Origin of the sequence: Mesorhizobium sp. M0074, from assembly GCF_040322975.1 — a bacterium.
Taxonomy (GTDB): domain Bacteria; phylum Pseudomonadota; class Alphaproteobacteria; order Rhizobiales; family Rhizobiaceae; genus Mesorhizobium.
The window spans coordinates 1-55,773 of sequence record NZ_JAMYUM010000011.1 but is presented as its reverse complement, the minus strand read 5'-3'; the positions used below and the strand labels follow the sequence as shown (position 1 = coordinate 55,773).

The 55,773-nt window shown below is 64.1% G+C and carries 53 protein-coding genes (1 of these 53 only partly in view); 30 read left to right on the top strand and 23 right to left on the bottom strand.

What is annotated here, in order from left to right:
• On the top strand, positions 1 to 1,400 hold the 3' portion of the coding sequence (locus NKJ73_RS16570; RefSeq protein ID WP_023676814.1) for a trimethylamine methyltransferase family protein. 190 nt of this gene lie to the left of the window's left edge; 1,400 of the gene's 1,590 nt are visible here — the last part of the coding sequence; its start codon lies off the left edge, out of view; the stop codon is at positions 1,398 to 1,400.
• Between the two features lie 4 nt (positions 1,401 to 1,404).
• Here NKJ73_RS16570 and chrA read toward each other — a convergent pair whose 3' ends face one another.
• The 4 genes from chrA to NKJ73_RS16550 all read right to left on the bottom strand — a co-directional run bounded on the left by chrA (position 1,405) and on the right by NKJ73_RS16550 (position 7,177).
• A complete protein-coding gene (gene chrA, locus NKJ73_RS16565) occupies positions 1,405 to 2,793 on the bottom strand; it encodes a chromate efflux transporter (RefSeq protein WP_023676813.1) in 1,389 nt (462 codons plus the stop codon).
• Positions 2,790 to 3,629 (bottom strand): chromate resistance protein ChrB domain-containing protein, encoded by an 840-nt coding sequence (locus NKJ73_RS16560; protein WP_352570244.1) that lies wholly within the window; start codon positions 3,627 to 3,629, stop codon positions 2,790 to 2,792. The genes chrA and NKJ73_RS16560 overlap by 4 nt, the downstream gene beginning before the upstream one ends.
• 321 nt (positions 3,630 to 3,950) lie before the next feature.
• Entirely contained in the window at positions 3,951 to 5,756 is a 1,806-nt protein-coding gene (locus tag NKJ73_RS16555; protein WP_023676811.1) for an IlvD/Edd family dehydratase, read from the bottom strand.
• 236 nt (positions 5,757 to 5,992) lie between these two features.
• Entirely contained in the window at positions 5,993 to 7,177 is a 1,185-nt protein-coding gene (locus tag NKJ73_RS16550) for an Mrp/NBP35 family ATP-binding protein (RefSeq protein ID WP_023676810.1), read from the bottom strand.
• A gap of 194 nt (positions 7,178 to 7,371) precedes the next feature.
• Between NKJ73_RS16550 and NKJ73_RS16545 the strand changes: the two genes are divergently transcribed.
• A complete protein-coding gene (locus tag NKJ73_RS16545) occupies positions 7,372 to 7,749 on the top strand; it encodes a VOC family protein (protein ID WP_023676809.1) in 378 nt (125 codons plus the stop codon).
• 38 nt (positions 7,750 to 7,787) lie between these two features.
• Here the strand turns inward: NKJ73_RS16545 and NKJ73_RS16540 are convergent, their stop codons facing one another.
• A complete protein-coding gene (locus NKJ73_RS16540) occupies positions 7,788 to 8,792 on the bottom strand; it encodes an inorganic phosphate transporter (RefSeq protein ID WP_023676808.1) in 1,005 nt (334 codons plus the stop codon).
• Positions 8,792 to 9,433 carry a DUF47 domain-containing protein gene (locus NKJ73_RS16535; protein ID WP_023676807.1) on the bottom strand — a complete coding sequence of 214 codons (642 nt, stop codon included), beginning with the start codon at positions 9,431 to 9,433 and terminating at the stop codon, positions 8,792 to 8,794. Before NKJ73_RS16535 ends, NKJ73_RS16540 begins: the two co-directional genes overlap by 1 nt.
• Before the next feature lie 193 nt (positions 9,434 to 9,626).
• Here NKJ73_RS16535 and NKJ73_RS16530 point away from each other — a divergent pair, with 193 nt between their 5' ends.
• The 10 genes from NKJ73_RS16530 to NKJ73_RS16485 all read left to right on the top strand — a co-directional run bounded on the left by NKJ73_RS16530 (position 9,627) and on the right by NKJ73_RS16485 (position 19,962).
• A complete protein-coding gene (locus NKJ73_RS16530; RefSeq protein ID WP_023676806.1) occupies positions 9,627 to 10,526 on the top strand; it encodes a LysR family transcriptional regulator in 900 nt (299 codons plus the stop codon).
• A gap of 133 nt (positions 10,527 to 10,659) precedes the next feature.
• Entirely contained in the window at positions 10,660 to 11,139 is a 480-nt protein-coding gene (locus tag NKJ73_RS16525; RefSeq protein WP_023676805.1) for a formate dehydrogenase subunit gamma, read from the top strand.
• Entirely contained in the window at positions 11,136 to 12,692 is a 1,557-nt protein-coding gene (locus NKJ73_RS16520; protein WP_023676804.1) for a formate dehydrogenase beta subunit, read from the top strand. Before NKJ73_RS16525 ends, NKJ73_RS16520 begins: the two co-directional genes overlap by 4 nt.
• A 12-nt stretch (positions 12,693 to 12,704) precedes the next feature.
• Positions 12,705 to 15,617, top strand: a complete 2,913-nt coding sequence (gene fdhF / locus NKJ73_RS16515) for a formate dehydrogenase subunit alpha (protein WP_352570240.1) — start codon at positions 12,705 to 12,707, stop codon at positions 15,615 to 15,617.
• A 202-nt stretch (positions 15,618 to 15,819) separates the two neighbouring features.
• Positions 15,820 to 16,647 (top strand): formate dehydrogenase accessory sulfurtransferase FdhD, encoded by an 828-nt coding sequence (gene fdhD / locus NKJ73_RS16510; protein WP_502897325.1) that lies wholly within the window; start codon positions 15,820 to 15,822, stop codon positions 16,645 to 16,647.
• Complete coding sequence (locus NKJ73_RS16505) at positions 16,637 to 16,945, top strand: formate dehydrogenase subunit delta (RefSeq protein WP_352570237.1); 309 nt, start codon at positions 16,637 to 16,639, stop codon at positions 16,943 to 16,945. Before fdhD ends, NKJ73_RS16505 begins: the two co-directional genes overlap by 11 nt.
• A gap of 106 nt (positions 16,946 to 17,051) precedes the next feature.
• Entirely contained in the window at positions 17,052 to 18,605 is a 1,554-nt protein-coding gene (locus NKJ73_RS16500) for an alpha/beta fold hydrolase (protein ID WP_352570236.1), read from the top strand.
• 111 nt (positions 18,606 to 18,716) lie between these two features.
• Positions 18,717 to 19,190, top strand: a complete 474-nt coding sequence (locus tag NKJ73_RS16495) for a carboxymuconolactone decarboxylase family protein (protein WP_352448517.1) — start codon at positions 18,717 to 18,719, stop codon at positions 19,188 to 19,190.
• Positions 19,191 to 19,275: 85 nt separating this feature from the next.
• Positions 19,276 to 19,638 carry a nuclear transport factor 2 family protein gene (locus NKJ73_RS16490; protein WP_023676394.1) on the top strand — a complete coding sequence of 121 codons (363 nt, stop codon included), beginning with the start codon at positions 19,276 to 19,278 and terminating at the stop codon, positions 19,636 to 19,638.
• Positions 19,639 to 19,773: 135 nt separating this feature from the next.
• Positions 19,774 to 19,962 (top strand): hypothetical protein, encoded by a 189-nt coding sequence (locus NKJ73_RS16485; RefSeq protein ID WP_352570235.1) that lies wholly within the window; start codon positions 19,774 to 19,776, stop codon positions 19,960 to 19,962.
• Positions 19,963 to 20,063: 101 nt separating this feature from the next.
• Here the strand turns inward: NKJ73_RS16485 and NKJ73_RS16480 are convergent, their stop codons facing one another.
• Both NKJ73_RS16480 and NKJ73_RS16475 read right to left on the bottom strand, forming a co-directional pair.
• Positions 20,064 to 20,564 (bottom strand): MmcB family DNA repair protein, encoded by a 501-nt coding sequence (locus tag NKJ73_RS16480; protein WP_023676393.1) that lies wholly within the window; start codon positions 20,562 to 20,564, stop codon positions 20,064 to 20,066.
• Between the two features lie 740 nt (positions 20,565 to 21,304).
• Positions 21,305 to 21,604, bottom strand: coding sequence for a DUF1330 domain-containing protein (locus NKJ73_RS16475; protein WP_352570234.1), 300 nt, complete (start codon positions 21,602 to 21,604; stop codon positions 21,305 to 21,307).
• A gap of 150 nt (positions 21,605 to 21,754) precedes the next feature.
• Here NKJ73_RS16475 and NKJ73_RS16470 point away from each other — a divergent pair, with 150 nt between their 5' ends.
• The 4 genes from NKJ73_RS16470 to NKJ73_RS16455 all read left to right on the top strand — a co-directional run bounded on the left by NKJ73_RS16470 (position 21,755) and on the right by NKJ73_RS16455 (position 23,450).
• Positions 21,755 to 22,081, top strand: coding sequence for a GYD domain-containing protein (locus tag NKJ73_RS16470; protein ID WP_352476054.1), 327 nt, complete (start codon positions 21,755 to 21,757; stop codon positions 22,079 to 22,081).
• 159 nt (positions 22,082 to 22,240) lie between these two features.
• A complete protein-coding gene (locus tag NKJ73_RS16465; RefSeq protein WP_352570233.1) occupies positions 22,241 to 22,369 on the top strand; it encodes a hypothetical protein in 129 nt (42 codons plus the stop codon).
• Entirely contained in the window at positions 22,370 to 22,495 is a 126-nt protein-coding gene (locus tag NKJ73_RS16460) for a hypothetical protein (RefSeq protein WP_352570232.1), read from the top strand.
• 337 nt (positions 22,496 to 22,832) lie between these two features.
• Entirely contained in the window at positions 22,833 to 23,450 is a 618-nt protein-coding gene (locus tag NKJ73_RS16455) for a L,D-transpeptidase (RefSeq protein ID WP_352448678.1), read from the top strand.
• 110 nt (positions 23,451 to 23,560) lie between these two features.
• On the opposite strand, the gene NKJ73_RS16450 is transcribed toward NKJ73_RS16455, so the two are convergent.
• The 3 genes from NKJ73_RS16450 to trpS form a co-directional block, all read right to left on the bottom strand.
• Positions 23,561 to 24,130: a NifU family protein gene (locus tag NKJ73_RS16450; protein WP_023676386.1), complete on the bottom strand. Its 570-nt coding sequence runs from the start codon at positions 24,128 to 24,130 to the stop codon at positions 23,561 to 23,563.
• A gap of 278 nt (positions 24,131 to 24,408) precedes the next feature.
• Entirely contained in the window at positions 24,409 to 24,900 is a 492-nt protein-coding gene (locus tag NKJ73_RS16445) for a universal stress protein (RefSeq protein ID WP_023676385.1), read from the bottom strand.
• Positions 24,901 to 25,085: 185 nt separating this feature from the next.
• Positions 25,086 to 26,168, bottom strand: coding sequence for a tryptophan--tRNA ligase (trpS, locus tag NKJ73_RS16440; protein ID WP_352570231.1), 1,083 nt, complete (start codon positions 26,166 to 26,168; stop codon positions 25,086 to 25,088).
• 366 nt (positions 26,169 to 26,534) lie between these two features.
• Here trpS and NKJ73_RS16435 point away from each other — a divergent pair, with 366 nt between their 5' ends.
• The gene (locus NKJ73_RS16435) at positions 26,535 to 26,780 is read left to right on the top strand and encodes a type II toxin-antitoxin system VapB family antitoxin (protein ID WP_023676383.1); all 246 of its coding nucleotides are present in this window, start codon (positions 26,535 to 26,537) and stop codon (positions 26,778 to 26,780) included.
• Positions 26,780 to 27,184: a type II toxin-antitoxin system VapC family toxin gene (locus NKJ73_RS16430; RefSeq protein WP_352570230.1), complete on the top strand. Its 405-nt coding sequence runs from the start codon at positions 26,780 to 26,782 to the stop codon at positions 27,182 to 27,184. Before NKJ73_RS16435 ends, NKJ73_RS16430 begins: the two co-directional genes overlap by 1 nt.
• Here NKJ73_RS16430 and murJ read toward each other — a convergent pair.
• Positions 27,159 to 28,757, bottom strand: a complete 1,599-nt coding sequence (gene murJ, locus NKJ73_RS16425) for a murein biosynthesis integral membrane protein MurJ (RefSeq protein ID WP_352570229.1) — start codon at positions 28,755 to 28,757, stop codon at positions 27,159 to 27,161. The two genes, NKJ73_RS16430 and murJ, sit on opposite strands and share 26 nt — an antisense overlap.
• A gap of 46 nt (positions 28,758 to 28,803) precedes the next feature.
• Complete coding sequence (locus NKJ73_RS16420; RefSeq protein WP_352570228.1) at positions 28,804 to 31,602, bottom strand: [protein-PII] uridylyltransferase; 2,799 nt, start codon at positions 31,600 to 31,602, stop codon at positions 28,804 to 28,806.
• Positions 31,603 to 31,829: 227 nt separating this feature from the next.
• On the opposite strand from NKJ73_RS16420, the gene NKJ73_RS16415 reads away from it, so the two are divergent.
• The 3 genes from NKJ73_RS16415 to NKJ73_RS16405 all read left to right on the top strand — a co-directional run bounded on the left by NKJ73_RS16415 (position 31,830) and on the right by NKJ73_RS16405 (position 35,719).
• The gene (locus NKJ73_RS16415; protein WP_352570227.1) at positions 31,830 to 34,334 is read left to right on the top strand and encodes a heavy metal translocating P-type ATPase; all 2,505 of its coding nucleotides are present in this window, start codon (positions 31,830 to 31,832) and stop codon (positions 34,332 to 34,334) included.
• 43 nt (positions 34,335 to 34,377) lie between these two features.
• Entirely contained in the window at positions 34,378 to 34,764 is a 387-nt protein-coding gene (copM, locus tag NKJ73_RS16410) for a CopM family metallochaperone (protein WP_352570225.1), read from the top strand.
• 109 nt (positions 34,765 to 34,873) lie between these two features.
• Entirely contained in the window at positions 34,874 to 35,719 is an 846-nt protein-coding gene (locus tag NKJ73_RS16405; protein ID WP_352570224.1) for an aldo/keto reductase, read from the top strand.
• A gap of 212 nt (positions 35,720 to 35,931) precedes the next feature.
• Here the strand turns inward: NKJ73_RS16405 and mutS are convergent, their stop codons facing one another.
• Positions 35,932 to 38,580: a DNA mismatch repair protein MutS gene (gene mutS, locus NKJ73_RS16400; protein ID WP_352570371.1), complete on the bottom strand. Its 2,649-nt coding sequence runs from the start codon at positions 38,578 to 38,580 to the stop codon at positions 35,932 to 35,934.
• A gap of 203 nt (positions 38,581 to 38,783) precedes the next feature.
• Between mutS and NKJ73_RS16395 the strand changes: the two genes are divergently transcribed.
• Positions 38,784 to 41,063 (top strand): NADP-dependent malic enzyme, encoded by a 2,280-nt coding sequence (locus NKJ73_RS16395; RefSeq protein WP_352570223.1) that lies wholly within the window; start codon positions 38,784 to 38,786, stop codon positions 41,061 to 41,063.
• Positions 41,064 to 41,246: 183 nt separating this feature from the next.
• Here the strand turns inward: NKJ73_RS16395 and NKJ73_RS16390 are convergent, their stop codons facing one another.
• The gene (locus NKJ73_RS16390; RefSeq protein ID WP_352570222.1) at positions 41,247 to 42,239 is read right to left on the bottom strand and encodes an adenosine kinase; all 993 of its coding nucleotides are present in this window, start codon (positions 42,237 to 42,239) and stop codon (positions 41,247 to 41,249) included.
• Between the two features lie 213 nt (positions 42,240 to 42,452).
• On the opposite strand from NKJ73_RS16390, the gene NKJ73_RS16385 reads away from it, so the two are divergent.
• Positions 42,453 to 43,214 (top strand): sulfate transporter family protein, encoded by a 762-nt coding sequence (locus tag NKJ73_RS16385; protein ID WP_352570221.1) that lies wholly within the window; start codon positions 42,453 to 42,455, stop codon positions 43,212 to 43,214.
• On the opposite strand, the gene NKJ73_RS16380 is transcribed toward NKJ73_RS16385, so the two are convergent.
• The 4 genes from NKJ73_RS16380 to NKJ73_RS16365 all read right to left on the bottom strand — a co-directional run bounded on the left by NKJ73_RS16380 (position 43,145) and on the right by NKJ73_RS16365 (position 46,384).
• Positions 43,145 to 44,143, bottom strand: a complete 999-nt coding sequence (locus NKJ73_RS16380; protein ID WP_352570220.1) for a proline racemase family protein — start codon at positions 44,141 to 44,143, stop codon at positions 43,145 to 43,147. The genes NKJ73_RS16385 and NKJ73_RS16380 overlap by 70 nt on opposite strands.
• Before the next feature lie 14 nt (positions 44,144 to 44,157).
• The gene (locus tag NKJ73_RS16375) at positions 44,158 to 44,961 is read right to left on the bottom strand and encodes an isocitrate lyase/PEP mutase family protein (RefSeq protein WP_023676373.1); all 804 of its coding nucleotides are present in this window, start codon (positions 44,959 to 44,961) and stop codon (positions 44,158 to 44,160) included.
• Positions 44,962 to 45,038: 77 nt separating this feature from the next.
• Positions 45,039 to 45,896, bottom strand: a complete 858-nt coding sequence (locus NKJ73_RS16370; protein WP_352570219.1) for a hypothetical protein — start codon at positions 45,894 to 45,896, stop codon at positions 45,039 to 45,041.
• 77 nt (positions 45,897 to 45,973) lie between these two features.
• Entirely contained in the window at positions 45,974 to 46,384 is a 411-nt protein-coding gene (locus NKJ73_RS16365; RefSeq protein WP_352570218.1) for an SRPBCC family protein, read from the bottom strand.
• 82 nt (positions 46,385 to 46,466) lie between these two features.
• Between NKJ73_RS16365 and NKJ73_RS16360 the strand changes: the two genes are divergently transcribed.
• Positions 46,467 to 47,051, top strand: a complete 585-nt coding sequence (locus tag NKJ73_RS16360) for a TetR/AcrR family transcriptional regulator (protein ID WP_352570217.1) — start codon at positions 46,467 to 46,469, stop codon at positions 47,049 to 47,051.
• A gap of 33 nt (positions 47,052 to 47,084) precedes the next feature.
• Here NKJ73_RS16360 and NKJ73_RS16355 read toward each other — a convergent pair whose 3' ends face one another.
• The 3 genes from NKJ73_RS16355 to NKJ73_RS16345 all read right to left on the bottom strand — a co-directional run bounded on the left by NKJ73_RS16355 (position 47,085) and on the right by NKJ73_RS16345 (position 48,781).
• Entirely contained in the window at positions 47,085 to 47,741 is a 657-nt protein-coding gene (locus NKJ73_RS16355; protein ID WP_352570216.1) for an HAD family hydrolase, read from the bottom strand.
• The gene (dut, locus tag NKJ73_RS16350) at positions 47,741 to 48,226 is read right to left on the bottom strand and encodes a dUTP diphosphatase (RefSeq protein WP_023717930.1); all 486 of its coding nucleotides are present in this window, start codon (positions 48,224 to 48,226) and stop codon (positions 47,741 to 47,743) included. The genes NKJ73_RS16355 and dut overlap by 1 nt, the downstream gene beginning before the upstream one ends.
• An 84-nt stretch (positions 48,227 to 48,310) precedes the next feature.
• A complete protein-coding gene (locus NKJ73_RS16345; RefSeq protein ID WP_023676368.1) occupies positions 48,311 to 48,781 on the bottom strand; it encodes an Lrp/AsnC family transcriptional regulator in 471 nt (156 codons plus the stop codon).
• 115 nt (positions 48,782 to 48,896) lie between these two features.
• On the opposite strand from NKJ73_RS16345, the gene NKJ73_RS16340 reads away from it, so the two are divergent.
• Both NKJ73_RS16340 and NKJ73_RS16335 read left to right on the top strand, forming a co-directional pair.
• Positions 48,897 to 49,112: a DUF6356 family protein gene (locus NKJ73_RS16340; protein ID WP_352469961.1), complete on the top strand. Its 216-nt coding sequence runs from the start codon at positions 48,897 to 48,899 to the stop codon at positions 49,110 to 49,112.
• 171 nt (positions 49,113 to 49,283) lie between these two features.
• Positions 49,284 to 50,657, top strand: a complete 1,374-nt coding sequence (locus NKJ73_RS16335) for an amidase (protein ID WP_352570215.1) — start codon at positions 49,284 to 49,286, stop codon at positions 50,655 to 50,657.
• Here NKJ73_RS16335 and NKJ73_RS16330 read toward each other — a convergent pair.
• On the bottom strand, positions 50,651 to 51,727 hold the full coding sequence (locus NKJ73_RS16330; protein WP_352570214.1) for an NAD(P)/FAD-dependent oxidoreductase: 1,077 nt from the start codon (positions 51,725 to 51,727) through the stop codon (positions 50,651 to 50,653). The two genes, NKJ73_RS16335 and NKJ73_RS16330, sit on opposite strands and share 7 nt — an antisense overlap.
• A gap of 117 nt (positions 51,728 to 51,844) precedes the next feature.
• On the opposite strand from NKJ73_RS16330, the gene NKJ73_RS16325 reads away from it, so the two are divergent.
• The 4 genes from NKJ73_RS16325 to NKJ73_RS16310 all read left to right on the top strand — a co-directional run bounded on the left by NKJ73_RS16325 (position 51,845) and on the right by NKJ73_RS16310 (position 55,667).
• Positions 51,845 to 52,435, top strand: coding sequence for a TetR family transcriptional regulator C-terminal domain-containing protein (locus NKJ73_RS16325; RefSeq protein ID WP_352570213.1), 591 nt, complete (start codon positions 51,845 to 51,847; stop codon positions 52,433 to 52,435).
• Positions 52,436 to 52,439: 4 nt separating this feature from the next.
• A complete protein-coding gene (locus tag NKJ73_RS16320; RefSeq protein WP_352570212.1) occupies positions 52,440 to 53,357 on the top strand; it encodes a haloalkane dehalogenase in 918 nt (305 codons plus the stop codon).
• Positions 53,358 to 53,622: 265 nt separating this feature from the next.
• Positions 53,623 to 53,985: a hypothetical protein gene (locus NKJ73_RS16315; RefSeq protein ID WP_352458662.1), complete on the top strand. Its 363-nt coding sequence runs from the start codon at positions 53,623 to 53,625 to the stop codon at positions 53,983 to 53,985.
• Between the two features lie 83 nt (positions 53,986 to 54,068).
• Entirely contained in the window at positions 54,069 to 55,667 is a 1,599-nt protein-coding gene (locus NKJ73_RS16310) for a peptide chain release factor 3 (protein ID WP_502893745.1), read from the top strand.
• The last annotated feature ends 106 nt before the right edge of the window (positions 55,668 to 55,773 follow it).

Sequence of the window (55,773 nt, the reverse complement as noted above, 5' to 3'; positions counted from 1 at the left end):
TGCTTACCCTTCTGGAGACGGTCGGCTTCGCCAACGCCATCCCCTCCTGCATCGAGGCGCTGACCAAAGCCGGCGCGACCTTCAGTGAGGACGGCCGCCTGCGCTTTCCTCGCGGCCTTGTGCTCGACACCATCAAGAACGCGGCGCGGCATTTCACCCTCCACGGCCAGGATCCGAAGCACGACATGGTGATCCAGGGCAAGCGTGTGCACTACGGCACGGCCGGTGCTGCGGTGCATCTTGTCGATGTCGAAAAGCGTGAGTATCGCGAGTCGCTGCTGCAGGACATTTACGATGCCGCGCGCCTGGTCGAAGGGCTCGACAACATCCATTTCTTCCAGCGGCCGATGGTGCCGCGCGACATTCCCGACCCGCTCGATATGGATTTCAACACGCTCTACGCCTGCGTCATGGGCACGTCGAAGCATGTCGGCACCTCGTTTACCGTGCGTGAGAACGTCAAGCCGGCGCTCGACATGCTCTATGCGATCGCGGGCGGCGAAGAGAATTTTCGCGCGCGGCCTTTCGTCTCCAATTCGAACTGCTTCGTCGTGCCGCCGATGAAGTTTGCCGAGGACGCCTGTGGCGTTCTCGAAGCCTGCGTCGAGGGCGGCATTCCGATCCTGCTGCTGTCGGCAGGACAGGCGGGTGCGACGGCACCGGCGGCGATTGCCGGCGCCGTGGTGCAGGCGGTCGCCGAAGTCCTCGTCGGCCTCATCTACGTCAACGCCATCAAGCCAGGCCATCCGGCGATTTTCGGTACCTGGCCGTTTGTCTCGGATCTCCGGACCGGCGCCATGTCGGGCGGTTCGGCCGAGCAGGCGGTGCTGACCGCGGCCTGCGCGCAGATGGCGCAATTTTACGACCTGCCGGGCGGTTCGGCCGCCGGCATGACAGATTCGAAACTGCCTGATATTCAGTCCGGCTACGAAAAGGGCATAACCGACGTGATGGCCGGTCTTGCCGGCCTCAACCTGGTTTACGAATCGGCCGGCATGCACGCCTCGCTGCTCGGCTTTTGCCTTGAGAGCCTGATCATCGACAACGACATGCTCGGCCACTGCCTGCGCTGCGTGCGCGGCATCGAAGTGACGGACGAGTCGCTGTCGATCGACACGATTGCCGATGTCTGCCTGAAGGGCCCGGGCCATTATCTCGGCAACGAGCAGACGCTGCGGCTGATGCAGACCGAATATTTCTATCCGGCCGTCGGCGACCGCTTTTCGCCGAAGGAATGGAATGAGAAAGGCAGGCCCGATATCCTGCAGCGGGCGATCATCGAGAAGAAACGCGTGCTTGCCGAACGCTTCCCGCGCCATGTGCCAAAGCCGGTCGACGACAAATTGCGCGCCCGCTTCGGCGATATGATCAAGCTGCCGCGCAGCGGCATGGGCGGTTGAGGCTCTACCCGCTCACCGCCAGCAACAACACACCGGCCAGCGCCGATCCGGCAAGCGTCGGCAGCATGCCGATTTTCAGCTTCAGAATGGCGATCATGGCGGCACAGGAAAGCAGCGCCGCGCGCCAGTCTATCGATGAAAGCACCGGCACGTCCATTCCAAGCCCGACATTGCGCACTTCGCCGAAGATGACGTGTAAGCCGAACCAAAGCGCGAGGTTCATGATGACGCCGACGACCGCAGCGGTGATCGCGCCGAGCGCCGCCGACAGCGCCCTGTTGCCGCGCAGCGCTTCGATGTAGGGCGCGCCGAGGAATATCCACAAGAAGCACGGCGTAAACGTCACCCACAGTGTGAGCAGTGCCCCAAGCGCGCCGGCAAGCAGCGGGGCGAGCGCGCCGGAGTGGCGGAAGGCGGCAATGTAACCGACGAACTGCAAGACCAGGATCAGCGGGCCCGGCGTGGTTTCGGCCAGCCCAAGGCCGTCGACCATTTCACCGGGTGCGAGCCAGCCGAAGGACTCGACCGCTGCCTGCGCGACATAGGCAAGCACGGCATAGGCGCCACCAAAGGTGACGACCGCCATGAGACTGAAGAACCCACCGATTTGTGTCCACACGCTGGCCGAGCCGGTGAAAGCCCAGATCAGCAGAACAGGCCCGAGCCAGATCGGCAGCCAGATCGCCAAAATGCGCGGCGCATGCCATCGCGTCGGCTTGACGTGGGTCAGTTCGCCGCGCTCGAACATCAGATCGACCGCGCCCTTAATGTCGGGAACATCGCCTTTGCCCTGCGATGTGCCGGAAAAAAATGCCGGTGCAATGCGGTTGCCGATCCAGCCTGTCAGGCCGGCAAGCAGGACGATCAGCGGGAACGGCACGTTTAGCGCGTAGATGGCGATGAAGGCGGCGAGTGCGATCGACACCATGATCCGGTTCTTCAGCGCACGTCGCCCGATCCGGATCACCGCCTCGATGACAATGGCGAGCACCGTCGCTTTGACCCCGAAAAACAGCGCCTCGACGAAGGGTATGTCGCCGTAGAGCGCATAGAGGCTGCTCAAGACGAGCATAACAAGCGCGCCCGGCACAACGAAGAGAATGCCGGCAACAAGGCCGCCGACTGTTTTGTGCAGCAGCCAGCCGATATAGATGGCAAGCTGCTGAGCCTCGGGGCCGGGCAGCAGCATGCAGTAGTTCAACGCATGCAGAAAGCGCTGTTCCCCGATCCAGCGCCGTTCCTCGACCAGTTCCTTGTGCATGAGCGCGATCTGCCCGGCCGGGCCGCCAAAGCTGAGCACGCCGATTTTCGCCCAGACCTTCACGGCCTGCCGGAAGCTCGGCACAGCGGGCTCCTGGATCTCCGCCGGCTTTTTCGAAAAGACGGCGCTCACGATGGTTTGCCTGCGCCGAGACTGACTGCGCCGGCGACCGGCCAGTTATGCGTCTCCTCGGTGGCATCGCGGCACCAGCGGAAGAACGCATCGTAAAGCAGCATGCCGGCCTCGAGCTGCTCTAGATCGTCGCGAAACATCCGTGACAGGCCAAGCGAGGCGGCCAGGAACCCGGCCGCCTGTGGAACAAGATCGAGGCTCGCAGTATCGGCAGCGCGTATGATCGTGGCCAGGCGATCGAGCGCTTCGGATTTGAGCCCGAACTCCTCGATCATGGTGTCGAAGGTGCAGCGTTCGCCGCGGTGGCTCCAGAACACGTTCTCGATGTCGAAAGGGATGGCCTGAAAGCGATCGGCGACGGCCGCCACTTCGGCCGGCTCGACGAAGAGAAAGACCGCGTGAGGATCGATGAAGCGCCGGATCAGCCAGGGGCAGGCGATGCGATCGACCTTCGGGCGCGTACGCGTTACCCAAACGGTGCGGCCCTTGGCATCGGCGGGCGGTATCTTGTCGGCGTGAACAAGAAGGCCTTTGGCATCGCGCCATGCTTCAAACCCGCCATCGAGCGATTCGGCGGCAACGCCCTCCTGCCGTAGCCATGCGGCCACGCCTTGCGAGAGCTTTTTTCCCTGTTGGCAGACAACTATCACTTGCCTGCCGGCGAAGTCGGCAGCCCAGTTCGAGACACTCCTGAAATCACGACGATCCGACCCCGGCAGCAGTCGCGGGTCGGCGTTGTAGTCATCGTCGATGCGGACATCGATGATCGCGGGTGCACCCGGCAGCCCAATCAGACGGGACAGTTGCGGTACGGTGATGGTTGTTGTCGACGGCATGGCGTCCACCTCCTTGAAAGAGAAGCTTGGACGCGAACATTGGGCTGACGCCTCACGGGGTCGTCGCGATTAACCCCTTGCGATGATCGTGGATTTGTCGCGCTCGCTTGTCAAGCATTGCCGTTCTCGCGGGAGCAATCGCTGTTGACAAATGACCGCGTCCAACCCTGTGCCGGGCATTTCTGCCCATTAACGGCAGGCTATCGCAGGTGGAAAGCCGAGGCTTTCGCTCTACGATGTACCCCCACCCCTACCCCTCCTGGCGCTGACCTCGGCAAATTGCCTGCACCGGCGGCTGGCTCGTGCGACGGAACCCTGGTGTCAGTGATTGTCCCTCGGTACGCCGCTTGTATGCGCCACATCCTGGTATTTCACCGCCGGCTTCAGCACCATGCCTTCGGAAAACTGGTCGACCATGCCACGCTGGATCTCCTGCCACGGCGTCTGGTGCATGGGATAGTGATAGCCGCCATTGTTCTGCAGCTCGGCGCGCCGCCGCGTGATCTCGTCGTCGCTGACGAGGATGTCGGCGGTGCCCTTGCGCAGATCGACGCGGACGCGGTCACCGGTCTTCAGCAGCGCCAGCCCGCCGCCGATGGCGGCTTCCGGCGAGGCGTTGAGGATCGAGGGCGAACCCGACGTGCCCGACTGGCGGCCGTCGCCGATACAGGCCAGCGCGTGGATGCCCTTTTTGATCAGATAGGCCGGCGGCTGCATGTTGACGACTTCGGCGCCGCCGGGATAGCCGATCGGGCCGGCGCCGCGCATGAACAGGATGGTGTGCTCGTCGATGCCCTGTGCCGGATCGTCGATGCGGGCGTGGTAGTCCTCGGGCCCGTCGAACACCATGGCGTTGCCCTCGAAGGCTTCGGGGTCCTTCGGGTTCGACAGATAGCGCTCGCGGAATTCGGGCGAGATGCCGCTGGTCTTCATGATCGCCGAATCGAACAGATTGCCCTTGAGATTGATGAAGCCGGCATTGGCTTTCAGCGGCTCGGCAACCGTGCGGATGACGTCGAAGTTCTCGTTGACGGCGCCGCTGCAATTGTCGCCGATGGTCTTGCCGTTAGCTGTCATGGCTTCCGGATAGGGCAGCAGGCCGCCCTTCATCAGTTCGGCGACCACGGCCGGCACGCCGCCGGCATGGTGATAGTCCTCGCCGAGATATTCGCCCGTCGGCTGCAGATTGACGATGAGCGGTATGTTGAGGCCGACCTTCTGCCAATCGTCATTGTCGAGCGAAACGCCGAGATGGCGGGCGATGGCGTTGAGGTGGATCGGCGCATTGGTCGAGCCGCCGATCGCCGAGTTGACGACGATGGCGTTCTCGAAGGCCTTACGGGTCATGATGTCGGAGGGCTTCAGATCCTCATGCACCATGTCGACGATGCGCTTTCCGGTCTCGTAGGCGATCTGGCCGCGCTCGCGATAGGGGGCGGGGATAGCGGCCGAGCCCGGCAATTGCATGCCGAGCGCCTCGGCCAGCGAATTCATCGTGGTGGCGGTACCCATCGTGTTGCAATAGCCGGTCGACGGCGCCGAGGAGGCAACGATATCCATGAACTCGTCATAGCCAATCTCGCCGGCCGACAGGCGCTGGCGCGATTCCCAGACGATGGTGCCGGAGCCGGTGCGCTTGCCCTTGTGCCAGCCGTTGAGCATCGGGCCGACCGAAAGCGCGATAGCCGGAATGTTGACGGTGGCCGCGGCCATCAGCATGGCCGGCGTCGTCTTGTCGCAGCCGATGGTGAGCACCACGCCGTCGAGCGGATAGCCGTAAAGCACCTCTACCAGGCTGAGATAGGCAAGGTTGCGGTCAAGTGCAGCAGTCGGCCGCTTGCCGGTCTCCTGGATCGGGTGGCAAGGGAACTCGAAAGGGATGCCACCCATCGAGACGATGCCTTCGCGCACGCGCTTGGCCAGTTCGATGTGATGGCGGTTGCAGGGCGACAGGTCGGAGCCGGTCTGGGCGATGCCGATCAGCGGCTTGCCGGACATCAGTTCGGCCCGCGTCAGCCCGTAATTCAGGTAGCGCTCCAGATAGAGTGCCGTCATGCCCGGATTGTCGGGATTGTCGAACCACTCCTGCGAGCGAAATTTTTTCTTGTGGGTGGGGGCGCCTGCCATCGTGGTCTCCGTATTTGTATGACAAATCGATATGACAACGCGCGGGAGCAGGCAAGGGGCACGCGCCATCCGAATCCGCTCTTTGGTACGAAAGACATACATCTGCCTCCGCGCTAGACGGGATCGTGGTTTGTCAGCCCGCTATCCCGGAGAGTTGGAGCGCGTCGCCGCGAACCCACCCGGCCCTTCCGGCCACCCTCCCCTCAAGGGTACCACTTGGGGGAGGGACATCCGTATCACTCGAATACGATGCTCGGCACTGCAGCCTCGGCCGCGCCGCGCTCTTCATTGACGCGGTCCCAGACCTTGGCGGCGATGTCGCGATAGATTTTCGCCTCAGCGCCATCCGGCTTGGAGACCACCACCGGCGTGCCGGCATCGGAGCTTTCGCGGATGCCCATCTCGAGCGGCACTTCGCCAAGGAAGGTGACGCCGAGACGCTCGGCCTCGCGGCGGGCGCCGCCATGGCCGAAGATGTCGTAGCGTTTTCCCGTATCGGGGGCGAGAAAATAGCTCATGTTTTCGACGATACCCAATAGCGGCACGTCGACCTTCCTGAACATGTTTAGGCCTTTGCGCGCATCGATCAGGGCCAGGTCCTGTGGCGTCGAGACGATGACGGCGCCGGCCAGCGGCACCTGTTGGGCCATGGTCAGCTGGGCGTCGCCGGTGCCGGGCGGCATGTCGACGACGAGCACATCAAGCGGTCCCCATTCGACCTCGCGCAGCATCTGCGTCAATGCCGACATCACCATCGGCCCGCGCCAGATCATCGGCGTCTCCTCATCGACGAGGAAGCCCATCGACATGACCTTGAGGCCATAATTCTGCATCGGCTTCAGGATCTTGCCGTCGACGGTCTGCGGCCTGCCACGAATGTTGAGCAGACGCGGCATGGAAGGGCCATAAATGTCGGCATCGAGCACCCCGACCCGCAGCCCGTTGGCGGCAAGCCCAAGGGCGATATTGACGGCGGTGGTCGACTTGCCGACGCCGCCCTTGCCGGAAGCGACGGCGATGATCGCTTCGATGCCGGGTACGCCGCGCTTGCCCTGGCTGTGCGAGGCGGGCGCCTGCGGCGCGGGACGCGCAGGTGCGGTCGGCGGAGCGGGCCTCTGAGCCGGTCTTTGCGGAACCGGCGCCTCCATGCCGCCGCCCTTCTTTTCCGCCGTCAACGCGACCACGGCGCCGGCAACACCGGGGATCGCCTTGACGACACGTTCGGCCGCCGCACGCAGCGGTTCCATCTCCTGGGCACGGGCAGCGGGAACGGTGATCGAAAAGAACACCTTGGCATCGGCAATGAAAATCTCGGAAACCAGGCCGAGGTCGACGATATTGCCGGTGAAATCCGGCCCATTGACCGTCTTCAGGCGCTCGATAACGATTTCCTTGGTCACGTTTTCATTGGCGGCGGGCATGAGTTTTTCCTCTACTTTTCCGCTCCAGATAATGCAGTTCCGGAACAGAACCAAGCGATGGACCACCAATTGCAGCGGCGTATCGGGGAGGCAGCGAGCATATGACGGCATTTCCAGTGGGAGCAGCCGTCGCCAAATCGTCAACGCAGCCTATTTCATGAGCATGGAATGACAGCCAGGGAAGGAGACGAATCATGCTCGCAAACAGCAACGCGACGGCCAATCTCGCCGTGAAGGACCTGGCCAAGGCCAAGGCATTCTACGAAGGGGTCCTTGGCCTGAAAGAGGTGCACAATGAAGGTGGCGAACTGATCGTCTATAAAAGCGGCGACACCAGCATCAACGTCTACCGTTCGAACTTCGCTGGGACCAACAAGGCGACGGCTGTGACATGGACGGTCGGCGACGAACTCGGCAAGATCGTTGAGGCATTGAAATCGAAGGGCGTGACCTTCGAGCATTACGACATGCCAGGCCTGACGCTGGAGGGCGATGTTCATGTCGGTCAGGGCATGAAGGTCGCATGGTTCAAGGATCCGGACGGCAACATCCTGAACCTTGTGGATAGGTAGATACGGCGCATCGCCTGCCGCGCAGTGCTACGGTGCTGTCACCATGCCAGGCCGACCGCGAGGTAGGTGAGAGCCGCGATCGCCGCGGTTGCCGGCAGGGTGACGATCCATGCCACCACGATGTTACCGGCAATGCCCCAGCGAACGGCGGAGACGCGGCGGGCGGCGCCGACGCCGATGATGGCGCCGGTGATCGTGTGCGTGGTCGATACAGGAATACCGAGCCAGGTGGCGGCGAACAGGGTGATCGCTCCGCCGGTCTCGGCGCAGAAACCCTGCATCGGGTTCAGCCGGGTGATCTTCGAGCCCATCGTGTGGACGATGCGCCAGCCGCCGAGCAACGTGCCCAGCGCCAGCGCCGACTGACAGGTGATGACGACCCACAGCGGCACGTAAAAATTCGCGCCGAGCATGCCTTGCGAATAGAGCAGCACGGCGATGATGCCCATAGTCTTCTGCGCGTCGTTGCCGCCATGGCCGAGCGAATAGAGCGAGGCGGAAAAGAACTGCATGACGCGGAAGGTGCTGTCGACGGCGAACGGCGTCCGCCGCACGAACAGCCAGGAGACCGCGAGGATCAGGACGAGCGCCAGCAGAAAACCTGCCGCCGGCGATAGCACGATGGCCGCCGTCGTTTTGCCCAACCCGGTCCAGACGATGGCGCCGGTGCCTGCCTTGGCAACGCCGGCGCCAACCAAACCGCCGATCAGAGCGTGCGAGCTGCTGGACGGGATGCCGACGAGCCAGGTGACGATATTCCAGACGATGGCGCCGACAAGTGCTGCAAAGATCACTGCCGGCGTGACGATGCTGGCGTCGATGATGCCGGTTCCCAGCGTCTCCGCCACGTGGAGACCGAAGAACATGAAGGCGATGAAATTGAAGAAGGCCGCCCAGAACACCGCATAATGCGGCCGCAGCACCCGGGTGGAGACGATGGTGGCGATAGAGTTGGCGGCATCGTGCAGGCCGTTGAGGAAATCGAAGAACAGCGCGACGACGACAAGGCCGACCAGCACCGGAAAGGCTATCGCGGCTTCCACTATACGTTCTCGATGACGATGCCGCTGATTTCGTTGGCGACGTCCTCGAAGCGGTCGACCACCTTTTCCAGCTGGCCGTAGATCTCGCTGCCGATCAGATAGGCCATAGGATCGCTGCGGCCGTGCCGCTTGAACAGGTCCTTCAGGCCCTGTTCGTGCAGGTCGTCGGCCCGGCCTTCGGCGCGCATGACTTCCTCGGCGATGGCGTTGAGGCGCACCGTGTGCGCCCCGACCTTGCCGAGAAGCGGGATCGCCTCGGCCACCAACTTGGCGGCCTCGACGATGACGCCCCCCATTTCCTGCATCAGCGGGTCGAATTCCTTCTTTTCGAACAGCTTTACCGTCTTGACGGTCTTGTGCATCATGTCGATGGCATCATCCATCGACTGGATCAGGTCCTTGATGTCGCCGCGGTCGAAGGGCGTGATGAAGGAGCGGCGCACGGCCAGCAGCACTTCCGCGGTGATCTGATCGGCTTCGTCCTCGAGATCGATGATCGTCTGACACCAGCGGTCGATGTCGTTGCCCTGCAAAAGCTGCTGCAGTGCCTCGGCGCCACCGACCACGGTGCGGGAATGCCGCTCGAACAGGTCGAAGAAGCGATCTTCGCGCGGCAAAAGCTTGCGGAACCAGCCCAGCATGTTCGGTCTCCCGTCGTGTCCAGTCCACGACCCCGTCTCATTCACATAGCGCCGCATTCCATCGCGGGAAACAGTAAGCCGGCTGAAAGATGTGGATGCGGACGATTTAGACAGGCGGCTTGCGGCCGAAGGCGATTTCCACGACGTTGCGCGCTACAATCGGACACAGCGTCCGTGACAGGCTCCCGACGGCATGATCGATAAGCTGGAATTCTTCATAGCACTTGCCAGGGAAGAACATTTCGGCCGGGCGGCGGAGGTGTGCGGCGTCACCCAACCGACGCTTTCGGCCGGCATCAAGCAGCTGGAAGGCCAGCTCGGCGTGATGCTGGTGCTGCGCGGCTCGCGCTTCCAGGGATTGACGCCGGAAGGCAAGCAGGTGTTGGTGTGGGCGCGCCGCATCGTCGGCGACAGCAGGACCATGCGCGAGGAGATGCGGGCGGCACGCCACGGCCTGTCAGGGCGCATCCGCATCGCCGCGATCCCGACGGCGCTGGCCATGGTGGCGCGACTGACGACGCCGTTTCGGGCAAAGCACCCCGGCGTCACCTTCTCGGTGCTGTCGCGGACCTCGATCGAGGTGCTGTCGCTGCTCGGCAATTTCGACATCGACGCCGGTATCACCTATCTCGACAACGAGCCGCTCGGACGCGTCACCAGCGTGCCGCTCTACGACGAGCGCTACCAGCTGATCACCGCCGTCGGGAACCCCTATTTCGACCGCGACAAAGTGACATGGGCGGAACTCAGTCAGCTGCCGCTCTGCCTGCTGACGCCCGACATGCAGAACCGCCGCATCATCGACCAGCATCTGGCCGAAGCCGGCGTGCAGGTGCGGCCGACATTGGAATCCAACTCGATGATCGTGCTGTTTTCGCATATCCGCACCGGCAAATGGTCGTCCATCATGCCGCTTAACCTTGCGGAAACGTTCGGCTTTTCCGAGCCGATCCGGGCTATCCCGATCGTCGAGCCGGATGCCAGCCACACCGTCGGGCTGGTGGCGGCACGGCGCGAACCGCACACGCCACTGGTCTCGGCGCTGTTGGACGAGGCAATGGCGCTGGCGGACGATTTCCGCGCCCGCCGCTAGGCTAGACAAGGCTGGTGACCGCGAACGATAGAAAATTTCTATCGAGCAACGGATCGGCTTTATTGATTTAGCGGGTTTCCTCTGATTTCCTAAGCACTTAGCGGAAGACCGCCACGACCAGGGAGGGCGCTGCATGACGATGCAGCCTGCAAGTACCGAGATCGCATCGCGCACCGCGGCGATCATCCACGAGCTGAAAGGCCTCGAAGGCCCGCTGCTGCCGATCCTGCACGGCATCCAGGAAGAGTTCGGTTATGTGCCGCAGGACGCGCTGCCGGTCATCGCCGAGGCGCTGAACATTTCCAGGGCCGAGGTGCACGGCGTCGTGACCTTCTATCACGATTATCGCAGCCAGCCGGCTGGCCGCCATGTGCTGAAGCTCTGCCAGGCGGAAGCCTGCCAGTCGATGGGCTCGGATGCGATTGCCGCCAAGCTCAAATCATTGCTGGGCATCGGTTTCCACGAGACAACCCGCGACGGTTCGGTGACACTGGAGCCGGTCTATTGCCTCGGCCTTTGCGCCTGCTCGCCGTCGGCAATGCTGGATGACGAGGTGATCGGGCGGCTCGACGACGAAAAGCTCAACGAGATCGTTGCCGAGGTGCGCTCATGATCCCGCGTATCTATATTCCCGGCGATTCCGGCGCGCTGGCGCTCGGTGCGGAAAAGGTCGCCAAGGCGGTTCGTGCGGAATTGGCCGAGCGCGGCATCGAGGCCAAGATCGTGCGCAACGGCTCGCGCGGCGCCTATTTCCTCGAGCCGATGGTCGAAGTGGCAACAGCTAATGGCCGCGTCGCCTATGGGCCGGTGAAGCCCTCCGACGTCAAAAGCCTGTTCGACTGCGGCTTCCTCACCGGCGGCCACCACAAGCGCTGGCTGGGCGCACCGGACAAGATCCCGTTCCTTGCCAGGCAGACGCGGCTGACCTTTGCGCGCTGCGGCGTCACCGATCCGCTGTCGCTCGATCACTACAAGGCGCATGGCGGGCTGAAGGGCCTGCAGAATGCAGTGGCGATGACGCCGGCCGAGGTCGTCAAGCAGGTGACCGAGTCCGGGCTGCGCGGTCGCGGCGGCGCCGGCTTCCCGACCGGCATCAAATGGAAAACTGTGCTCGATACGTCGGCCGACCGCAAATACATCGTCTGCAATGCCGATGAAGGCGATTCCGGCACGTTCGCCGACCGCATGATCATGGAAGGCGACCCCTTCGTGCTGATCGAAGGCATGGCGATCGCCGGCATCGCCACCGGCGCGACCAAGGGCTTTATCTATATCCGCTCCGAATATCCGCACGCGGTGGCGGTGATGCAGAAGGCCGTCGAGATCGCCCGCAAGGCCGGCGTGCTCGGCGTCAATGTGCTCGGCTCGGCCAATTCATTCGACATGGAAGTGCGCGTCGGCGCCGGCGCCTATGTTTGCGGCGAGGAAACCGCCCTGCTCGACAGCCTCGAAGGCAAGCGCGGACAGGTGCGGGCCAAGCCGCCGCTGCCGGCGCACAAGGGCCTGTTCGGCAAGCCGACAGTGATCAACAACGTCATCTCGCTGGCCTCGGTGCCGGTGATCATGGACAAGGGCGCTGCCTTCTACAAGGATTTCGGCATGGGCCGTTCGCGCGGCACCATCCCGATCCAGATTGCCGGCAACGTCAAGTATCCCGGTCTCTACGAGGCCGCGTTCGGCATGACGCTGGGTGAGATCGTCGACGATATCGGCGGCGGCACGGCGACCGGGCGTCCGGTCAAGGCGGTACAGGTCGGCGGTCCGCTCGGCGCCTATTTCCCGCGCGCCCTGTTCGACACGCCGTTCGACTACGAAGCGTTTGCGGCCAAGGACGGGCTGATCGGCCATGCCGGCATCGTCGTTTTCGACGACAGCGCCGACATGCTGAAGCAGGCACGCTTCGCCATGGAATTCTGCGCCATCGAGAGCTGCGGCAAGTGCACGCCGTGCCGCATCGGCTCGACGCGCGGTGTCGAGGTGCTGGACCGGCTCTCCCAGAACGTCGAACCGGAAAAGCAGATCGCGCTGGTCACCGACCTTTGCAACACGATGAAGTTCGGCTCGCTTTGCGCTCTCGGCGGCTTCACCCCATATCCAGTGATGAGTGCACTCAACCATTTCCCGGACGACTTTCGGCCGACGCCGGTCGCCGAAGCAGCGGAATAGGAGCGGACAGGTATGAACGCGGCATTCGACATCAAATCGCTGGTCCAGGAAATCGACTACGGCACACCCGCCTCTGAAGCGGAACAAAAGGTAACGCTGACGGTCGACGGCAAGTCGGTGACGGTGCCGGCGGGGACCTCGATCATGCGCGCTTCGATGGAAGCGGGCGTCGAAATCCCGAAACTCTGCGCCACCGACATGCTGGACTCGTTCGGCTCCTGCCGGGTCTGCCTCGTCGAGATCGACGGGCGCGGCGGCACGCCGGCCTCGTGTACGACGCCGGTCGGCGAAGGCATGGTCGTGCATACGCAGAGCGACCGGCTAGACGCCATTCGCCGCGGCGTGATGGAACTCTACGTCTCCGACCATCCTGCGGCGTGGGGCGAGAAGGCCGGCACTGGCGCCAGCGAGTTCGACAAGGTCGTCAGGACGGTCGGCCTGACCGAGAACCGCTATGGCGTGGACGGCCGCAACCACGTCAAGCAGGAAAACGGCGTGGCGCCCGGCCATGGCTCGCTGACCATCGATTACATCGCCCGCGATGAATCGAACCCGTATTTCACCTACGATCCGACGCAGTGCATCGTCTGCTCGCGCTGCGTGCGCGCCTGTGAGGAGGTGCAGGGCACGTTCGCGCTGACCATCGAGGGCCGCGGCTTCGAATCCAGGGTCTCGGCCGGCATGCACGAGGCGTTCGTCGATTCCGAATGCGTGTCGTGCGGGGCCTGCGTGCAGGCCTGCCCGACCGATGCGCTGAGGGAAAAGACCGTGCTGGCGAAGGGCCTGCCCGAGCGCTCGACCGTCACCACCTGCGCCTATTGCGGCGTCGGCTGTTCGTTCAAGGCCGAGGTCAAGGGCGACGAGGTCATCCGCATGATGCCCTACAAGGCAGGCAAGGCCAACCACGGCCACTCCTGCGTCAAGGGCCGCTTCGCCTATGGCTACGCGACGCACAAGGACCGTATCCTGAAACCAATGATCCGCGAGAAGGTCAGCGATCCGTGGCGCGAAGTGTCGTGGGAAGAGGCGCTCACCCATACGGCGAATGAATTCCGCCGCATCCAGTACCAGTACGGCCGCACCTCGATCGGCGGCATCACCTCCTCGCGCTGCACCAACGAGGAGACCTACCTCGTCCAGAAGCTTGTCCGGCAGGGCTTCCGCAACAACAATGTCGATACCTGCGCCCGTGTCTGCCATTCGCCGACCGGCTATGGTCTCGGCCAGACCTTCGGCACCTCCGCCGGCACGCAGGACTTCGATTCGATCGAGCAGACGGACGTGATCCTGCTGATCGGCGCCAATCCGACCGATGCGCATCCGGTGTTCGCCTCGCGCATGAAGAAGCGCATGCGCGAGGGCGCCAAGCTGATCGTGCTCGATCCGCGCCGCACCGACATCGTGCGCTCGGCCCACGTCGAGGCGCAGTTCCATCTGCCGCTGAAGCCGGGCACCAACGTCGCCATGCTGACCGCACTTGCCCATGTCATCGTCACCGAGGGCCTGTTCGACGAGGCCTTCATCCGCGAGCGCTGCGACTGGGACGAGTTCCAGGACTGGGCATCGTTCGTGGCGCTGCCGGAAAATAGCCCGGAAGTGGTCGGCCAGCTTGCAAATGTCGATCCCGACGACATACGCGGCGCGGCGCGGCTCTACGCCCGCGGCGGTAACGGCGCGATCTATTACGGCCTCGGCGTGACCGAGCACAGCCAGGGCTCGACCACCGTCATCGCCATTGCCAACCTCGCCATGGCGACCGGCAATATCGGCCGGCCGGGCGTCGGCGTGAACCCGCTGCGCGGCCAGAACAATGTGCAGGGCTCCTGCGACATGGGCTCGTTCCCGCACGAGCTTCCCGGCTATCGCCACATTTCAGGCGACGCGGTGCGCGCCATCTATGAGAGCCTGTGGGGCGTCAAGCTCGACGACGAGCCCGGCCTGCGCATCCCCAATATGCTGGATGCGGCCGTCGACGGCTCGTTCAAGGGGCTCTATGTGCAGGGCGAGGACATCCTGCAGTCGGACCCCGACACCAAGCATGTCGCCGCCGGTCTCGCCGCGATGGAATGCGTCGTCGTGCACGACCTCTTCCTCAACGAGACGGCCAACTACGCGCATGTGTTCCTGCCCGGCTCGACGTTCCTCGAGAAGGACGGCACCTTCACCAATGCCGAGCGCCGCATCAACATGGTGCGCAAGGTGATGGAGCCGAAATGCGGCTATGCCGACTGGGAAACGACGCAGGAGCTCGCCAAGGCGCTCGGCCTCGGCTGGAACTACATGCATCCGTCCCAGATCATGGACGAGATCGCCAAGACAACACCAAGTTTCGCCGGCGTTTCCTTCGACCTTCTCGACCGGGTGGGCTCGGTGCAGTGGCCCTGCAACGAGAAGTCGCCGGAAGGCACGCCGATCATGCATATCGGCGGCTTCGTGCGCGGCAAGGGCAAGTTCATCCGCACCGAATACGTCGCGACCGACGAAAGGACCGGACCGCGCTTCCCGCTGCTGCTGACCACCGGCCGCATCCTGTCGCAATACAATGTCGGCGCGCAGACCCGGCGCACCGACAATGTGGTCTGGCATAGCGAGGACCGGCTGGAGATCCATCCGCACGATGCCGAAAATCGCGGCCTGCGCGACGGCGACTGGGTGCGGCTGACCAGCCGCTCCGGCGAGACGACGCTGCGCGCGCTGATCACCGAGCGGGTGTCGCCGGGCGTCGTCTATACGACCTTCCACCATCCCGACACCCAGGCTAACGTCATCACCACCGACTTCTCCGACTGGGCGACCAACTGCCCGGAATACAAGGTGACCGCGGTGCAGGTGGGTGCATCCAACGGCCCGTCGGAATGGCAGCGCGACTATGACGAGCAGGCAAAGCAAAGCCGCCGCATCGCCCCGCTGCAAGCAGCGGAGTAGCGGTTTTGGTTTCGTGCCGGAGTACCCCCCTCTGGCCTGCCGGCCATCTCCCCCTCAGGGGGGGAGATTGGATGTCATCTCGACTTTCGCCAATCACCAAAGTCGAAAGGTGCGCCGCGACGCCTGAACTGCCGATCTCCCCCCTTGAGGGGGAGATGCCAAATGATGACAAAGAGGGCAGGCCAGAGGGGGGTGCCGCGTGATGCCCAAACGTCGTGCTGTCACACAGATCAGCCGCCTCGCGCGCCGCGCCGGCGGCACTGCGGCCGCCAACCGCATGGTGCCGGAAGAGACGCCGGTGGCGTTCTCCTTTGCCGGCACCACGCATGCGGTGATGATGGCAAGCCCGGCTGATTTCGAGGATTTCGCGCTCGGCTTCTCGCTGACCGAAGGCATCATTGCCTCGCCGGACGAAATCGAAGCGATCGAGGTCGAGGATCACGGCGCCGGCATCGATATCCAGATCCGGCTGAAGGACCAGGCCAACACCCGCTTCGAAGCGCGGCGGCGCAGGCTGGCTGGGCCGGTCGGCTGCGGGCTGTGCGGCATCGAATCGATCGAGGAGGCGATGCGCTCGGTAAACCCGGTCGGTGCGTCGCAACTTACACTTCAGGCCAATGACATCGTCCGCTCGGTCAAGCTTTTGTCGAAGCTGCAGCCGCTGCACGCCGAGACCGGTGCCGTCCACGCCGCCGGTTTTTACCTCCCCGGCAAGGGCATCGTCATGGCGCGTGAGGATGTCGGCCGCCACAACGCGCTGGACAAGCTGGCTGGCGCGCTGGCCAAAGCCGGTATCGACGGCAGGTCGGGGGCCGTCGTCGTCACGTCGCGCGTTTCGGTCGAGATGGTGCAGAAGACCGCGGCGATCGGCTCGGCCGTCATCATTGCCGTCTCGGCGCCGACCGCACTTGCCATCCGCACCGCGGACGATGCCGGCATGACGCTGGTGGCGCTGGTGCGCGGCGACGATTTCGATATTTTTACCCATCCTGACCGAGTGGTTTCCGGAGTTGCCAAGCATGTCGCATGACGAGGGCCACCTCATGAGCACCAGCGAAAAGCTGGTTCGCATGGCCAACCAGATCGCCGCCTTTTTCCACTCAAAGCCGCGCGAGCAAGGCATTGCCGGCGTCGCCGAGCATATCAACAAGTTCTGGGAGCCGAGGATGCGCCGGCAATTGTTCGAGATGCTGGACAGCGGCGGCGAAGGGTTCAACGAGCTTGTCGTCGCGGCCGCGCCACACATCAAGCGGCCTGGCGCGCCGGAGGGCGCAGGTTTCAGCGCTGGCGGAGCGAACACCGAGACGACCGCCGCGTCACAGAAGTAGGCGCCGCGGGCCCACATTCACGCTCTCTAAAGTTTCATCTGCCGCAAGCTGCGCGCCTCTGCTATGATCGGCGACAAGAATTCGTCGGGTCGGGCGGACAAACCTCGTGAGGCCGATCGAAACTCGATACGCGCTCAGTGGCGACGTGCGGATCGCCTATCAGGTGGTCGGCCAGGGATCGCTCGATCTCGTCTTCGTGCCGGGTTTCATTTCCAATCTCGACCTGCACTGGGGAGACGAGGGCTACACCCGGCTGTTGAAGCGGCTTTCCGCGTTCTCACGGCTGATCCTGTTCGACAAGCGCGGCACCGGTCTGTCCGATCGCGTCGATGCCCACCATCTGCCCAGCCTCGAAACCCGCATGGACGATGTGCGCGCGGTGATGGATGCGACCGGCAGCGGCCGCGCCGCCTTGCTCGGCGCTTCGGAAGGCGCGCCGATGGCAATGCTGTTCGCCGCCACCTACCCGGAGCGGACGCGGGCGCTGGCGCTTTATGGCGGCTATTCGCATTTCCACAAATGGGTGATGCCGCCGGAACGCCTGGAGGCGTTCATCGCGACGGCGGAGACCGCATGGGGCACCGGCGCCACCCTGCCGCATTTCGCACCCGGCCGCGTCGACGATCCGCGTTTCGCCACATGGTGGGCGCGCTTCGAGCGGCTGTCGGCGAGCCCGACCGCGGCAATCGCCCTGGCCCGCATGAATGCAGCTATCGACGTGCGCGGCGTGCTGGCGGCGATCAGCGCACCGACGCTGCTGGTCCATCGCCGCAACGATGCGCGCGTCGACCCGGAGGCCAGCCGCTTCCTGGCAAGGAAGATCCCGAATTCGCGGCTGGTCGAGGTGCCCGGGCGCGATCACCCGATCTGGACCGGCGATGTCGACCGGGTGGCCGATCTGATCGAGGAGTTCCTGACCGGAGCGCGCGCCGTTGCCGAGGCCGAGCGCGTGCTGGCTGCACTGCTGGTCACCCGGATCTACGACACGGCGCGGCTTGGCGACCGCATGTGGAGCGAGCGCAGCCAGCGTTTTCAGGAAACATGGCGGCTGCTGGTCGGGCGCCATGGCGGCCGCCCGGCCGGCACGAATGGCGAGCTGATGATGGCGCGCTTCGACGGCCCGGCGCGGGCCGTACGCTGTGCGGCGGCGCTGCGCGATGCGGCGCAGGAGATCGGCGTCGCCAGCGCGCAGGGCGTGCATGTCGGCGAGGTCGAGTTGCGTGGGCCGCCGACGGGGTTGACGGCGCGCGTGACGATGCAGCTTGCCGCGCATGCCGGGCGCGGCGACATCCTCGCTTCGCGGCTGGTCGCCGACCTCGCCGCCGGTTCAGGCCTTCATTTCAATGACGCCGGGCGCATCGCGCTTGACGAGCTGGATGAGCCGCTGGCGCTGGTGCAGGCGACCTCGGAACAGCATCTGGAGCCGGCCTGCCGGCCGAAGGCCAAGGCTACCGAGCCGGCCGCACTGACGGCACGCGAAAGCGAGGTGGTGAACCTCATCGCCGATGGCAAGAGCAATGCCGCGATCGCCGCCGAACTCGGGCTGAGCGAACACACCGTCAAGCGCCACGTAGCCAATATTCTGCTCAAGCTGGACCTGCCGTCGCGGGCGGCGGCGGCGGCGTTCTCGGCCCGGCACGCTGGCCCGCACGGGCCATAGGAGCCATGGCGCTTTCGGGCGAAGCGGCCGGGCATGCGTAAGCGCTATCACTTCGTCCCATGCAGGCCAGGCGGATGTCGCCGGGAAAGGCGCTGCGAAGGGAGGAATAAAATGCTGAAGTCGACACTCAAATCACTGGTGCTGGCGGCAGGCGTTGGCGCGCTGTTGGCGATCGTTCCTGCCAAGGCCGAAGACGCCTCGGCGACGGCTGCCTACAAGGACATCCAGGCAACGCTCGGCTCGGTACCGGACATGTTCAAGACGCTGCCGGACGTCGCCGTTGCCGGCGCCTGGGCCGAGATCAAGGGCGTGCAGCTCAACCCAAACACCGCGCTCGACGGCAAGACCAAGGAATTGATGGGCCTCGCCGTCGCCTCGCAGATCCCCTGCCAGTACTGCATCTATTTCCACACGCAGGCGGCCAAGCTCAATGGCGCCAGCGACGAGGAGATCAAGGAGGCGGTGGCGATGGCGGCGATCGTGCGCCACTGGTCGACGATGCTCAACGGCAGCCAGGTCGATCTCGCCACTTTCAAGAAGCAGTCCGACGAGGTGTTCGCGGCCGTCAAGGCGAAGTCGCAGTGAAGAAGCCACTGCCCGGCGGCGAGCGCCGGGCAGTGCCTGATCAAGCAACCACCCGATCCGAGAAGACGGGCCTATGGAGGAAAAATTGCCGACCAAGACACAGACGATAGACGGCGCTGCGATCAAGAAGGCGATTGAGGGCCGTGATGGAAAATTGCTGGCGAGCTTCTATGCCGACGACGCATTGGTGCGGGTGATCGACCGCAACAACCCGCCGAGCAAGCCGCGCGAAATCCGCGGGCGCGCTGCGATCACCACGTTCTGGGACGACATCTGCAGCCGGGCGATGACCCACAAGGTCGACACCACCATCGCCGACGGCAACAATCTCGCCTTCACCCAGGCCTGCGCCTATCCGGACGGGACCAAGGTGTTCTGCGCGGCGATGCTGGAGCTGAAGAACGGCCTGATCGTGCGGCAGACCGTCGTGCAGGCATGGGACGAGTGAGGCGGCGGCGATGTTCAGTGCCAGGTGGCAGATCGACGCCAAGTTCGGCCACAAGCAGACCGTGCTCGAACTATTAAAGAATGAGAACGCGAGATCGGCTCGCAGGTCGGCCTCGACGACCTCAAGTTCCAGATCATGACCGAATCGAACGGCGCGCGGGAAGCGACGGTCGGGTCACATCACCAGGTCGAAAGCCTCGCCCAATTGGAGGCGTTCTTCGCCAGGATCGCCAAGATCGACGCGCACGCCAAATGGGGCAAGGAGATGGAGCCCTATGTCGTGTCGGGCACCAGCCTGTGGAACATCTACCGCATCGTGGAATAGCAGTCCGGCTTACTCCCTTCTCCCCGTCACTTACGGGGAGAAGGTGGCGGCAGCCGGATGAGGGGCAGCGCGACGTCTATAATTACGGAGAGCGCAAACCTCTATTCGCTCTCGCCGTCCAGCGCGGGCACCGACACGCCGGCAAGCTCCGCCGCCAGCAGCCGCGACGCACCGGCGCGTGCGATCCTCAGCATCAGCGCCTTGCGCGTTGCCGCCGCCATGCGGTGCTCGGGCGCATCGCGCAAAATCTCGGCGCCGTAACCGTCGGAGAGAATGAAGCCGCACTCCTGCGGAAAAATTTCCTGGGGTACGCCGGGATGGGTGGCGAAGAAGAACCGGTCGGAATGCAGCCGGTAGTCCGGCCATTTGCGGTCGACCCTGAAATCCTCGATCGAGGATTTGATCTCGATGATCCAGATGTCGCCCTGGCGGGTCAGCGCAACCAGGTCGGCCCGCCGGCCGGTGGCCAGCGACAGTTCGGGCAAGACATGCGCGCCCATCTGCCTGAGCAGCCGCTGCACGCCGCGCCTGACCAGCATGGCGCGCTCCGACTGGCGGCCGTCGATGAGCGGATTGAGGGGTAGAGGTGAGATGATCGGCATTACCGCACCATGCCAGATTTTGTTCACGGTTTGAACCCGGTCGCGGCGATTATCTGGCTGACAAACCTAATCTGCAAAATACTGTGGAGCGGGCGCTACAAGGCCCGCCCTTCCACAAGGCGGGCCGCTCGCGTTATGAATGCGTTTCCTACTGGTGAGGGGAGCTATGTTTTCGCGAGGCGTCGCGGTTGATCTAATATTCACCGCTGCAGGCCCGATAGTGGTCGCAGCATAATCAAAAAGGTGGCGAAGCATGGTTACTGAGAATGCAAGTTTGACGGTCGAGCAGACTAGGCTCAATAGGATGCTCACGCGGGGCGTCGTATTTTCCGTCATTTGGCTCGCCGGTTTCGGGTCTTCTTATGCACTCTACCAGGGGCTTCTGGCGCGACGGATGATAAAAATGAATCCCGTGCTTCGGGGAAATGGCCGCGCCTGGTGGTGCATCATTGTGGGAGGGCTTGGGGCCGCAGCCTTATGTGCGATAGTTGGCGCCGGCATTTTCAATGCCATGACACAACCCTAGGTCACGCTGCAACACCGCCTGCCGATCTGGTGTTGGGTCATATTGATTTGTAGGTCCCGTCAATGAGTGCTTCCGGCGTCATCCTCCCATCATTGGCCGTCATTTCCCGCCCGCAAGTTTAAAGCTTGCTGATTCATATCAGAATGCTCCTGTCCCGTCGCCGGGCCGCACCAGATATGGCAACTCAGATTTGCCATTGTCATCGACCCGGCCCTCAGCTAATCGGCATCATCCCTTCCAGGGCAATAATTCTCGTCTTTGCGCAGCGTTCGCGGATGGCTTTGAGGCGGCTGTATTCTGGAGAGTCGTACCATGCCAGGAGGGACGCCATGTCCGGGAATTCGACAATGACGAGGCGATGAGGTTCCCAATCGCCCTCCAGAACTTTGGTGGCTCCGCCGCGAGCGATGTACCTCCCCCCATAGCGGGCTTCGGTTGCCGGCACATCCCGGCGGTATTCCTCGAAAACGGCGGCGTCGGTTATGTCTACATCAGCAATGAGATATGCGGCCATTGACCTTACTCCCTGAAAAAAACATTGAAACAGGTCTATTAGCGGCCCCGCAACTAAGCCAGCGGTACTACGCCTCGGAAACGACTCGCGTTCTCCCGGATTGGGGCGCTTAACTGTCTTGGTGGGGGCAGCTCTGGGAGGAGACGAACCATGCCGATGTATCTCACGCGATTCAGCTACAGGCCCGAAACCTGGGCGCGCTTGATGGATAATCCCGAGGATAGACGCGAGGCTGCCCGTTCCTACATCGAGTCGGTCGGCGGAAAGCTGCACGGGTTCTGGTATGCCTTCGGAGAGTACGATGGCTGGAACCTATGGGAGGCGCCGGACAACGTGTCGATGGCATCCGTCATGCTCGCCATCGGTGCGGGAGGCGCGCTCAGCTCTTACGAGACCACCGTGCTGCTAAGTGTCGAAGAGACGATGGAAGCCCTTGGGAAAGCCAAGTCGATCCGGTATCGCCCACCGGGATCGTGACCGCCGCCCGCGCTTTGCGGAGTGTCGAAGGCTGGTAACGCTTGCTCGCGAACTGCGCACGTTCCTAAACTTTTGCGCAAAAGAGTCCACTGCGGCTCTTGGCAGCGCCGGCAGCGTGCGCTTTCAATGTCGGCTACGGTGTTTTACGGGGAGCATTAGATGACGGAAGATGGCGACCGGAAATCGGCGACGCCGGAGGAAATCCGCCCGGCCATCAGAGGCTGGGCGGTGCTTGGGGCAATTGTCGTTGCCGTGTTTGGTGCGGCCTACGTCATGATCGATAGTTGAATGGCCGACGATCCTGGTCGCCCCGATGGACTGCCTGAAACGATCGGCACGGTCCTTGGTGCATTGGTGGTGATCGGCATGTTCGGGCTTCTGGCCTGGACCGTGCTTCGCGGCGTCCTTTATTAAACCCGGCCCGTCTGGACTTTCCCCTGCGGCGGCCGCGTCTCAGGCCGATCTCCTCGCAGCAACGGATGGTCTTGGCCGCAGGCCAGAGCGCCGGGCAGCGGCACCGACATTCACGGTGATGTCCTCGTCTCCTGGTTCTTGTTCCTGGCCCATTGATTTTGCAACATAATCCTGCGGGGGCTGTTGCCGAAATGCCATAGTCGCAGGTTTACCAGCACGCAAGTCCAAGGATGTAGGCATCGCCCGCTTGGCAAGCAAAGCAAATGCCAGCATGAATGAAGATGAAAAAAGCGGCCGACTCGAGCCGCTGTTGTTTGGGCAGGCATCGGACCTTTTCATGCGCATGAAGTCACTTGCAATCGTCGCGGCCCTGGCGCTGTCGACGGCTGTCGCCGGTTGCAGCACCATCGGCTCGCAGATCTTCACCAACAACTACGGCGCGGTGACCGACGCCGGCTATCACCTGCCGCGCGTTCCGATCGAAAAGGTGCCGTTCAAATACCGCCGGCAGATCGTCGACTACGACACCAGGGAAAAGCCGGGCACCATTATCGTCGATACGCAGAACAAGTTCCTCTATTTCGTCATGGGCGACGGCGAAGCGATGCGCTACGGCATCGGCGTCGGCCGTGAGGGTTTCGAATGGCACGGCACCGCCCATATCGCGCTGAAGCGCGAATGGCCGACCTGGACACCGCCTTCGCAGATGATCAAGCGGCAGCCGGAGTTGGCCAAGTTTGCCGGTGGCATGGAGCCGGGGTTGAAGAACCCGCTCGGCGCGCGCGCTATGTACCTGTTCAACAAGGGCGGCGACATGGGTTATCGCCTGCATGGCAGCCCGGAATGGAATTCGATCGGCAAGGCGATGTCGTCGGGCTGCATCCGGCTGATGAACCAGGACATTATCGACCTCTACGACCGCACCTCGGTCGGCGCCAAGGTCATTGTGATATAAAACCCTTATACGCGGACCGTCTAGGCAACAACACAGACGTCGCAAACAGAAAACCGGGCACTTTGGCCCGGTTTTTTGTTGTCTATCGATGTTGACAATGGAACGTCGCGTCAGGAGACCTGTTCGACATGCTGCACTTCCGGCACAAAGTGCCGGAGCAGGTTCTGGATGCCGTGCTTCAGCGTCGCCGTCGACGACGGGCAGCCGGCGCAGGCGCCCTTCATGTGCAGGAACACGGTGCCGTTCTCGAAGCCGCGGAAGGTGATGTCGCCGCCATCCTGGGCCACCGCCGGGCGCACCCGCGTGTCGAGCAGCTCCTTGATGGTGACGACCAGCTCCTCGTCGGCCTTGTCGTAGAATTCGCCGGTCTGGCTGGTCTCGGCGGCGGGGCCGGCCTTGGCCATCACCGGGGCGCCGGACATGAAATGCTCCATGATGGCGCCGAGGATAGCCGGCTTCAGATGCTGCCAGTCGGGGCCGTCCTTGGTCACGGTGATGAAATCATAGCCGAAGAAGACGCCGGTGACGCCGGGGATTTCGAACAGCCGGCCGGCGAGCGGCGAAGCCGTCGCGGCACTATCGGCATCGCGGAAATCGGCGGTGCCTTCCTGCAGCACTTCCTTGCCGGGCAGGAATTTCAGCGTCGCCGGGTTTGGCGTCGACTCGGTCTGGATGAACATGGCCGTCTCCGTGCCCGTTTCGGGCAGCTAGTTTGGAATAATTCTAATTAGGCTTTATCCGCCCGACATTCAAGGGAAAGGCATCGGGGGGAACGGCTGGCTGGCGGAATGTTTTGCTAGTTCGCTGAAACGATTGGAGATGTGTTGAGATTCAGGTCAGGCCGAGCCGAAAATGGTGGTTTCCGTGAACCGGAGCGGAGCGTACTTTTGGTACGTGAGCACCGGAAGCGCAGGAAGCTGCCATTTGCAGGCCGGCCTCACCTGAATATCAGCACATCTCAGGCGAGGCTGTCGATCTCTTCGTCCGACAGGTTCTGCGGCACCACCGTGACCGGGATGGGAAAGGCGGCGCCCTTGCCGGCGACCGCGCCGACCAGCGGCCCAGGCCCTTCCTTGCCGGCGCCTGCCGCCAGCACCAGGATGGCGATGTCCTGGTCTTCCTCGATCAGCTTGTGGATCTCTTCGGTCGGCTTGCCTTCGCGCACCACCAGTTCCGGCTCGATGCCGAGCTTCTGGCGCACCTTGTTGGCGTAGCTGTCCAGTGCGGCACGCGCCGTGGCGGTCGCCTCCTCGCGCATGATCTTCTCGACGCCCAGCCAGTGCTGAAAATCATCCGGCTCGATGACATAGAGCAGCACCAGTACGCCGCCCGTGCTTTGCGCCCGCTTCGAGGCGTAGGCGACGGCGCGCTCGCATTCGGGCGTGTCGTCGATGATCGCCAGGAACTTGCGGCGATGACCGACTTCGCGGCTGAGGCGTTTGGAGACCATATTCACCCTGTTCGATGGTTTCGGTCGCAATCTGCCACCGCCACAGCCCGCCCGCAAGCGACCGGCGGCTGTGGCAATGCTGGTGCAGCTTAAAGCGCGTCGCGTTCGACCAGCGACGCGCTTCAGGTTCTTGTTTTATGCATGTCGTTATCGCAAAACCGCTGCACACTTTTGCGCGACATGCATTAGCCTTGCAGCAGGCCGATAATGTCGCGCACTGTCTTCATGGTCGCTTCGGCCAATGTGCCGGCACGCTCGCCGCCATCCCGCAGCACCGCGTCGACATAGGCGCGGTCGCTGGAGATGCGGCGCATCTCGCCGGCGATCGGCGCCAGTTTTTCCACCGCAAGGTCGGCCAGCGCCGGCTTGAACACCGAAAACTGCTGGCCGCCATATTCCTTCAGCACCGCCTCTTTCGAGATTTCGGCGAGGCCGGCATAGATGCCGACGAGGTTTTCCGCTTCCGGCCGGCCGGCAAGCCCGTCCAGTTCGCCGGGCAAAGCCTCCGGGTCGGTCTTGGCCTTGCGGATCTTCTTCGAGATGGCATCGGCGTCGTCGGTCAGGTTGATGCGCGACAGGTCCGACGGATCGGATTTCGACATCTTCTTCGAACCGTCGCGCAGCGACATGATGCGCGCTGCCGGGCCGCCGATGACCGGCTCGGTCAGCGGGAAATAGCCGTTCACCGTCTCTTCGCCGACCTGCATCTCGACGCCGACGCCAAGCGCTGCGATGCGGTCCGAAAAGTCGTTGTTGAATTTCTGCGCGATGTCGCGGGTCAGCTCCAGATGCTGCTTCTGGTCGTCGCCGACCGGCACGTGGGTGGCGCGGTAGACGAGGATGTCGGCGGCCATCAGGGAGGGATAGGCGAGCAGGCCGAGCGAGGCGTTCTCGCGGTCCTTGCCGGCCTTGTCCTTGAACTGCGTCATCCGGTTCATCCAGCCGATGCGCGCCACGCAGTTGAAGATCCAGGCAAGCTCGGCGTGCTGCATCACCCTCGACTGATTGAAGACGATGTGCTTGGTCGGATCGATGCCGGAGGCGAGAAACGCCGCGGTGATCGAACGCGTCTGGTCCTGAAGATCCTCATAGACGAGCTGTGCGGTCAGCGAATGCAGGTCGACGACGCAATAGATGCAGTCGGAGGTGTCCTGCAGGGCGACAAATTTCTTGATGGCGCCGAGATAATTGCCGAGATGCAGATTGCCGGTCGGCTGGACGCCGGAAAAGACGAGCGGCTTGGGGGCGGGCTGGTTGAGGTCGGTCATAGTGTTTCCCTGGCTTGTGGAGGGCCGTTTCGCGCGCGGCGAAAGTCTTGCGACGGCGCGCTTATGGACGAGAGCGAGGAGGCGATCAAGAGGGGTATTGACTGGGCGCGCAGGCTTTGGCGTCGGCCGAGCAAGACGCCGCAGGAGGCTGTTTGAAGGGGATGACGCCGACCAGAAACAAAAACCCGCCTTGCGGCGGGTTCCTCGGCGCCAATCAGCACCATACGGAAATCAATAGCATAGCTGCCGGCACAAAGCAAGAACAAAATAGCTCGCCTCGGCAATCGCTTCGATTTGGCTTAGGGCCACATTGACGGACTGATGTAGATAGCTACATAGTATTTGCTACACAGCGGAAGCAAAACAATGACGATCAACATCAACAACAAGGAAGCGGACAGCCTGACGCGGGCTTTTGCCAGGCTTGAGGGTGTCGGGATCACCGAGGCAATCGTGATCGCCATGCGCGAAGCTCTGGAGCGCCGACGCAATCGCGAGACGCCGCTGGAGACGGCGGCACGGCTCCGGGCCGAGTTCGGGATTGAGCTGAGCGAGCAGGCGCGCAAGCCGCTGCCGCGCTCGGTCTACGACGAATTGTCCGGCGAAGACTGATGTTCATCGATGCAGCGGCTATCGTTGCAATACTGAGCAACGAGGCCGAAGCCCAGCGCTGCGCGCAGGCGGTCATGAAGGCGTCGGCTCCGTTCACGTCGGCGATCGCGGTTTGGGAAGCCGCGATGGCGCTTTCGCGATCGGAAAAGCTGGCCGTACCGGTCGCCACAAGCTTCAAGATAGTCAGCCGTTTTCTCGAAGAGCGTGGAATCACCTTGCGGGAGCTTCCGCCTCCCTCTGACGCAGCATCTCTGTCAGTCGAGGCTGCGTCGCGGTTTCGCAACAACACTGGCCGCCTCAACATGGCCGACTGTTTCCACTACGCCTGTGCGCGCTACTACGCCGTTCCGATGCTTTCGACGGCGGACGAATTCCGCTTCACGGATCTGGAGACTGTTGCTTGACCGGCTGGGATCCCTTGCGCCCGATATTGCGGCGGATCATGCCGAAATCGGCGCCGCCGGTGGCGAAGGCGGTGACGAAGTAAAGCAGCGCCCCGCCGGCGACGAGCGCAAGCAGGGTTACCGCCTTGATCACCAGCGGCGAGCCGGAGCCGAGACTTGCGGCGAACCAGTGTTCGGCAAAATAGAGCGCCGCGGCCATCACCGCCGCCGACAGCACCAGCCGCGGGATGCGTTTCATGAGCGGCACGTCGCGGCCCCAATGGCCGCGCCGGATCAGCACGGCGAGCAGCATCGCCGCGTTGACCCAGCCTGCGACAGCGGAGGCAACGGCAATGCCGGGCGCGCCCATGGTCGGAAACAGCGTCAGCGCCGTCGTAATGTTAACCGCCACCGAGATGGCGGCGAAAATCATTGGCGTGCGCGTGTCCTCGCGGGCGAAATAGCCTGGGGTGAACGCCTTGATCAGCACGAAGGCCGGCAGGCCGAGGCCGAAGATCGCCAGGATTGCCGCGACCGTCGGCGTCGAATTGTTGGCGGCAAAGGCGCCGCGCTCATAGACCAGCCGCACGATCGGCTCGGACATGACCAGCAGCGCGGCCGCCGCCGGCAAGGTCATGAAAAGGGTAAACTCGACCGAGCGGTTCTGCAGATTGGCGGCCTCGACCAGATTGCCTGATTTCAGCGCCCGCGACAGTTCCGGCAAAAGCACGATGGCGACGGCGACGCCGACGACGCCCAGCGGCAGCTGGTAGACGCGGTCGGCATAGGCCAGCGACGACACCGCGCTGTCCTGCGCCGACGCGATCGCCGTGCCGATCAGCTGGTTGATCTGGGTGATGCCGCCGGTGATCGCCGCCGGCAGTGCCAGGATCAGCAGCCGCTTGACGTTCGGCGTCATCTTCGGCCGCCGGAAGCCGATCGAAATGCCGGCATGGCGCACCGCCGCCCAGACGATCGCCAGCTGCACCAGGCCGGCCGCCAGCACGCCCCAGGCCAGACCGAAACCAACGGTGCGGGCGTCCGAACCCTTGTACCAGGCATAGGCAAGCACGGCGATAAGGATGACGTTGAGGAACACCGGCGCCACCGCAGCGGCGAAATAGCGGCGCAGCGAATTCAGCATGCCGGCCATCATGGCGCCGAGCGACATGCAGATCAGGTAGGGGAACATGACGGTCGCCAGCGCCACCGTCGTCTCGAATTTTCCCGGCGTGTCGGCAAAGCCCGGCGCCACCAGGTAGCGCACGATCAGCGGCATCGCCAGTTCCATGGCGATGGTCAGCGCCAGAAGCGCCGTGAACAAGACGCCGAACACCTCTTCGGAAAAGCGCTTGGCGCCGTCGGTGCCGTGTGTCTCGATCTCCTTGGCGAACAGCGGCACGAAGGCGGCATTGAAGGCGCCTTCGGCGAACAGCCGGCGAAAGGTGTTGGGAAACTGGAAGGCGGCGTTGAAGGCGTCGGCGATCGGCCCGGTGCCGAGTGCGGCAGCCATCAGCATCTCGCGGCCGAAACCGAGGGCGCGGCTCATCAGCGTGCCGGAAGCGACCGTGGCGAATTTCTTGACAAGGCTCATGCGCTTGAAGACTGCCTGTGCGATTGGGGCAAATGGAAGGTAACAGTCACTCGGCGGCCGTTTTGGTCTTGCCGCGCTCGGACGCCGTGCCCTCGAGCACCGCGATCAGCCTGTTGCGGATGGTCGCGGTGCGCGACGGGCTGTCGATCTTCTGGCCGGTGAGATCGGTGACGTAGAACGTGTCGATGACCTTTTCGCCGAAGGTGGTGATGTGGGCCGAGGCGATGTCGAGCGACAGGTCCGACAACATGCCGGTGATCTCCGACAGAAGGCCCGGCCTGTCCAGCCCCTCGACCTCGATCACCGAGAAACGGTTCGACAGCGTGTTGCGGATCTCGGCGCGTGGCGGAATACGGAAAACCTTGGCGCCGCGCCGCGGCTTGGTGCGCTTCTCGATCATTTCGGGCAGCCAGCTCTTGCCCGACAGCACGTCCTCGATCAGCCGGCCGACGCGCTCGGCACGGCGGCGCTCGTCCTCGTCGAGGTCGAACTCCCTCGAGATCAGGATGGTGTCGAGCGCGCGGCCATCCGAGGTGGTGAATATCTGCGCGTCGACGATGTTGCCGCCGGCCGCGGCACAGGCGCCGGCAATCACCGAAAGCAGGCGCGGATGGTCCTGCGCCAGCACCGTGATCTCGGTCACCGCCTCGAACTGGTGGGTTTTCACCATGGTGGCGAGCTTCTTGCCGGCGTGATCGGCCTCGCGGATGAATTCGGCATGGCGGAGTTGGTCGGGAAGATCGACCGCCAGCAGATAGTTCTCGTAGTGCTGGCCGACATAACGCTTGCGGGCCTTTTCCGGCCAGTCGGCAAGCGCCTCGGCCAGTTGTTCGCGCGCCGCCGCCGTCCGTTTGGCGCGCGACACCTCCGAAAACCCGCCGGTCAACAAAAGCTCGGTCTCGTAATAGAGCGTACGCAGCAACTGGCCCTTCCAGCCGTTCCAGACCCCAGGCCCGACGCCGCGGATATCGCAGACGGTAAGCACAAGCAGCATCTTCAGCCGTTCGACCGACTGCACGATGGCGGCAAAATCCTCGATCGTCTTGCGGTCGTTGAGATCGCGGGTCTGCGCCGTCATCGACATGACGAGGTGGTTCTCGACCAGCCAGGCGACCGTTTCGGTGTCGGCCGGCGAGAGCCCCATATGCGGGCAGATGCGCCGGGCGATCCTGGCGCCGGCTTGCGAATGGTCCTCCGGCCTGCCCTTGGCGATGTCGTGCAGCAGCACGGCGACATAGAGCGCCTCGCGGCTCTTCTTCAGCCCCGGCATCAGCGAGTGGGCGAGTGGATGGATCTTTTCCCCGTCGCCGCGCTCGATCTCGGCCAGCACACCGATGCAGCGGATGAGGTGCTCGTCCACCGTGTAGTGGTGGTACATCGAGAACTGCATCATGGCGACGATCTTGCCGAAGTCCGGGATCAGCTTGGCAAGCAGTCCGGCCTCGTTCATGCGCCGTAGATTGAGCTCGGCGTTGCGGTCCGAGGTCAAGATGTCGAGGAACAGCCGGTTGGCTTCCTCGTCGCGCCGCAGTGCCTTGCCGACGAGGCCGAGCGAACGGGTCAACAGCTTCAGCGCATCGGGGTGAAATTCCAGGCCGTGCTTGTCGGCGAACCAGAACAGCCTGAGGAGATTGACCGGATCGCGCTCGAACACCTCGTCGTCGGCAATGTTGATGCGGTGGTTGTCGACGATGAAATCGGCCGTGCCGGCGAGCTTGCGCCTGCGGCGCGAAAAGGTGAGGAAGATGCGGTTGAAGCCCGGCACATGCTTGGCCTGCTCTTCTTCCAGCGCGGCGCAGAAAATGCGGGTCAGGTCGCCGACATCCTTGGCGACGAGGAAGTAATGCTTCATGAAGCGTTCGACCGCCGACAGGCCGGGATGGGTGGTGTAGCCCAGCCGCTCGGCAATGTCGCGCTGGATGTCGAAATGCAGCCGCTCCTCGGCCTTGCCGGTGAGGAAATGCATGTGGCAGCGCACCGCCCATAGGAAATCCTCGGCCTTCTGGAATTCCCTGTATTCGGCGTCGGTGAAGACGCCCTTGTCGACCAGTTCCTCGCCGGTGCGCACGCGGTAGAAATATTTGGCGATCCAGAACAGCGTCTGCAGGTCGCGCAGGCCGCCCTTGCCGTCCTTGACGTTGGGTTCGACCAGGTAACGGCTCTCGCCGGCCTTGGCGTGGCGCTCGTCGCGTTCGGCGAGCTTGGCCTGGACATATTCGGGGCCGGTGGTGCGCACCACCTCGTGGTCGAAGCGTTGCAAAAGCTCGTCATAGAGCTTTTGCTCGCCCCACAGGAAGCGCGCCTCCAGGATCGAGGTGCGGATGGTGATGTCGGTGCGCGACAGCCTAAGGCACTCGTCGATGTTGCGGGTGGCGTGGCCGACCTTCAGCCCGAGATCCCACAGCATGTAGAGCATGTATTCGACGATCTGCTCGCCCCATGGCGTCTGCTTGTAGGGCAGGAGGAACAGCAGGTCGATGTCGGACCCGGGCGCCAGCGTGCCACGGCCATAGCCGCCGACGGCCACGACCGCCATGCGCTCGGCCGATGACGGGTTTTTGACGCGATAGACATGGGTGGCGGCGAAGTCGTAGAGCGCGCGGATGATCTCATCCATCAGATGCGACAGCCGGGCGGCGCAGGCGGTACCGCTGCCATCGTCCATCAGCATGCGTTCGGCGACCGTGCGGCCGTCGGCGAGCCGGCTTTTGAGAAGCTTGAGAACGCCGCTGCGCGCGGCCTTGCCGGAGCCGTCGCCTGCCGACGCCTCGGTCAGTTCGGTCATCTCGCGGCGCAAGGCTTCGCCGTCGATCAGTTCCTCGAGCTTCAGGGATATTCTTGCCATAAATGCCGTTCGGCCTCGCCGTTTCGGCGGCGTCTATAGCGCGTTTTCGCGGCGCTGGGTATGGGGCGGACGGACGCGTTCTCCGCAGCCGTGGAACGGGACGATCGTCTCATGCCCGCGGCCGGTGCAGTTTGGGCCTGGCCACGAAAAATCGAAATCAGCCCTTGACCTTCCAGTTACTGGAAGCACTACCTCCGCCGCAACATCGAAATACAGGGGCTTTCGGCATGACGCATTCCGACCACCATCATCACGCCCATGGCAGCTGCTGCTCGGCAAAAGGCGCCTCGTCTGCTGCGGACGCCGTCGTCCGCGATCCGGTCTGCGGCATGACCGTCGATCCGGCTGCCGGCAAGCCGACGGCCGAGCATGACGGCCATCGCTATCATTTCTGCAGCGAGAGCTGCCGCGCGAAATTCGTCGCCGAGCCGGAAAAATACCTGACCGCAACCGATCCCGTCTGCGGCATGAGCGTCGATCGCGCCACGGCCAAGCACTTTTTGCGGCACGAGGGCCGGGGCTTCTATTTCTGCTCGGCCGCTTGCCAGGCGAAGTTCGAAACCGAGCCGGCAAAATATCTCGGCGACAGGCCGGCGCCGCAGCCGATGCCCAAGGGCACGCAATACACCTGCCCGATGCATCCGGAAATCATCCGCGACAAGCCCGGCTCCTGCCCGATCTGCGGCATGGCGCTGGAGCCGATGGGCGTGCCGACCGGCGACGAGGGACCTAACCCCGAACTGGTCGACTTCACCAGGCGCTTTTGGGTGAGCGCGGTGCTGTCCGTGCCGTTGCTGGTCATCGCCATGGCGCCGATGCTCGGCCTGACGTTCCAGGCCTTCATCGACGACCGCGCGAAGGTCTGGCTGGAGCTGGCGCTGGCCAGCCCAGTGGTGCTGTGGGCGGCATTCCCGTTCTTCCATCGCGGCTGGAACTCGGTCCTCAACCGCAGCCCCAATATGTGGACGCTGATTTCGCTCGGCGTCGGTGCCGCCTATCTCTACAGCGTCGTCGCCACGCTGTTTCCAGGCCTCTTTCCGCACCAGTTCCGCGGCCATGACGGCACCGTGCCGGTCTATTTCGAGGCGGCGGCGGTGATCGTCGCGCTGGTGTTCCTTGGCCAGGTGCTGGAATTGCGCGCCCGCGAGAAAACCGGCTCGGCGATCCGCGCGCTGCTCGACCTGGCGCCGAAGACGGCGCGGCAGATCGGCGCGGACGGTTCCGAAAACGACGTGCCGCTCGAAACCGTCAAGGCCGGCGACCGCTTGCGCATCCGCCCAGGCGACGCCGTGCCGGTCGACGGCACTGTGCTCGAAGGACGCTCTTCCATCGATGAATCGATGATCACAGGCGAGCCGCTGCCGGTCGAAAAGACCGAAGGCGACAACCTCACCGGCGGCACGCTCAACAAGAACGGCTCGCTGATCATGCGCGCCGACAAAGTCGGCGCCGAGACGACGCTGGCGCGCATCGTCGAGCTTGTCGCCAAGGCGCAGCGTTCACGCGCGCCGATCCAGGGGCTGGCCGACCGCGTCTCGTTCTACTTCGTCCCGGCCGTCGTTCTGGTCGCGATCATTGCGTTCGTCGCCTGGGCGATCGTCGGACCGGAACCCAGCCTGGTGTTTGCCATCGTCTCGGCGGTCTCGGTGCTGATCATCGCCTGCCCGTGCGCGCTCGGCCTTGCCACGCCCATGTCGATCATGACCGCCACCGGACGCGGCGCGCATGCCGGCGTGCTGATCAAGGAAGCGGCGGCGCTCGAGCGCTTTGCCTCGGTCGATACGCTGATCGTCGACAAGACGGGAACGCTGACCGAAGGCCGGCCGCGGCTGACCGATGTCGTCGCTTTCGAAGGGATGGCGCAAGACGATCTGCTTGCGCTCGCCGCCGGACTGGAAAAAGGCTCGGAGCATCCGCTGGCCGAGGCGATCGTCGACGGCGCCCGCGAACGCGGGGTGAATATCCCGGACGCCGGCGGTTTCGAGGCCGTCACCGGCAAGGGCGTTTCCGGCACGGTTTCGGGGCAGAAGGTGGCGCTCGGCAATGCCGCGATGATGGCCGATCTCGGCATCGACACGGCGTCGGTCCTGGCCAGTGCCGAGGCGCTGCAGGCCGACGGCAAGACCGCGATGTTCGTTGCTGTCGGCACCCGGCTCGCCGGCCTCGTCGCCGTCGCCGACCCGATCAAGGCGACCACCGCCGAGGCGATCAAGGCGCTGCATGACAGCGGGCTGAAGATCGTCATGGCGACCGGCGACAACGAGCGCACGGCGAAAGCCATCGCCGCCAAGCTCGGCATCGACGAGGTGCGTGCCGGGCTTTTGCCCGAGCAGAAGGGTGCGCTGGTCGAGGAATTGCGTGCAAACGGCGCCGGCGTCGCCATGGCCGGCGACGGCGTCAACGATGCGCCAGCACTCGCCGCTGCCGATGTCGGCATCGCCATGGGCACCGGCGCCGATGTCGCGGTCGAGAGTGCAGGGATCACGCTGGTCAAGGGCGATCTCAACGGCATCGTCCGAGCCCGCACGCTTGCCCAGGGCACGATCCGCAACATCCGCCAGAACCTGTTTTTCGCTTTCCTCTACAACGTGCTTGGCGTGCCGGTCGCCGCCGGCGTGCTCTATCCGCTCACCGGCACGCTGTTGTCGCCGATGATTGCGGCGGCGGCGATGAGCCTATCGTCGGTTTCGGTGATCTCCAACGCGTTGCGGCTCAGGACGTTGAAACTCTGAGTCGACTGCCCAGATAGACCCTGTTCAAAAAAGGAGACGATGAATGACCTTGGCCAAGAAGATCGTGCTGCTGATGATGGCGGCGGGAATGCTGCTTGCCGTTTTCCTCGAAAGCGTTCCGGCGCAAGCCGAGGAGATGAAACACGACATGGGCGCGATGGGCGCGCAGGGCCCTTCGACCGAAGGCTACAAGGCGGCGATGGACAAGATGCATACCGACATGATGGCAATCGAATATTCCGGCAATGCCGACGTCGATTTCGCCCGCGGCATGATCCCGCATCACCAGGCGGCGATCGACATGGCCAAGGTCGAGCTCGCCAATGGCAAGGATCCGGAAATCCGCAAGCTGGCCGAAGCGGTGATCGCCGCGCAGCAGGCCGAAATCAAGCAGATGCAGGACTGGCTTGCCGCCCATCCGGTGAAGTAGGCGTCACGCTGTCGGGGAATCCGGGCGAGAGGCTTCACCTGGATTTCTGCTTCACCTGGATTTCCCTTGGCGGCTATGGTGCTATCCGGGCCTCGGACTGGAGCATGCCATGCCATCGACGATAAGAACGACCACCCTGCCCTGCGGCGAAGCTGTGCCGGTGCTCGGCCAGGGCACCTGGAAGATGGGCGAAGACGGCCGCCGCCGTGGCGACGAGGCCAATGCCCTGAAGCTCGGGCTGGATCTCGGCATGACGCTGATCGACACCGCCGAAATGTATGCCAGCGGCGGCGCCGAGCAGGTGGTGGCGGAGGCCATCGCCGGACGCCGCGACGAGGTTTTCCTGGTCTCCAAGGTGCTGCCGTCCAATGCCTCGCGCACCGGCGTGAAACGGGCATGCGAGAACAGCCTGAGGCATCTCGCCACCGACCGAATCGATCTTTATCTGCTGCATTGGCCGGGCAGCGTGCCTTTGATGGAAACGGTAGAGGCGTTCGAAGCGTTGAAGGCAGCCGGCAAGATCCGCCACTGGGGCGTCAGCAATTTCGATACCGGCGAGATGGAGGAGCTGGTCCGGTTGCCGGCCGGCGGCAACGTCCAGACCAACCAGGTGCTCTACAATCTGTCGCAGCGCGGCGTCGAGTTCGACCTCGCCCCGTGGAGCTGGGAACGCGGCATGCCGCTGATGGCCTATTCGCCGGTCGATCAGGGGGTATTGGCGCGCAACGCCAGGTTAGATGCCATCGCCGCCCGCCACGGTGCGACGCCGGCGCAGATCGCGCTTGCCTGGGTGATGGCGCAGGACGGGGTGATTGCTATTCCGAAGGCCAGTCGCCCGGAGCATATCCGGCAGAATGTCGCGGCGTTGGAGATCGAGCTCACGAGCGAAGATTTCGGCGAAATTGACCGCGCTTTTCCGCCACCGAGGCGGAAGCAGGGCTTGGCGATGATTTGAGGGTTCGCGCAGTACAAGGTTTGCGATCCTTCGCGCCCCCCTCTGTCCTGCCGGACATCTCCCCCACGAGTGGGGAGATTGGACGTCGCATCGGCTTTCGCCAACTTCAAACGAAGAAAAGACGCTGCCAGCGAAGCTGCCAATCTCCCCCCTTGAGGGGGAGATGTCCGGCAGGACAGAGGGGGGTGCCGTAGAGCGCTATCGGACGAGCACTACTTCCCAGCCATCCCCTTCAGCCGGTACAGCGCCTCCAGCGCTTCCCTTGGCGTCATCTCGTCGGGATTGATCTCCGCTAGCGCCAAACCCAGCCCATCACTCTTCGCCGGCTTCGACGCCTCCCGCTTCGCCGCCACGGAAAACAGCGGCAGGTCGTCGACCAGACGGTTGGCCTTGCCCGAGACCTCGCCTGCTTCAAGCTGGTGCAGCACTTCCTTGGCCCGGCCGACGACGGCCTCTGGCAGGCCGGCCAGCCGCGCTACCTGGACGCCGTAGGAACGGTCGGCCGCACCCTTGCCGACCTCGTGCAGGAAGACCACGTCGCCCTCCCATTCCTTGACCCGCATGGTGACGTTGGAGAGCCGCGGCAATTTTCCGGCCAGCGCCGTCATCTCGTGGAAATGCGTGGCGAAGATCGCCCGGCAGCGGTTTTTCTCGTGCAAATATTCGACCGCCGCCCAGGCGATCGACAGGCCGTCGAAAGTGGCGGTGCCGCGGCCGATCTCGTCGAGGATGACCAGTGCGCGTTCGCCTGCCTGGTTGAGGATCGCCGCCGTCTCGACCATCTCGACCATGAAGGTGGAGCGGCCGCGCGCCAGATCGTCGGAGGCGCCGACCCGCGAAAACAGCCGGTCGACGACGCCGATATGGGCTGATGCCGCCGGCACGAAGGAGCCGGTCTGGGCGAGGATGGCGATCAGCGCGTTTTGCCTGAGGAAGGTCGATTTGCCGCCCATATTGGGGCCGGTCAGCAGCCAGATCGCGCCGGCCTTGGCATCGCCTTGCGGCGACAGATCGCAATCATTGGCGACGAACGGGCCTTCGCCGGAACGCCGCAGCGCCTGTTCGACCACCGGATGACGTCCACCCGAAATCTCGAAGGCAAGGCTCGCATCGACCAGCGGCCGGCACCAGGCCTCGCTCTCGGAAAGCAAGGCAAGTGCGGCCGAAACGTCGAGCACGGCGAGCGCTTCGGCGCCGGCACGGATCGTGTCGGCCTGGCCGACCACTTCCGCCGTCAGCGCCTCGAAAGCGGCAAGCTCGATCGCCAGCGCCCGGTCGGCGGCGTTGGCGATCTTGGTTTCCAGTTCGGCGAGTTCCGTGGTGGTGAAGCGCATGGCGTTGGCCATGGTCTGGCGATGGATGAAGCGCGCCTTGGCGCCGTCGCTGCCGGTCATCAGCGCATGGTGGTTAGCGGTGACTTCGATATAATAGCCGAGCACATTGTTGTGCCTGATCTTCAGCGAGCGGATGCCGGTCTCGTCGATCAGCGAACGCTCCAGCCCGGCGATCACCTTTCGCGACTCGTCGCGCAGTGCCCGCATCTCGTCGAGTTCGGCGTGGTAGCCGCCGCGGACAAAGCCGCCGTCGCGCTTCAGCAGAGGCAGCTCGTCGCTGAGCGCCTGTGCCAGATGCGTCGCCAGATCACTGGGCAGTGCCTTGATAGCTCCCAACGCCGCGGTCAGTTCGGCCGGCAATGCGGTTTGGCCGAACAGTTCGGCGATGGCGCCGGCCGCTTCGAAACCGGCGCGCAGCGCGCCGAGGTCGCGCGGGCCGCCGCGGTTGAGCGCCAGCCTGGACAGCGCCCGCGGCATGTCGGCGACGCTCTTCAGGCTTGCCCGCACTGCCTGGCAGAGGCGCGTTTCGGAGCGGAAGAACGACACCGAGTCCAGCCTTGCGGCGATGGCCGCCGGGTCGGTCAGCGGCGCCGTCAAGCGGTCGGCGAGCAGCCTTGCGCCGCCACCGGTCACCGTGCGGTCGATCGCCTTGAACAGCGACCCGTCGCGGCTGCCGGACAGCGTGCGCAGCAGCTCCAGATTGGCGCGCGTCGCCGGGTCGATGAACAGCGTCGAGCCCTGCTCCTCGCGCTCCGGCCGCGACAGCGGCGGCCGCTCGGCCTTCTGCGTCTTTTCGACATAGGCGATGACGCCTGAGATCGCCGACAGCTCGGCGCGCGAAAACGTGCCGAAACTATCCGGCGTTGCCACCTCGAAGAAGCGGGCGATGCGGCCGGCGGCCGAAGCCGAATCGAACAGTGACGGCGGCTGCGGGCTGGCGACGCGGCCGAGCACGTCGAACACCGGTTTCAGCTCCGGGTCGTAAAACACCGGCTCGGCGACGATCAGCTCGCGCGGATCGACACGGAAGACGTCGGCGAGCAGCCGGTCGGCGGTGGTCTCGGCGACGCGGAAGACACCGGTCGAGATCTCGATCCAGGCCAAGGCGAAAGCGTGCTCTGCCCCACCCTTGACCCGTCCCAGCGCCATCAGAAAACTCGATTCCGACGGCGCCAGCAATTTGTCCTCGGTGATGGTGCCGGGCGTTACCAGCCGCACCACGTCGCGGCGCACCACCGATTTGCCGCCGCGCTTCCTGGCCTCCGCCGGATCCTCGATCTGCTCGCAGACAGCGACGCGGAACCCCTGGCCGATCAGCTTCTGCAGATAATCGTCGGCGGCATGCACCGGCACGCCGCACATCGGGATGTCGAGCCCCTGATGCTTGCCGCGCTTGGTCAGCACGATGCCGAGCGCCCGGCTTGCCTTCTCGGCGTCGTCGAAGAACAGCTCGTAGAAATCGCCCATGCGGTAGAACAGCAGCGAATCCGGGTTCGCCGCCTTGATCTCGATATACTGCTCCATCATCGGCGTCGCCGGCGCGAAGGCCGGCGTGGCATCGTCGCTTCGAATGGGCGTCTCGTCGTTCAAGAAGCTGCTTCCAAAATTTTCCAAGCCATGCTTGGCGGTTTACAGCGGCGAAGTGTAGCCTTAATCCCGAACCTTCCACAAAAGAAAGCATGCGCACCCATCTCAAGCGGTGCCGTACGGGCGAGGAAACCAAAAGTACCATGGCCAAGAAAACCGAAAGCAACGGGCCCTCCGTCAGCGCCCAGGAGGCGTTGGAATTCCACGCCATGGGCCGTCCGGGCAAGCTGGAGATCGTCGCCACAAAACCGATGGCGACGCAGCGCGATCTCAGCCTCGCCTATTCGCCGGGCGTCGCGGTGCCGGTTCTCGCCATCGCCGAGGACCCGAGCCGCGCCTTCGACTACACGGTTCGCGGCAACATGGTCGCCGTCATCTCCAACGGCACCGCTATCCTCGGCCTCGGCAATCTCGGCGCGCTGGCCTCGAAGCCGGTGATGGAAGGCAAGGCGGTGCTGTTCAAGCGCTTCGCCGATGTCGATTCCATCGACCTCGAGGTCGACACCGAGGATGCCGACGAATTCATCAACTGCGTGCGCTTTCTCGGCCCCTCCTTCGGCGGCATCAACCTCGAGGACATCAAGGCGCCGGAATGCTTCATCATCGAGCAGCGGCTGCGCGAGCTGATGGACATCCCGGTCTTCCATGACGACCAGCACGGCACCGCCATCATCTCGGCCGCCGGCCTGATCAACGCGCTGGAAATCACCGGCCGCGACATGAAGACCACGAAAATGGTCTGCAACGGCGCCGGCGCTGCCGGCATCGCCTGCATCGAATTGATGAAGGCGATGGGCTTTGCGCCAGAAAATATCATCCTGTGCGACACCAAGGGCGTCGTCTTCCAGGGTCGCACCGAAGGCATGAACCAGTGGAAGTCGGCGCACGCCGTGAAAACCGGCGCGCGCTCGCTGGCCGAGGCGCTGGACGGCGCCGACGTGTTCCTCGGCCTCTCGGCCAAGGGCACGCTGACCACCAGGATGGTGCAGTCGATGGCCAAGAACCCGATCATCTTCGCCATGGCCAATCCCGACCCCGAGATCACGCCTGAGGAGGTCGCCGAGATCCGCACCGACGCCATCATGGCGACGGGACGGTCCGACTATCCCAACCAGGTCAACAACGTGCTTGGCTTCCCCTACATCTTCCGCGGCGCGCTCGATGTGCGGGCGACCACCATCAATGACGACATGAAGATCGCCGCGGCCAAAGCGCTCGCCGAACTGGCGCGCCAGGACGTGCCCGACGACGTCGCCGCCGCCTATCAGGGCATGCGGCCGAAATTCGGCCCCAACTACATCATCCCGGTGCCGTTCGACCCGCGCCTGATCTCGGCCATTCCGATCGCGGTGGCCAAAGCGGCGATGGACTCCGGCGTCGCGCGCAAGCCGATCCTCGATCTCGACCGCTACGCGCAGGAGCTTTCCGCCCGCCGCGACCCGATCGCCTCGACGCTGCAGCGCATCTACGACCGCGTCCGCCGCCAGCCCAAGCGCATCGTCTTTGCCGAGGGCGAGGAGGAGCAGGTGATGCGCGCCGCCGTCTCCTATGTGAACCAGCGGCTCGGCACCGCCATCCTGCTCGGCCGCGACGACATCATCAAGGAAAACGCCAGGAATGCCGGCATCGATCTCGGCAAGCAAGGCATCGAGATCATCAATGCGCGGCTGTCGCGGCGCAACTCGGTCTACACCGACTATCTCTACGAGCGCATGCAGCGCAAAGGCTTTCTGTTCCGCGACTGCCAGCGGCTGATCAACAACGACCGCAACCATTTCGCCGCCTGCATGGTGGCGCTGGGCGATGCCGACGGCATCGTCACCGGCGTTACCCGTAACTATTCGACGGCGCTCGACGACATCCGCCGCGTCATCGACGCAAGGCCCGGCCACTGCGTCATCGGCGTGTCGATCGTGCTCGCGCGGGGTCGCACCGTCCTCGTTGCCGACACCGCGGTGCACGACATGCCTGATGCCGTCGAGATCGCCGACATCGCCGAGGAGGCCGCCGGCTTCGCCCGCCGCATGGGCTACGAGCCGAGGCTCGCCATGCTCGCCTATTCGACCTTCGGCCATCCGCAGGGCGAACGCTCCGAGCGCGTCCAGGAAGCGGTGCGCATCCTCGACAAGCGCCGCGTCGATTTCGAGTATGACGGCGAGATGGCCGCCGACGTGGCGCTCAACGCCCGCGCCATGGCGCAGTATCCGTTCATCAGGCTGACCGGCCCGGCCAATGTGCTGATCATGCCGGCCTTCCACTCGGCCTCCATCTCGACCAAGATGCTGCAGGAGCTCGGCGGCTCGACCGTCATCGGCCCGCTGCTGGTCGGCCTGAACAAGCCGGTTCAGATCGTCTCGCTGAATGCCAAGGACAGCGACATCGTCAATATGGCGGCGATCGCGGCGTATAGCGCGGGGGCTTGAGGAGCGCGTAGCGGCAGCACCTCTTTCCTTCTCCCCCTGTGGGAGAAGGTGGCCGAGCGAAGCTCGGTCGGATGAGGGGTGCTCCAGCTTGGCACCGACGGCGATCCGTCCAGCACCCCTCAACCGTCTCGGCGCTGCGCGCCGATCCACCTTCTCCCACAAGGGGAGAAGGGAGAGGCGCTCCTACAACAACCCCGCCTGCTCGGCCTCGCGGCGCAGGTTCTGCCTCGGCCTTGGGCCGATTTGCTGGATGACCAGCCCGGCAGCCAGCGAGCCGAGATTGCCGCACTGCTTCAGGCTGCGGCCTTGCGTGTAGCCATAGAGGAAGCCGGCGGCGTAGAGGTCGCCGGCGCCGGTGGTGTCGACCAGCTCGCGGATCCTGGTCGCATTGATGGTGACGGTCTCGTCGCCGCGCACGATGACCGAGCCCTTTTCCGAGCGGGTGACGGCGGCGATCTTGCAGTCCTTGCGGATCCGCGCCAGCGCCTCGTCGAAGGAAGCGGTCTGGTAGAGCGACTTGATCTCGTGGCTATTGGCAAAGACGATGTCGACGGTGCCGGAGCGCATGAGATCGAGGAACTCGTCGCGGTAGCGGTCGACGCAGAACGAGTCCGACAATGTCATCGACACTTCGCGCCCGGCGGCGTGGGCGAGCTTAGCCGTCTGCCGGATCGCTTCCTTGGCGCGCGGCGGGTCCCACAGATAGCCCTCGAAATAAGTGACGGCGGCGCCCGACGCCTTGTCGGCCTCGACGTCCTCCGGGCCGAGCTCGACGCAGGCGCCGAGATAGGTGTTCATCGAGCGCTCGCCGTCCGGCGTGACGAAGATCATCGAGCGCGCCGTCGGTGGCTCGCCGCTGAGCGGCCTGGTGTCGAAGGCGACGCCCTGGGCATGGATGTCGTGCGCGTAGATTTCGCCGAGCGCGTCGTTCGAGACCTTGCCGAAGAAGGCGGCGCGGCCGCCGAAGCTGGCAACGCCCGCCGCCGTGTTGCCGGCGCTGCCGCCCGAGGCTTCGATGGCCGGGCCCATGCGGCTGTAGAGCAGTTCGGCGCGCCTCGTGTCGATCAAATTCATCGCGCCCTTGATGATGCCGTTGGTCTCCAGGAACGCCTCGTCGCACTGGGCGATGATGTCGACGATGGCATTTCCGACACAAAGCACGTCATAGTCCGGCATCAATTCATGTCTCCGCCAAAAACCCACCGGCTTTCTGCCACGCCGGGCGCGGGCGGGTCTAGCGGTTTGATGCGGCTTTGCCTAGGCCGCGAGTTATAAATCCGGGCAGAACGCATGCTTCGTATCGCGCGGTTTGCGCTTGTCTCGCGACCTGTCTCCGCCTATCCCGAAATATCGCCCATGGGCCTCGTTTGACATGGAATTGGAAACGCCGTGATCCTCGACGCCGCCCGTGCCGCCTTGAGCCGGCTGTTCTCGCCCGAATTCCGTTCTGTGTTCCTGAAGACGCTGGGGCTGACCTTGCTGGCGCTGGCGGCGCTTTGGTTCGGGATCAAGAGCTTGTTCGAATGGCTGGCCTGGCCGTGGATCGATGCATGGCTGCCCGCCCTACCCTCCTGGGCCGGATGGCTGGGCGCCGTCGTCGCCGGCATCGGCCTTGCGCTGGGCTTGGCGCTGCTCATCGCGCCGGTGACGGCGATCATCGCCGGCCTGTTCCTCGACGACGTCGCCGAAGTGGTCGAGCGCACGGATTATCCAAACGACCCGCCCGGCCGCGCCGTGCCGGCGTTGCGCTCGCTGGTGCTGGCGATCCGATTTTTCGGCGTCGTTATCCTCGGCAACATCGTCGCCCTGCTGCTGCTCTTGGTGCCGGGCGTGAACATCGCCGCTTTCTTCATCGTCAATGGGTATCTGCTCGGACGCGAGTTCTTCGAATTCGCCGCCATGCGCTTTCGCCCGGAGGCCGAGGCCAAGGCGCTGCGCAGAAAGCACTCCATCACCGTGTTCCTGGCCGGGCTGGTGGTCGCCGCTTTCCTCGCCGTGCCGCTACTCAATCTTCTGACGCCGCTGTTCGCCGCCGCCATGATGGTGCACCTGCACAAGGCGATCTCGGCACGGGAAGGGAGCTATCTCAGCAGAAAACCCCTGCCCAGTTCGTCGTCGTCCTCGACGATGAATTCGGCCCGCCCTGAGTAATAGGCGCGGCCGCCGACGCGGGCGATGATGGCGTCATGCGGCCCGGCTGTGGCCGTGCGTACGACGGCGCCGGAAAAGCGCGAGCCGGCGATGCTCTCGAACAGCCGCGTCCGGCCAATCTCGATTTGGCCCTTGGCGTGCATGGCCGCCAGCCGCGCGGTGACGCCGGAGCCGGTCGGCGAACGGTCGACCTCCGCCTCGGCGAAAACGCAGATGTTTTTGGTCGGCGTATCGGAGAACGCATCCTGTCCGTCGGTCAGGATGGTGCCGTAGAGAAAGGCGAGATCGGCATGGTCGGGATGCGACAGCGGCAATTCGGCCTTGAGCTTATTGGTCAGCGCGGTCGCTGCATCGACGAAATCGCGCACCCGGTTCTGGCCGAATTCCAGCCCGAACTGGCGGCAGTCGGCCAGTGCATAGAAGGCGCCGCCATAGGCGATGTCGAAGCCGACCGGACCATAGCCCGGCAGCTCGATCCGCTGGTTGCCGGCGAACAGAAACGCCGGCACGCTTTCGAAGGACACCGCGCCGGCCTTGCCGTCCCTTACCTCGACCGCAGCCGAAATCAGCCCGCATGGCGCCTCGACATTGACGGTCGTCATCGGCTCGCGTGGCGCCACCAGCCGCTCGTCGACGGCGTAGCGGCCGAGCGCGACGATGGCGTGGCCGCACATCGTCGAATAGCCCTCATTGTGCATGAACAGCACCGCGAGGTCGGCGCCCGGCAGGTCGGGCTCCACCAGCAGCGCGCCATACATGTCGTAATGGCCGCGCGGCTCGAACATCAGGATCTTTCTGAGATGATCGAGATGGTCGCGCACATAGGCACGCTTTTCGAGGATCGTGCCCTTGGGAATGTCGGGGTAGCCGCCGGTGACGATCCGCAGCGGCTCGCCGCCGGTGTGCATGTCGACGACGGTGAGCGTCATTCGCCGGGCCCCGCCTAGGCGGAAGATTTGGCAAACAGCGCCTGCAGCTTGCCGAACGGCATGGCGGCGCGGGTGAAGCCGAAGGTGCCATCCTGCTGGATCTCGCGCGCCGCGGTCTCCAGCATGCCGAAAGCAAAATTGGTCAGCCATGGGCCGAGCGAGATGCGCTTTACCCCAGCCATGGCAAGATCGGCGATGGTGAAGCCGGGCCTAGCCATGACGTTCACGGGCTTGGTCAGCGCCGAGCAGACGGTTCGCACCATCTCGATGTCGCCCAGGCCCGGTGCATAGAGCACGTCGGCACCGGCTTTCTCGAAGGCCTGCAGCCGCTTGATCGTGTCGTCGAGATCGGGCTTGCCCCACAGGAAATTCTCGGCCCGCGCGGTGAAGACGAAATCGCGTTTCAGTGCCCGTGCCGCTTCCGCCGCCGCCGCGACGCGATCGACGGCATGCGAAAAATCATAGATCGGCTTGGCGGGCTCGCCGGTATGGTCCTCGATCGAGCAGCCAGCGAGGCCAGCCGCCTCGGCGGCGAAGATGGTCTCGCCGGCACTTGTCGCGCTGTCGCCCTTGCCCTTTTCGAGGTCCGCCGAAACCGGCAGCCCGGTCGCCGCCGACACTTCACGGCAATGATGGATCATCGCCTCGAATGTCACCGCGCCGTCCGGCAGGCCGCGCGAAAAGGCAAAGCCGGCGCTGGTCGTGGCCAGCGCCTTGAAGCCGAATGAGGCCAAGAGCTTGGTCGTGCCGACGTCCCATGAATTGGCCATGACGAAGATCGATGTATGCAGGTCGCGAAAAATCTTGCCCTTATCCATGGATGCTCCCCTCCGGTGCGGATTATGAAGGAAATTCTAGCCCGGCGGAACGCGCCGGGCAAACAAATGCGGTTGGCTCAGAAGCGTTTGGCGTTCTCTCCTGCCAATCGGTCCAGCGCATCGGAATCCTTGACGTAACGCGAAGCGTTTTTGCCCCAATGATAGGTGACGGAAATGTCGCGTGAAGACGCCTCTGGCGGCGGCTGGCCGTCGCAGCTTTCATCGCCCGGCACTGTCGCGTCGGTCACCGTAACCTTGATGGCTGCATAGGGCTGGCCGTCGGCAATCGCCTGGAAGGCCGCATTCTGCGTCCTTCGGTTGGTGCAGAGGTTTTCGTCGAACGTATAGATCATGTCGATCAGCTCGAACCTGTCGTTGCGGACCATGACCAGCGGCGCGATCACATAGCCCTGGCTCGAATTGAAATGCGTGCTCGTGGTGATGATGACGTCATCGCCGGGCCCGATCGACAGCTTGCCCGGATCGCGAAAGTAGGTGCTGCGGTCGACGGCAACATTGACCGCGTCGAGCAAGGCCGGCTTGCCGGTGATGTCGTAGAGTGCCAGCACTGCATAACCCTCGGCGCTGTCAGGCGAGTCGCCGAGGTCGAGCAGCATCGCCAGCCGGTCCTTGCCGCCGGCCTTGATGTCGAGCACGTCGGCGCTGGAAAGACCCGACGTCGCCGGCGGCGAGCCGTCGTAGTCCGGTCCAGCGATGTGGCGCATCTCGATCGGCATCGAACCCCGGAAAAAGCCGGCCTTGTCCGCGGCCAGATCGGGAATGACCATCCTGGCGAGATCGAGATAGGTGACATCGCCGTGGCCGGGGACGGCGCTGCCGAGCTCCGGGAAGCTGACGGCCTCCGCGCCGGCCGTCGTCCAAAGACAGGGCAGCAGCAGGCAAGCAACGATGAAACGAAGCAGGGAGAAGGTCATGCGCGCGCGCTCGTTATGTCGGGCGCGCGCAAGCTATAGCATTTTGCGGCCAAGAGGAAACACTTGGCGTTGCCTCACTATGTTGGTTTGGCTTGGCTCGCCAGGGTCTGCTGGAAAACCGGCACCAGCTGATCCATGGCGGCTGCGAGCCACGTGCCGAGTTCGTCGGGCAGAGTATCGTGAATCCAGACCAGGCGGCTCCGGCCCTCGCCCTCGGCAAAGACCTGCATGGAGGTGTTATCGTGAGTGACCTCGTCGCCGAGCCATCCCCACACGATCCGCCGGCCCTGCTCGTCGCGGGCGATGAGCCGCTCTCGCACGATCTTGCCGTCGGCGAAAGTAAGGACCCGTACGTCGCCCTCATCCACCCGGCAATCGACGAAAACGCCTGGGGCTATCCGTTGGGCGCCGCCGGCGAAGTCGCCCACCGTCGCCCATACGCTTTCCGGTGAAGCATCTACGATGATTTCCCTGACTATCGAAGCCATGTTTCGCCTTCCCTTCGTTAACAGGTAGACCTGTCTGTCTACATATGGATGTATACAGACCTGTCTGCTATACGGTCAAGGCATGTCCGCAGCCCGAATCAACGATCGTCCCGAAAGTCTTGCGCGCCGCCGCATCCTCGAAACGGCGACCGCGCTGTTTTCTCTGGAGGGGGTGCGCACAGTCGGCATCGACCGCATCATCGCCGAGGCCGGCGTTGCGAAGGCGACGTTCTATCATCACTTCGCGGCCAAGGACGACCTCGTCCGCGCCTATATCGAGGAGATCAGCAAGGGAGGACGGGCGGCAATCGCGAGCCTTGGCCGGCGGCCACCTCGCCTGATGATCCTTGCCGTATTCGATCTCATCGCCGACGCGGCGGATCAGCCGGGCTACCGCGGCTGCCCGTTCCAAAATGCCGCGGCCGAATACCCCGACCCGAGGAGCCCGGTTCGCGAGGCAATCGATAAGCATCGTCACTGGAAGTGGGGCATCCTCAGGGATCTGCTGATCGCTGACGCAAATCCCGATCCGGACCGCACCGCGGACGCGCTAACAGTGGCGGCCGACGGCCTGCTTGTCGTCAGTCATCTCGACAGGCCGGCCAATCTGCGCACTCTCATACGCGACACGGTCGACCGAGTACTTGGGGCGCCGCGCCCGGTCTGAGATCTGGCGCGCATGCAGCCTGCGCAAAGGCGATCAGTGGATCGGCACCAGCCCGGCCAGTTTACGCATGTCGTCGAACAGGATGCCTCCGGCTTCGATCAGTCCATCGCGGTCGGAAAGCGGGTCGCCGTGGTAGGAATAGACGCGCATGCCGGCGGCGATGCCGGCTGCCGTGCCGGCGACGCTGTCCTCGATGACGATGCAGTCGGCGGGCGCGAAGCCCATCGTCGCTGCCGCATGCAGGAAGAGGTCGGGGAACGGCTTGCCACGCGAGACCATGGTCGAGCTGAACAGCGCATGCTCGAAAAGCGGCAGCAGCCCGGTCTGGCCGAGCGTGATGTGCATTTTGGACACCCGTGCCGACGAGGCGACACAGGTGGCGATGCCGGCGGCGTGCACGGTTTCGATGAACTCGCGAACGTTGGGGATGGCCTCGACGCCATGCGCGAACAGGTCCGGCAGGCCGGCGTTCCAGCGCTCGACGAAATCGGCGCCGAGGCTGACGCCGGTCGCCTCGACTTCCTTCTGCACCGAGACCATGCTGCGGCCGGAGAAATTCTTGCGGCAATATTCGAAGCTGGCCGGAAAGCCGGCCGCGGTCAGCCATTCGGCGAGGCGCCGATTGGCCAGGTTCTCGGTGTCGACCAGAACCCCGTCGCAATCGAAGATGACGAGCTTGGGTATTTTCATCAGGCCGTGCCGGTCGATCCGAAGCCGCCCGAGCCGCGCGTTGTGCCGCCAGCCAATGTGCGCTCCTCGACGGTCGCCTGCGTCACCGGGGCGAAGACGATCTGGGCGATCCGCATGCCGCGCGTCACCGCGAAATCCTCGTCGCCGAGATTGATCAGCAGCACCTTGACCTCGCCGCGATAGTCGCTGTCGATGGTGCCCGGCGTGTTGAGGCAGGTGAGCCCGTGCTTGAAGGCGAGGCCCGAACGCGGCCGGACCTGGCCTTCGACGCCCTCCGGAATTTCCAGGACCAGCCCGGTCGGCACCAGCGCACGCTTTCCCGGCAGGATCAAAAGCGGCCTGTCGTCCGGGACGGCGGCGCGCAGGTCCATGCCGGCGGCGCCCGAGCTTTCATAGGCCGGAAGCGGCAAGCCCTCGCCATGCGGCAGCCTGACGAAGCCGACAGCCGGACCGATGACGGAGGTGGGATAAAGTGCTGCGCGCATGAGGCTGATCCTATCGTCGCGAACGCCGGTTCAGTCAACTCGGCGGCAATGCTATCAACGGCTTTCTTTCAGCACAGTTCCGCTTCAGCGCAGCTCCATCGGAACGACCGTGGTCTCCTTGATCTCCTCCATGACGAAGGAGGCCGAAACGTCCGACAGCGCCACCTTGGCGATCAGCCGCTGGTAGAGCCGGTCATAGGCCTTCACATCGGCAACGCGGGCGCGCAGGACATAGTCGAGATCGCCGGACATGCGGTAGGCGCCGGTGATCTCGGCAAAGCCGGTCACCGCCGCTCGGAATCTTTGCAGCCAGTCGGGATCGTGGTTCGAGGTGCGGATCAGGATGAACACCGAAAGGCCGAGCCCAAGCTTGTCGGCGTCGACCAGCGCCACCCGGCCGGTGATGACGCCGTCTTCCTCCAGCCGCTTCACCCGGCGCCAGCAGGCATTGCGCGACAGCGATATTCTTGCCGAGAGCTGGTCGACGGACAGCGTGCCGTCGCGTTGCAGCTCGGCCAGCAATCTCCGGTCTATTTCGTCGATTTCCGGCGCCATGTGGGATGTTTGTCCCAAAATTCAGCCTTTCACAAGGACAATTTGAGACCGATGAACCGAACACCCATGCCAGTATACTCATCGCCGGCTCTTCATGCCGGCAGGAGGGATCGACATGACGGCACGGCTCGCAAGACTTTTCACCTCTCACCCGGCCGCGGTCGGCGAGAGCTATTTCGGCCATATGGCTTTCGCCGCATGGTTCTCGTCGCGATTGTTCATGGCGGCGTTTGCCGCGCTCGTTCATGCTTTCTTGCCGTTTCTGTTCGAGACCACGGCAAGCGGCATCATCCGTGAGCTCTATGAGCGGACGCACAACAGGGGACGGTAGGCCGTAGAGGCGCCGAGCGCGGCGAGGCCGCTGGACAGCGCCAACGCTCAACGGGCCCGGCAGCGCAATCCCGATCAAGCGCCGCCATCGTCGAAATGTCGAGCCAGGCTTGCATCCACGCGCCAATCCGCCATTTTGAGGAGCGCGGCGCGATAGCGCGGAGCATTCACCATGGATATCGTCTTTTCCTCGACCACCAATCTGGCCGCGGCCACCCGCGACCGTACGGTTTCCGCAATAGAGGTGCTGGACGCGCATCTGGCGCAGATCGACAGGCACAATGAGGCGGTCAACGCAGTCGTAACCCTCGATCGGGACGGTGCGCGGCAACGCGCTGGCAAGGCCGACGAAGCCCAGGCGCGCGGCGAGGCCCTTGGGCCGCTACACGGCGTGCCGTTCACACTGAAGGACACGCACGAAACAGCGGGCATGAGAACCACCGTCGGCTTCCCGGCTTTCGCCGACTTTGCCCCGAGGGCAGACAGTCCGGTCGTTGCCTGGCTGAAGGCGGCAGGCGGCATACTGGTGGGCAAGACGAACGTGGCGACAATGCTCGGTGACTGGCAGTCGAGCAATCCGCTGTTCGGCCGCACCGGCAATCCCTGGAATCTCCAGCGCACCGCCGGCGGCTCCAGTGGCGGTGCGGCGGCGGCGCTCGGCACCGGAATGACGCCGTTCGAGGTCGGCACCGACATGCAGGATTCGATCCGGCTGCCGGCCGCCTTTTGCGGCGTCTGCGGCCTCAAGCCGACCGAGCACCGCGTCTCGCTCGCCGGCGCCTTCCCCGATCCAGGCGGGGCGCCGCGCAGCGTGAGGCTGATCTCCTGCCTCGGACCGATGGCACGCAGCGTCGAAGACCTGGTACTGATCTACCGCCTTATTGCCGGGCCGGATGGAAGCGATACCGACCTTGCGCCGGTACCGGTCGAAGACATGCCGGAGCTGGATCTGACGACGCTGCGCATTGCCTTCGCGCCGTCCTTCCCAGGTTTTCCGGTGGCAGGCGAGATCAGGGCTGCGGTCGAAAGCCTGGCAAAGGAGCTTCAGGCGGCAGGCGCGATCGTCGAGGAGGCCAAATTGCCGAAGCTCGACCTGCACGACGATCTGGAGCAAGGCGGCGCGCTGATCGGCATGATGCTGGAGGCGGCCCAGCCCGAACCGCGGGAGAAGCCGACACGGGTCTCGCGCTGGTTCGAGGCGCTCGCCCGCCGCGACCGCTCCATCCTGGCGTGGGAACGGTTCTTCGACGGCTGCGACGCCTTGCTGTGCCCGGTCGCCATGGCCACCGCCTTCCCGCATTGCGATCCGGGAACGTCGATCGAGGTCGACGGTAGCGAGCAAAGCTACTGGATGCTGCCGGCCTATGGCGCGGTGTTCAATTACAGCGGCCACCCCGCACTGTCGCTGCCCTGCGGACAGGACAGCAATGGCCTGCCCATCGGACTACAGCTTGTTGGCAAACGCTGGTCGGAGTCGCGCCTGCTCGGGATCGCCAGGGCAATCGAGCCGCTGGCCGGCGGCTTTCGCCGTCCGCCCGGTTATTGAGTAAACCGCCCCAGCCCGTAGGGATCAAGCAGCGGATCGCGCTCGCCATCGAGGATTTCGCGGGCGGCGAACAGGCCGACGGCCGGTGCCAGCGTGATGCCGGAATGCATGACCGCGACGTAGACGCCGCTCGTGCCTTCGGCGCGGCCAATGATCGGAAAGCCATCGACCGGCGTCGGCCGATAGCCAATGGTGTGGAAATCGAGTTCCAGCTCATCCGCGCCGCGCAGCATCGCCTTCATCGCCGCAAACAGGTCGCGGGCGGTGGCCGCAGCATCCATGCCGGGATCGGCGCCGCCGAAATCCGAGCCCGCGATGATGCGGCCTTCCGCCGTCTGGCGCATATGCAGGCGGTCGCCGATCACCAGGCCGTTGAGCAGCTTTTCGTAGGGGCGCGAATGCACGATCAGGCCGGGTGGCGTCTCGATCGGCAGTTCTATCCCGGCTGTTGCCGCTAGTGCCGGAGAGCCGGCTCCGGCCGCGATCACCACCTCGTCGGCAGCAATCCGCCCGCCGGATGTATCGACGCCGGCAATCCTGCCGTTGGCTTGCACCAGAGCGGTGACGGTCGTCTCGGCTACAATTCGCGCGCCGCGCCGTTCGGCGTCGGCCAGCAGTGCTTGCGTGGCGGCGACCGGCTCGGCGACACCTTCCTCGGCGACATAAAGGGCGAAATCGGGAAGTTCGGCCAGATTGGGCTCGATACGCGCCGCTCCGGCACGGTCGACACGCTCGATGCCGTAGCCCCATGCGGAGTGCTCGGCCGCATAGGCCTCAAGCTCGGGACGTGGCAGGTCCCAGCACAAGCCACCGCACCACTGCAACGGGATGCCGGGCACCTCGTTCGCCAGCCGCGTCCATTCGGCCATCGACCGAATGCGTAGGCGGAAATAGACCTCCGGATTGCCCCAGCTGGCATTGATCCAGGCAAAGGAATTCGGTGTCGCGACGCCGCCGGCGCCGCTGCCGGCAATGACCGTCACCTTTGCTCCGGCCCTGGTCAGGTGCCAGGCGATGGAGGCGCCGATGATGCCGGCGCCGATGACGATGACTTGTTTCGCCGCTGTCATGCTTCACTCCTCGTTCCAACGCCACCACTGCGATGCCATTGCCCGTGGGTTCTGCCAAGAGCGCGCGGTATAAAATATGCTTCTTGACTTTAATACGTACGTACGTATTATACCGGCATGGCTAGACATTCACTTCGCGAAAAACTTCTCGACGCCGGTTTCAACACCATCTGGAATTCCGGCTATTCGTCCGCCGGCGTACGCGACATCGTCGCCGCGGCCGATGCCCGCCCGGGGTCCTTCACCAATCATTTTGTCTCCAAGGAGGCGTTCACCGGCGAGGTGCTGGACCGCTATTTCGCCTATGTGAGCGGTTTGGTGGAGCAGGCCCTTGCTCGGGACGGCACGCCCCCGGTCGGGCGCTTGCGCCGCTATCTCGAAATCATCACGTCGAAGCTGGAGGCGCATGATTGGGCACGGGGCTGCATGATCGGCAATCTCAGCCTCGAGACGGCGGCTCACAGCGAGGCGCTGAGGCTGCAACTCGTCGCCATTTTCGAACGCTGGCGTAAGCCCTTTGCCGAATGCATCGCCGAGGGCCAGGCGGCTGGCGACATCACCGACGCGTTCGATGCCGAGGACCTCGCCGATTTCCTGTTGAGTTCCTGGCAAGGCGCGATGCTGCGCATGAAGGTGGAGCGCAGTCCCGAACCGCTCGAGCGTTTCAAGAATATCGTCTTCAAAACAGTCTTCGCAAAAAGGAGCTGATCCGATGAACCCGAAACTCGAAAAGCGCACAATGTTGCCACGCTCGCAAGTCGCGGTGCTCGATTCCACCATCTCCTATGTCGAGGCAGGCACGGCTGGCCCGACGGTACTCTTGCTGCACGGCAACCCGACGTCGTCCTACATCTGGCGCGACATCATCCCGCATGTGGCGCCGTTCGGCCGCTGCATAGCGCCCGACCTGATCGGCTATGGCCAGTCCGGCAAGCCGGACATCGACTATCGCTTCTTCGACCACGTCCGGTATCTCGACGCCTTCATCGAGACGCTTGGCATCACCGACATGGTTGTCGTCGCGCAGGACTGGGGCACCGCGCTCGCCTTCCATCTCGCCGCACGGCGGCCGCAGCGGATCCTCGGCCTCGCCTTCATGGAATTCATCCGCCCCTTCGAGAGTTGGGACGATTTTCACCAGCGTCCGCAGGCGCGCGAATTGTTCAAGGCAATGCGCACGCCTGGCGTCGGTGAGAAGCTTGTCCTGGAAGACAACGTCTTCGTCGAAAAGGTGCTGCCGGCTGCGGTGCTGCGCACGATGAGCGATGAGGAAATGGCCGCCTACCGGGTGCCGTTCCCGACGCCGCAATCGCGCAAGCCGATCCTGCGGCTGCCGCGCGACCTGCCGATCGAAGGCCAGCCCGCCGATGTCGCCGCCATCAGCGAGCACGACCATCGGGCGCTCCGGGCATCCTCCTACCCGAAGCTGCTTTTCTCAGGCGATCCCGGCGCCCTCGTCTCGCCGCAGGCGGCACGGGGCTTCGCGGCTGGGCTGAAGAACTGCCGCCTGATCGATCTCGGACCCGGCGCGCATTATCTGCAGGAGGACCATGCCGACAGGATCGGCATCGCAATTGCCGAGTGGATTCCGGAGGTGGCCTTCGAGAGCCGAGCGACCGAATCGGCCTGACGTCGGGACGTGAACCGGCGGCTGCGGCAGCCGGAGAGGTCGACAGCACTGCACTCGGGTTCCAGGCGATGGAGGCGCCAATGATGCCGTATCCAATGACGATGATGTTCTTGCTCGCGGCCGTGTACCTTCAAACGCCCAGGACTTCTTGCCCTCATTGCCACCATGCTACAGACTTGCCAAGAGCGTTGCCGGGACCGCTCTCGAAGCGGGTCGATGACGATCGCCTCACTGGAAACGTTCAGCTCAATCACATGAGGGTCATTTGCGCCGCTGGATAAAAGGGCTGGTTTTTGCTGCAGCCGGAGCCGCCATTGTTTATGCCGTCTTCTTCGGCCCGCTGCCGATCGTTCGATCTTGGTGGCAGGACGACAACTGGCTGGATCCTTTGCATAAGCGCCATCGCATTGCTGACGGTTTGGTGCTGACCGGGGCGTTGGTTGGGAAATCGCGGGCAGAAGTTGTTGCCATGCTCGGCGAGCCGCCGAAGACGGACTATTTCGAGGACTGGAGTCTGGTTTATATTCTTGGTTCGGAAAGAGGATTTTTTTCGATCGACTCTGAATGGCTGGTTATGCGCCTGGATGACGCTGGCTCGGTCACGCAGGCGGCTATCGTCAGAGACTGAACCTGCTGCCGGGGTATCAGCGGTGTTTCCGTTCGACAGGCCGGAAAAGCGCTGCTAGAAGCCCGCGCCACAGACAGGATTCCATGAAATTGGCTGAAGACATCGAACAAGCGGTATCGCGCCGCCGCACTTTCGCGATCATTGCCCACCCCGACGCCGGCAAGACGACGCTCACCGAAAAACTGCTTTTGTTCGGCGGCGCCATCCAGCTTGCCGGCGAGGTCAAGGCCAAGAAGGACCGCATCCAGACCCGCTCGGACTGGATGAAGATCGAACGCGAGCGCGGCATTTCGGTGGTCACCTCGGTGATGACCTTTGAATACGAGGACACCGTCTTCAACCTGCTCGACACGCCCGGCCACGAGGATTTCGCCGACGACACCTATCGCACGCTGTCGGCGGTCGACAGCGCGGTCATGGTGATCGACGCCGCCAAGGGCATCGAGCCGCGCACGCTGAAACTGTTCGAGGTCTGCCGGCTGCGCGACATCCCGATCATCACCTTCGTCAACAAAATGGACCGCGAAAGCCGAGACCCATTCGACATCCTCGACGAGATCGAGCAGAAGCTGGCACTGGATACAGCGCCGATCACCTGGCCGATCGGCCGCGGCAAGACCTTTTCCGGGACCTACCATCTGGCGCTGAACGCGGTGCGCAAGGGCGACGCCGAAAAGGAGCGCACGCCGGTCAACGGCCCCGATTCCAACCGCGTCGCCGGCCTGTTGCCGGAGAACGAGCGGGAGGCCTTCATCGAGGAGCTGGAGCTGGCGCGCGCGGCCTGTCGCCCGCTCGACCTCGACGCCTTCCGCGAGGGCCATTTGACGCCGGTCTATTTCGGCTCGGCGCTGCGCAATTACGGTGTGCGCGACCTGATCGAGGCGCTCGGCGCCTATGGGCCGCCGCCGCGCGCGCAGGAGGCCGACAGCCGCAAGGTCGAGGCGACCGAGGACAAGATGACCTCCTTCGTCTTCAAGATCCAGGCCAATATGGACCCCAACCATCGCGACCGCATCGCCTTCGTCCGCGTCTGCTCCGGCAAGCTCGAGCGCGGCATGAAGGCCAAGCTGGTGCGCACGGGAAAACCGATGAGCCTGTCGGCACCGCAATTCTTCTTCGCCCGCACCCGCGTCACGGCCGACGAGGCGTTCGCCGGCGATGTCGTCGGCATCCCCAACCACGGCACGCTGCGCATCGGCGACACGCTGACCGAAGGCGAGGAGATCCTGTTTCGCGGCGTGCCGAATTTCGCGCCTGAAATCCTGCGCCGCGTTCGCCTCGGCGATGCCATGAAAGCCAAGAAGCTCAAGGAAGCGCTGCACCAGATGGCCGAGGAAGGCGTCGTGCAATTGTTCTCGCCGGAGGACGGCTCGCCAGCCATCGTCGGCGTCGTCGGCGCCCTGCAGCTCGACGTCTTGAAGGAGCGGCTAAACTTCGAATACACACTGCCGGTCGATTTCGAGATGTCGCGCTTTTCCGTCTGCCGCTGGATATCGGCCGACGACAGGGCCGAACTCCAGCGCTTCATCGAGGCGCATCGCGGCGACATCGCGCGCGATCTCGACAACGATCCGGTGTTCCTCGCCCAGCACGCCTTCTCGCTCAACTACGAGGCCGAGCGCTGGAAGGCGATCCGCTTCACCGCGGTCAAGGATTATCAGGTCCGCGACAGAGCGGCTTGACGCGCCCCTTCCCTTCTCCCTTTGTGAGACCTTTGCACAGAAGCCGATTGGTGATTCTGTGATGATGGTCGAAGCAGGGAGATTCGGGATGGCGGATCGTGTTCTG

What these genes read in the sequence shown, in the direction of transcription:
- NKJ73_RS16560 (WP_352570244.1), bottom strand. Translation starts at nt 3,629, where the DNA reads ATGCCGTCGACAACAACCATCACCGTACCGCAACTGTCCCGTCTGATT.
- NKJ73_RS16555 (WP_023676811.1), bottom strand. Translation starts at nt 5,756, where the DNA reads ATGGCAGGCGCCCCCACCCACAAGAAAAAATTTCGCTCGCAGGAGTGG.
- NKJ73_RS16550 (WP_023676810.1), bottom strand. Translation starts at nt 7,177, where the DNA reads ATGCCCGCCGCCAATGAAAACGTGACCAAGGAAATCGTTATCGAGCGC.
- NKJ73_RS16545 (WP_023676809.1), top strand. Translation starts at nt 7,372, where the DNA reads ATGCTCGCAAACAGCAACGCGACGGCCAATCTCGCCGTGAAGGACCTG.
- NKJ73_RS16535 (WP_023676807.1), bottom strand. Translation starts at nt 9,433, where the DNA reads ATGCTGGGCTGGTTCCGCAAGCTTTTGCCGCGCGAAGATCGCTTCTTC.
- NKJ73_RS16530 (WP_023676806.1), top strand. Translation starts at nt 9,627, where the DNA reads ATGATCGATAAGCTGGAATTCTTCATAGCACTTGCCAGGGAAGAACAT.
- NKJ73_RS16525 (WP_023676805.1), top strand. Translation starts at nt 10,660, where the DNA reads ATGACGATGCAGCCTGCAAGTACCGAGATCGCATCGCGCACCGCGGCG.
- NKJ73_RS16520 (WP_023676804.1), top strand. Translation starts at nt 11,136, where the DNA reads ATGATCCCGCGTATCTATATTCCCGGCGATTCCGGCGCGCTGGCGCTC.
- fdhF (WP_352570240.1), top strand. Translation starts at nt 12,705, where the DNA reads ATGAACGCGGCATTCGACATCAAATCGCTGGTCCAGGAAATCGACTAC.
- fdhD (WP_502897325.1), top strand. Translation starts at nt 15,820, where the DNA reads ATGCCCAAACGTCGTGCTGTCACACAGATCAGCCGCCTCGCGCGCCGC.
- NKJ73_RS16505 (WP_352570237.1), top strand. Translation starts at nt 16,637, where the DNA reads ATGTCGCATGACGAGGGCCACCTCATGAGCACCAGCGAAAAGCTGGTT.
- NKJ73_RS16495 (WP_352448517.1), top strand. Translation starts at nt 18,717, where the DNA reads ATGCTGAAGTCGACACTCAAATCACTGGTGCTGGCGGCAGGCGTTGGC.
- NKJ73_RS16485 (WP_352570235.1), top strand. Translation starts at nt 19,774, where the DNA reads ATGACCGAATCGAACGGCGCGCGGGAAGCGACGGTCGGGTCACATCAC.
- NKJ73_RS16480 (WP_023676393.1), bottom strand. Translation starts at nt 20,564, where the DNA reads ATGCCGATCATCTCACCTCTACCCCTCAATCCGCTCATCGACGGCCGC.
- NKJ73_RS16475 (WP_352570234.1), bottom strand. Translation starts at nt 21,604, where the DNA reads ATGGCCGCATATCTCATTGCTGATGTAGACATAACCGACGCCGCCGTT.
- NKJ73_RS16470 (WP_352476054.1), top strand. Translation starts at nt 21,755, where the DNA reads ATGCCGATGTATCTCACGCGATTCAGCTACAGGCCCGAAACCTGGGCG.
- NKJ73_RS16465 (WP_352570233.1), top strand. Translation starts at nt 22,241, where the DNA reads ATGACGGAAGATGGCGACCGGAAATCGGCGACGCCGGAGGAAATCCGC.
- NKJ73_RS16460 (WP_352570232.1), top strand. Translation starts at nt 22,370, where the DNA reads ATGGCCGACGATCCTGGTCGCCCCGATGGACTGCCTGAAACGATCGGC.
- NKJ73_RS16455 (WP_352448678.1), top strand. Translation starts at nt 22,833, where the DNA reads ATGCGCATGAAGTCACTTGCAATCGTCGCGGCCCTGGCGCTGTCGACG.
- NKJ73_RS16450 (WP_023676386.1), bottom strand. Translation starts at nt 24,130, where the DNA reads ATGTTCATCCAGACCGAGTCGACGCCAAACCCGGCGACGCTGAAATTC.
- NKJ73_RS16445 (WP_023676385.1), bottom strand. Translation starts at nt 24,900, where the DNA reads ATGGTCTCCAAACGCCTCAGCCGCGAAGTCGGTCATCGCCGCAAGTTC.
- trpS (WP_352570231.1), bottom strand. Translation starts at nt 26,168, where the DNA reads ATGACCGACCTCAACCAGCCCGCCCCCAAGCCGCTCGTCTTTTCCGGC.
- NKJ73_RS16435 (WP_023676383.1), top strand. Translation starts at nt 26,535, where the DNA reads ATGACGATCAACATCAACAACAAGGAAGCGGACAGCCTGACGCGGGCT.
- NKJ73_RS16430 (WP_352570230.1), top strand. Translation starts at nt 26,780, where the DNA reads ATGTTCATCGATGCAGCGGCTATCGTTGCAATACTGAGCAACGAGGCC.
- murJ (WP_352570229.1), bottom strand. Translation starts at nt 28,757, where the DNA reads ATGAGCCTTGTCAAGAAATTCGCCACGGTCGCTTCCGGCACGCTGATG.
- NKJ73_RS16420 (WP_352570228.1), bottom strand. Translation starts at nt 31,602, where the DNA reads ATGGCAAGAATATCCCTGAAGCTCGAGGAACTGATCGACGGCGAAGCC.
- NKJ73_RS16415 (WP_352570227.1), top strand. Translation starts at nt 31,830, where the DNA reads ATGACGCATTCCGACCACCATCATCACGCCCATGGCAGCTGCTGCTCG.
- copM (WP_352570225.1), top strand. Translation starts at nt 34,378, where the DNA reads ATGACCTTGGCCAAGAAGATCGTGCTGCTGATGATGGCGGCGGGAATG.
- NKJ73_RS16405 (WP_352570224.1), top strand. Translation starts at nt 34,874, where the DNA reads ATGCCATCGACGATAAGAACGACCACCCTGCCCTGCGGCGAAGCTGTG.
- mutS (WP_352570371.1), bottom strand. Translation starts at nt 38,580, where the DNA reads ATGATGGAGCAGTATATCGAGATCAAGGCGGCGAACCCGGATTCGCTG.
- NKJ73_RS16395 (WP_352570223.1), top strand. Translation starts at nt 38,784, where the DNA reads ATGGCCAAGAAAACCGAAAGCAACGGGCCCTCCGTCAGCGCCCAGGAG.
- NKJ73_RS16390 (WP_352570222.1), bottom strand. Translation starts at nt 42,239, where the DNA reads ATGCCGGACTATGACGTGCTTTGTGTCGGAAATGCCATCGTCGACATC.
- NKJ73_RS16380 (WP_352570220.1), bottom strand. Translation starts at nt 44,143, where the DNA reads ATGACGCTCACCGTCGTCGACATGCACACCGGCGGCGAGCCGCTGCGG.
- NKJ73_RS16375 (WP_023676373.1), bottom strand. Translation starts at nt 44,961, where the DNA reads ATGGATAAGGGCAAGATTTTTCGCGACCTGCATACATCGATCTTCGTC.
- NKJ73_RS16370 (WP_352570219.1), bottom strand. Translation starts at nt 45,896, where the DNA reads ATGACCTTCTCCCTGCTTCGTTTCATCGTTGCTTGCCTGCTGCTGCCC.
- NKJ73_RS16365 (WP_352570218.1), bottom strand. Translation starts at nt 46,384, where the DNA reads ATGGCTTCGATAGTCAGGGAAATCATCGTAGATGCTTCACCGGAAAGC.
- NKJ73_RS16360 (WP_352570217.1), top strand. Translation starts at nt 46,467, where the DNA reads ATGTCCGCAGCCCGAATCAACGATCGTCCCGAAAGTCTTGCGCGCCGC.
- NKJ73_RS16355 (WP_352570216.1), bottom strand. Translation starts at nt 47,741, where the DNA reads ATGAAAATACCCAAGCTCGTCATCTTCGATTGCGACGGGGTTCTGGTC.
- dut (WP_023717930.1), bottom strand. Translation starts at nt 48,226, where the DNA reads ATGCGCGCAGCACTTTATCCCACCTCCGTCATCGGTCCGGCTGTCGGC.
- NKJ73_RS16345 (WP_023676368.1), bottom strand. Translation starts at nt 48,781, where the DNA reads ATGGCGCCGGAAATCGACGAAATAGACCGGAGATTGCTGGCCGAGCTG.
- NKJ73_RS16340 (WP_352469961.1), top strand. Translation starts at nt 48,897, where the DNA reads ATGACGGCACGGCTCGCAAGACTTTTCACCTCTCACCCGGCCGCGGTC.
- NKJ73_RS16335 (WP_352570215.1), top strand. Translation starts at nt 49,284, where the DNA reads ATGGATATCGTCTTTTCCTCGACCACCAATCTGGCCGCGGCCACCCGC.
- NKJ73_RS16330 (WP_352570214.1), bottom strand. Translation starts at nt 51,727, where the DNA reads ATGACAGCGGCGAAACAAGTCATCGTCATCGGCGCCGGCATCATCGGC.
- NKJ73_RS16325 (WP_352570213.1), top strand. Translation starts at nt 51,845, where the DNA reads ATGGCTAGACATTCACTTCGCGAAAAACTTCTCGACGCCGGTTTCAAC.
- NKJ73_RS16320 (WP_352570212.1), top strand. Translation starts at nt 52,440, where the DNA reads ATGAACCCGAAACTCGAAAAGCGCACAATGTTGCCACGCTCGCAAGTC.
- NKJ73_RS16310 (WP_502893745.1), top strand. Translation starts at nt 54,069, where the DNA reads ATGAAATTGGCTGAAGACATCGAACAAGCGGTATCGCGCCGCCGCACT.